Genomic DNA, 57,671 nt, shown 5'->3' with positions numbered 1-57,671 from the left:
AAGCATTCTTGTAGAATCTCTCGTTCAAAAGAATTTGAAAATTATTATTGAATATAACGCTGATTGAATTTACTCAATTGAAACAAATCGAAAAAAAATATAAAATGAAAAAGCATAGTAAAGTGGTTTTAACAATAATTGTTGTGCTTTTTTTAATAGAAATAAGTTACTATTTTTTTAAAGGAGCTTTTTTTCCATACACTTCAAATTAAAATCTAAATTTAATAAAAAAACAAGAATTTAATCAAACTCTTAAAATTATAAAAATAAATTTGAAAGAATCATTTGAATTCTAAAAAAACGGACTCTAACACCGGATAAAATTAATTGCTATCAAATCGCTTATTTAGGAAAGTCCAAACAAACTTTCTTTTTCTATAATTATCTACTAAATTAGTTGCTTGAAAAACGCAATCAACATATACAACAACGTTATCTGCAAGCTAAAAAAAACATACCGATGAAAAAAACAACAGTCTTAATTGCTATTCTATTCTTGATGACAATCTTTGGATGCAAAGAAAATACAAACAAGCTTGGAGAAAATGAATTTGTCCTTAACGGAGAATTAGAAGGAATTGAGAACGACAGTTGAATTTATTTAATGTTGGATCATAAATCTGTCGATTCGACTAAAATAGTAGACAACAAATTTTAAATAAATGGGGTCACAGAGCATCCAAAACGATACACCTTATTGGTTAAAAATTCACAAAATTACTCTCGTATTTGACTAGAATCAAAAGAAATAAAATTTAAAGCAAAAGATGGAGAATTTAAGGACGCCATAATTGAAGGGGCTAATTCACAAAAAGAAAGTGAAAAACTTTGGGAACTAATTTAAGAGTATAGAAAACGAAGAGATAGTCTTGCAGAAATAGTGACTAACGATAAACTTAACGGCAGTTTAAAGTTAAGCGCAAATTTAGAGCTAAAAAAAGTCCAGCAGAATAAACTAAAAATTGAAACAGAGTTTATTAAAAATAATCCAAAATCATATGTGAGCGCTAAAACTCTTGACTTTTGTTATACATCCTTGCCCAACAAAACAGTTTCCGAATTGTATAACAATTTTAGCAATGATTTAAAAAAATCGTCATTTAGTAAATCTAAAAATCGTTATTTAGAACTAAATAAAAATTCGCAAATTGGGAAAAGTTATGTTGATTTTTCAATGCCAAACGAAAACGGAGAAATGATTAAACTATCAGACTTCGAAGGGAAACTCATCTTATTAGATTTTTGGGCATCTTGGTGTGGTCCTTGCATTAAAGAATATCCAGCATTAAGAAAGGCTTACTCTATGTTTAATGAAGATGAATTTGAAATTGTTAGTATTTCAGAAGACCAAACTAAAAAGATGTGGTTAAAATCAATAGAAAAAAATGAATTGAACTGGGTCAATCTCTGGCAAAATAATGGTAGAAAGGCTGATCACTATCTAATTTATGGAATTAATGGAATACCAGATAATTTCCTAATTGATAAACGGAATCATTATCGCCCGAGATTTAAGAGGTGAAAAAATGATTGAAATTATTGAATCAAATATAAAAAAAGCCACCAGGTAAGAATGGCTATAAGTAATTGCTTGTTCTCGCCTACTTCTAAAAATCCTCGCGGACTTTCTTGGTTCATGTTTTATTAACTAAATTAAACTTTTTAAAACACGCCGATAATTATACACAACATCGTTAGCGGTAATTAAAAACCGGGCATTAAAAACTTCAACAAAAATAAAATTTATTTGTATACGTAACAGCCTAGAAAAAAATGAATCTAAATCCTAAATCACTATTTTTTGTTTGTTTATTTTTAAGTTTAACTTCTTGTTCTCAATTAAAAGGAAAATGTATAGATGAATTCGGAAAAGTAATTCCACACGTAAATATATCAGTAAAAGGAAAATCTATTGGAACTGTTAGCAATCTGAAAGGCCATTTTTCCTTTAAGAATTTAAAAATAAGAGAAAATGATTCTTTAATCTTTTCATCTTTGAATTTTGAAAAAAAGACAATAATAATTCCTTTAAAAATAAACGAAATTCAACTACAATCTAAAGTTGAGAGTTTGAGAGAAATAGTTATCTCTAATAAAAAAAAATCTAAAGAAAAAGTTGCTGGAACTAAAACAAAAAGTGGAAATGTAGTCCTGTTCTTTACTTCAAAAAATTTAGGATCGGAAATTAGTAAAATAATTGAAATCAAAAAAAATAAGGTTTATGAATTAAAAGAATATTCAATTTAACATTACAGACTTTGGATATAATTCTGCAACTTTTAGAATCAATTTTCACAATATTACAAATGGTAATATAGATTTAGTAAAAACAAACAGAACTGATAATATTATTGAAATAACAAAAAAAGGAATGGCTAAGTTTGATTTATCAAATCAGCATTTAATTTTTGAAAATGACTTTTTAGCTTCAATAGAATGGGTTGATTTTAGAAATCATGAAACCATAAAAAAAGAAGATAAAGTTATTGATTTTTCTTCAACTGTTTTCAGCGGTCCTTATATTTCGAGAGATAATGTTAATCTTAAATGGAATGATAAAAATTAAAATATAATATCGGACTTGGAATACATTTGAAAGTCGAAAAATATTCTAAATAAAAACTACTGCCAACACCGTATATAATTTATTGCTTGTTTCTAGCCTACTTACGAAAGTCCTCCCGGACTTTCTTGGTTCGTGTTTTATTTACTAAATTAGTTGCGTAAAACACGCAGCTAATCTTATACAAACACGTTAAAGCCAATATAAACCAACATATGAAAATAAAAGTTACAATAATACTAACAACACTCATTGTCATTTGGTCATGCAAACCTTCGATTGAAGAAACCGTTGATTTAAATGTTCAAAATTGGATTCACGGTTCTGAAAACTGTGAAGAAAATATTGAGCCACCAATTCAAGTCGTTAAGTACAATAGTAATACTTGGGTTTTACGTCAAAACAAATGCACAAATTACGAAGCACCTTTTATGTTTCTGTTTATTGGTGAGGATAAAGCTTTATTAATGGATACTGGAGCTACGGAAGAAGATGACATCTTCCCTCTTTATAAAATAGTAAATAAAATAATAAACGATTGGTCAGAAAAAAATGGAGCGTTAGAATTAATTGTGGCTCACACTCATAAGCATGGTGACCACTATGCGGCAGATGGTCAGTTTAAGGGAAAACCAAATACAACAATTATTGGTTTGGAAATTGAAAACTTAAAGAACTTTTATAATATATCAAATTGGCCTGAAGAAATTGTGAATTTTGATTTAGGCAATCGATTAATAAAAATAATACCAATACCTGGACATCAGGCTTCTTCAATTGCTGTTTATGACTCCTCAACTAAAATTCTATTGAGTGGAGACACCTTTTACCCAGGGAGATTGTATGTGAAAGATTGGAATGCCTTTAAAATGAGTATTGAGCGACTTGTGAAATTCACTGACGATTATGAGGTTTCAACAATACTTGGAAATCATATTGAGATGACTCAGACATCTGGAGTTGATTATCCAATGGGAACTATTTATCAACCGAAGGAACATCGGCTTCCATTGAGTTCACTTGATTTAAAAGAGCTTTCAAACGCTCTAACAAAATTGGGAGACAAACCAACAAAAGAAGTGCATAATAGCTTTATAATATATCCTGTTGATTAAAAAATATTGGCTCTAATAACGTGTCTAATTAATTGCTGGTTTTACCCGATGGACAAAAGTCAAAACGGACTTTCTTGGTACATGTTTTAATTAGTAAATTAGTCTCCTAAAATACACAACTAATCATACACAAACATGTTGGTAGTAATTAAACTCACTAAAAACTGAACAAGATACTACGCAACCTTTTTAGCAAAACAGCATCTATAAATAAATTAGAATTATGGGGAATTTAATTTATAAATTATTTTTAATAGTAATATTATCTTTGACTTTTACTTCCTGCAACAATGATGACGATAAAAATGATCTTGAAAGTTTAAATGGAGACTACAGCGGAACTTTTACGGTTGTATATTTAAACGGAGATACTTTCTCAAACGCCGTAACTTTAAGTTTCAATGAGGGAAAAAATTATAAAAGTAGCGGGAACGGAAATAATAATGATTTTTATCCAGCTGGTGGAAGTGGTCCTTATGAAATGAGAAATTCTAAAATCACTTTTTCTGATAATAATATTTGGTTAGCTCATTTTGACTGGAATTTAATATTAAGTGGCGAATATGGTTACTCAATAAACGGAAATGAATTAAATATTTTTGCCAATAGAACTGAATTCGGATTATACAAATACGAACTTTTAAAATAATAATAATAATAACTACTGCCCACACTGTACAAAATTAATTGCTTTATTTTAACCTACTTTCGAGAGTCCTCGCGGACTTTCTATGCGGTAATTATATATTAACTTTAACGCTATACCTTAGCACTTAATCTTTTACACACACGTTGGCAAACATTAAAAAAACTCGTCTAACAGAATATGAATTGGATTTTAGGAGTTATTATCATTTTAATTTTACGCTTTCTTTTAAGCAACTACCGAAAGAAAAAAAATATAAAAAAAACTAAAAATAATTTACTAAATAATTGGAGTAAACAAAAAAGCCAAGATGAATTTCATTTTGTATCCATAGAAAAATATTTTAATAGTAACAACCAAAAAAAAGATGCCTTTCATTTAATATCGGATAGATGCGCAACTGATTTAGACATAAATGAAACTTTTAAAATAATTGACAGAACTTCCTCAAAAATTGGACAACAGTATCTCTACTACAAAGTAAGGACAATTCAAAACAAAGATAAATTGCAGACTTTTAGTAATCTTACGCTTCTATTCGAGGAAAATGAAGATTTAAGATTAAAAGCCCAATTAAATTTGACTAGTTTGAACTCTAATGATTCTTACTCATTTGAAAGTTTAATTACATCACAACCAATTGCAAAACCAAAAATAATATGGCTAATTTATACGTTATCTATTTTATCAATAACTTTCATTTTTTTGGGTTTTTTATTTCCTATATTTTTCATTTTCCTCATTCCAGTTTTTACAACAAATATGTTGTTTCACTATAAGAACAAATGGGAAGTTTCAAATTATATTAATGGTGTAACTCAGCTTTCTAAAGCACTTATTGTTTCAAAAAACCTTATCAGTTATCCGAAAATTAAAAATCACTTTAACAATGCTTCTTTTATAAAAGAAATTGAAAAAATCAGTTTAAAAACGACCTTTATAAGTTTTGAAAAGAAAGTTGACAATGAATTTGCAATCGCTTTTTGGATAATTTCGGAATTAATAAAAGTTCTTTTCAATTTTGAGTATATTATTTTCTACAGTTTTATTGATTCAATTACAAAAAGGAAAGAAGACCTAAAGAATCTGTTTCATTTTATTGGCGAAATTGATTCTGCCATATCTTCAGCTTCATTAAAAGCGAGTGAATATGAATTGTGTGAACCAACATTTGTAGAAGAAAAAGAATTAGTAGTTAAAGATATTTATCATCCATTGATTAAAAACTGTATTGTGAACGATTTAGATTTATTAAATAAAAGTTTATTATTAACTGGTTCAAATATGTCTGGAAAGACAACATTTATTAGAAGTATATCAATAAATAGTGTTTTAGCACAAACAATTAATATTTGTTTTGCAAAAGAATATGTTGCACCATTTTTCAAATTGTATTCTTCAATAAGAATTACTGATGACATATTAGAAAACACGAGTTACTATCTTGAGGAAGTTTTAACTATTAAAAAATTAATAGATGCTTCTAACAGTCAAAATCCTTGTCTTTTCGTATTAGATGAAATTTTCAAAGGAACAAATACAATAGAAAGAATTTCGGGAGGAAAAGCGATATTATCATATCTTAATAAAGGAAATAATGTTGTTTTAGTTTCGACTCACGACATTGAATTGACCGATATTTTAAGCATAGAGAATTTTGAGTTATTTCATTTTAGTGAAGAAATAGAAAACAACGAGCTTACTTTTGAACACAAACTAAAAGAAGGGAAATTAAAAACTAGAAACGCAATTAAGATATTGGAATTATACAATTATCCGAAAGAAATGATAGAAGATGCAAGAGAAACTGAAAAAATAACGTTTGCCAACACCCTACAAAATTAATTGCTGGTTTTAGGGTACTTACGAAATTCCAAACGGACTTTCTTGATTCGCTTTTTATTTACTAACTTCCCTGCTTAAACAAGCAACAAATCATACACAAAAACGTTAAAAGCAATTAAAGCCAAACCAAAAACATTAAAATTATGAAGAAAATATTTTACTTATCTATTCTAATATTTCTTGGATGTAAAAATCAAACGAACTCTAAAATTGATGTTTACCAAAACGATAATATTGTTATTGCAAATCAGTTTATTGATGCATTCTATTCATTTAATGAAGATTCTTTGAAATTATCTCTATCATATGCTGAGAAATCACATCCTTCTATTTTGTATTATCAGAAGTGGGCAGAATGTGGAAATTATGAAGTTTTAAATCGTGCTGACTGTGAAATAAAAAATGATTCTTTAGTCATATGCCCTGTTACTGTAAAGGATGATCTAATGAGTGCGCTTGAATTAGATCTAAATGTTACGGATACTTTTCATATAATCATAAAAGATAAAAAAATCCGATCTGTTAAAACATCCTCAAATGATCCTGTCGTATACTATAAAGCAAAGGACTGGATAAAACAGAACCGTCCAGAATTAATTGAGAAACCTTGTGAAGATGCTTGGGAAGGAGGACCAACACCTTGTGAATGTATTAAAGCAACTATACAAGGACTCGCTGAATTTAAGGCTAATGAAGAATCTCAAAAAACGCAATAACGGCTTCTAAAAAAGAACTGAGGTAAAAAACAAACCTTTTCTTTATTAAATTTTTACACTATTATTCTATGCTCAAAATGCTACTATTTAGTTTTTTGAGCTTTTGTTTTTAATATAAATGCTACTTATTTTAACAAAACTGAAACGTGTTTTTCATTGTAAGGCAAACCTGATTTTGCAATTGCAAAACTTTGCTTTATTAACTTATTTGAAACTGCTATCAATGCCAATTTCTTACTCTTACCTTTGTTTACAATTCGTTCATTAACGTTTCTGCAACCTTTGTTGTGTTTACAAGCTGTAAAAGAACAGAGAAATAAAAGGTTTCGTAATTTTCTATTACCAACTTTACTTATTCTACTACGCCCTCTTACACTGCTTCCAAATTCTCGTATTGTAGGTGTTATACCAACATAACTACATAGTTGGTTTGAGTTTTCGAACTTCTCAAAACCATCTGTTATTACAATCATAAATAAGACCGTTTTAAGACCTATTCCTGGAATACTAGTCAACAATGCTAATTGTACTTGCTGCGCTTGCTTGACCAATGATAATCGCTTTACCTCGATTCCTGAAATCTCTTTATTTAAATACTTGCTTATACGTATTAATGAACGATGAACATATTTAGAGGGGATACCTAAAACAGCTTCTCCATGAATTTTATTCTTTATAGCTGTTCGTTTTTTTAGACAACCATCCATCAAACGAAAGAGTTGCAAACATTCACTTTGAACATCTGTTAAAGTAGTATACAAAGGAACTTCATTAATTTGACCATATCCACAAATAGCCTTTGCATCACTTTTATCGGTTTTTACTTTCGCTAACTTCAAATGAATGAAACGCTTTACCGATAAAGGATTCACTACTGAAACTAAAACACTTTGTTTAAATAAAAACTGAGCCAACCGATAATGATAATAGCATATTGCCTCCATTATTACTAATGATCCGATAGGAAGACTTTTTAGAAAAAACTTAAAACCAGATGCATTATTTTTACATTGATTATGACCGCTTTTACTTCCATAAACATCGAACACATCGTTGCTAATGTCAACTCAAAAAAATTTCCTTATATTTATTTATAAGAACTGATTTATGAAAGAATAACCTATTAGAATCAAAACAACTTAAAACAAGATCTAGGTCTCACAGAGCTGAACGTGATTTATAAATGAAAAAATAGGGGATTATCAATGTTGTCCGAGTCAATGCTTCACCGTGTATTTTAACCTTAATCTGCTCTTTTATTCTTTATTATTATATATCCAATGTATTCAAAGACAAACTTAAGACGTGTATAATTAATTGCTTGTTAAAGCCTACATGGAAAATTCTGCGGATTTTCTTCTGGTTTGTTACCTTTTTACTAATTTAGTTGTTTAAACACGCAACAAATCATGCGCAACACATCATTGACAAAGAAAAAACAACAGATGAATAAAATCGGAATAATTGGAGGAATTGGCCCGGAATCAACAATAGAATATTACAGATTACTCATCAAGCTATTTCGAGCAAAATTGGATACAAAACAATATCCTGAAATACTACTTCATAGTATAGATATGACGGAAATGCTTGGATATGTTTTCAATAACCAATTAGACAAATTAGTAGAATTTCTAAAAATAAAAATCCAAATATTAGAGAAATCAAATGTCGATTATGTAGTATTAGCCTCAAATACACCTCATTTAGTTTTTGACAAACTAGCAGAATCAGTAAATGTGAAAATGATAAGTATAGTCGAAGAAACCTGTAAGGCGATTTCTAAATCTGGAATTAAGAAAGTCGGTTTACTAGGGACAAAATCAACAATGAGCAAAGGCTTCTATCAAAAAGTTGGAGAAAATAATGGAATTAAAATAGTAATCCCAAATGATGAAAATCAGAATTATATTCACGAAAAATATATGGATGAATTAGTTTTCAATGAAATAATTCCTGAAACAAAAAAGGAACTTATTCGAATAATTAATGAATTAGAAGTTAATGAAAATATCGAGGGAATTGTATTGGGCGGAACGGAATTACCTCTGATATTAAAGCAAGAGGATTTTAATAACTTAAAAGTATTCAATACAACTGAAATTCACGTAAATGCTATTTTAAACAAAATGTTGAACTAAAACCCTACCCATAACGATGGCTATTCTTATTTGCTTAGGTCTTTGCTAATTTGGAAAATATCCAATTTTTCCAAGTTGGTTTTTTAATGAGAAAATTAAGTGCTAAATTATTGCAACTAAGTATAGCCAAACCAGTACCCGTAATTTAAGAAAAACCGAAAATCGCATGAAAATATATAAAGCAAATAGAAAAGGACTAATCAATTATTTATTAATTGGTTTTGTGTTATTACCAGTAATTATGTTTTTTATTGACAAGAATACTTTAACAGAAAAACCTTTCATTCTTTTACCTTTATTGAGTCCATTAGTTTTAATATTTTGGATTTATTTTGACACGTTTTATAAAATTGAAAACAACGAATTGATTTATCGTTCTGGATTTTTAAGAGGAAAAGTGAAAATTCCTATGATAAAAGAAATACGGAAAGGAAAAACGATGTGGAGCGGAATAAAACCTGCATTAGCGAGAAATGGCCTTATCATAAAATTTAATAAATATGACGAAATTTATATTGCACCTGAAAGTAATAACGAATTGATTTCGGACTTGCTAAAAGTAAATCCTGAAATTAAAATAACAAAGTGAAAATTTGACGGAACAAATACCTGTGACGAATGCCGTATATAATTTATTGCTGCTTCTCGCCTACTTATGAAAGTTCTCGCGGACTTTCTTGGTCAGTAATTATTCACTAAATTAATTACATAAAACACGCAAAAAATCATATCCCAAAGGTTGTATGTAAGTTAAGAGTAGAACATAGAAATGCTAAAAACTATTGAATTAAAATATAAACCTGAACTGAAAATAATTCTGAATAAGAACGAATTTGAAATCGTTGCTATTTCTGATCCCAAAAACAGCGGAATCTATTCTTTTCGGAAATTATAAGTCGTGGCATTAAATACGGAAAGAACTAATTGGTGGTTCTCTATATTCACCATAATTCTGGATTTAATTATTTCTGGAAGCCCAAAAATATATAAGAGAAAAGCAAAATTGAATTTAAAAATATTGCTAATTGATATAGATTTAGAAAAAGCAAAAAAGATCACATACCTATTAAATGATCATAAAACCTACACACAACACCGTTTATAAATTATTGCAGGTAGTCGCTTATCCACGTAAATTTTCGCAAACTTTAAATTTGTGTTTTATTTACTAAATTTGTCACTTAACCACAGCAACTAATCCTTTACAACACGTTAACAGTAATTTAAAGAAGCTGTAACAAATGACATGTACAATTGCCTTCTTTAAAAATAAAATTGAAAACAAAAAAATTATTACTCTCGACTTTCGTAATGCTTCTTCTTCTAACAAATTGCAGTGCTCTAAAGACATTTAAATTAATGAAAAGTGGAGAAGTTGAACAAAAAGAGTTTAATGTTAATATTCCTTTTGAATATCGCTTAGGCATGATTATTTTGAAAGTGAATATTTCTGGAAAAGCATATGATTTTCTTCTTGACACAGGGGCTCCAAATGTTATTTCAAAGGAATTAGCTCAAAAAGAGGGACTAAATAACATTTTTGAACAAAAATTTGGTGATAGTCAGGGTCAAACATCAGATTTAGGAATGATTAAACTTGATAAAATAAGTATCGGAGGTATTGATTTTTTAAATACAGGCGCTGCAATTGCTGATTTAAAACAATCCAAAGAAGTCGGCTGTTTAGAAATTGATGGTTTTATCGGTTCAAATTTAATGAAAAATGCTGTTTGGAAATTTGATCTCCAAAATCAAATAATTACGATATCAAATTCTGCTGCATCTTTAAATATTCCTGAGTCTTCTAAAAAAATTCCGTTCTTTACACATATTACAGGAACTCCAATTATTGATATTGCATTAAATGACGTGAAAGAAAAAAATGTGATAGTTGATTTAGGTTCAAATGGCGATATTTCCTTATCGAAAAAAACTTTCAATAAATTAGTAGATACTGACCCTTCCATTTCTCGAACTGTTAGCTTCGGGCCCTCATCTTCGGGATTATATGGTGTTGGAGCCACGGATAGTATTCAACACGCATTAATCTCAAACATTTCATTTGGTGATGTTGCGTTAAAAAACGTTGTTGTTGAGTTCACAAATGAATCATCAAGTACTATCGGAACCAATTACTTTAAAAATTATAATTTAATAATTAATTGGTTCGAAAAAGAAATCATATTAACAAAGAAGAAGGAATATGATAATTCAAGCTTATCATCTTATGGGTTCTCAATTGGTAACAAGGATGATCGTTTGATTGTTGGCGGAATACTTACGAATTCAAGTGCTGCCATTAAAGGGTTAAAAATAAATGACATCATATTAAAAATAGATTCTGAAAACTACGGTGTATTGACTACTGACCACTGGTGTCATATTGTTGAAAATGGACTATTTAATGAGGAGAAATCAACGATTACAGTTATTGTATTAAGACAAAATAAAAAGTTGACGTTTTCTCTCGAAAAGACCAAGTTATTATAAAAAGACTGCTGCGAACACGATGTAAAAAACATTAAAACGTCTTTTTACATTTGACCTTATAAAATATTCCCCACTGGCACAAGAAGTTGCTTATTTATATAAGGGCCCGTGAGAGCAGTGCGGTATATTTACGACTTTAAATAATAATGCTATGAATTATAAGTCAATTTATATTATTTTAATTTTCATGATTTTTTTATGGGGTTCATTTGTTGTCGTTAGTTTTTTTTCTGACCCAATGGGATTTATCTCCTATTTAGGGCTTGCAAATAGTAACAGTGGGACTGCCGTAAGTTGGGTATTGGCTCTACTAGTAGTAATTTTATATTGCTGTAGTGCAGTAAAAATATCAGAAGTAAAGTACTATATGTTCAGAATGGATAGACTAAAAGTAGTCGCAATTTTTGCAGCTGTCTTTGCAGGGATAATGGAAGAGGTAATTTATAGAAAATGGATTATGGATTATCTCAACTCGCACGATTTCTCTATTCTATGGCAGATTATATTATCGGGTTTCGCTTTTGGTATTATTCATTTTATGTGGGGAATAAAAAATATTAAAGCTGGAATAAATGCTTTTATTTCTGCATCATTATTAGGCATTGCCCTAGCCATTGTATACGCAGTCTCAGAGCGTAGTTTAACACCGTGCATCGTTGCTCATTCTATTATAACAGCTCTTATAGAACCTGGTTTATTGATTGCTGCAAAAAAGGATAAATTAGGTTATTGGTAACAAAACCTAAAGATGTGCTCAAACTAAATCAAATTATATACTAAAAATCGGCAAAAACGAAGTCGGGTTTTAAGGGATGAACAGAACAAAAACCCCGGAAACGCAATCTGAACAGAGAAACCATAATTTTGCCAACACTATATATAAATTATTGCTGGTTTTAGCCAATTTACGAAAGTCCAAACGGACTTTTATGGTTTGTGTTTTATTTAGTAAATTAGTAGCTATAGACACGCAACCTAGGTTATATAAACAGGTTAGACCCAAGCACAATAAAAGTACCTATGAAAAAAATTGAACCATACAGAAATATTAATGATGCAATTTCAAACCTGGACAACGGAGGAAGATTTTACAACATTTTAACAAAAGCAGATGATGGAATTATTTCAAAATCTGAATTAGGAAAAGTTGGAGGGATTTTTAATGATAAACAACAAATGATTCTATTTCTGGAGTTATCAATTTCAAAATTGGACAATGGAAAAAAAACGCTATCCTTTCTAAATTAGATGAAAATCTTCAAAAGATTTATTTACAACATAAACCAATCGAACTATTGCCTTCTGAAGCGGGTTCTAAGGGGATAATAGCGGCAAATACGATCATCACTGGAATACCCAAATTAACTACATCTAAAACTGATTTTATAGGCTTTATATTGGTTCCTATAATGATCGGAAATGTTACTACATTTTCATTAATACCATTAATAGAGATATACGATGTGTATGAATTAAGAGATGAGAATTCTAGTCAAAGTTTTTTAATTGCGCATTCTAAAGGAACCAATAAGTTGCCTGAAAAAATAATAATAGTAGCTGGGGTACTGAAAGAACTGAAAGCCAATAAAAATGAAAAAAAAGCTTCTAAAATGTTTCTTGAAGCTGTTTATCATATGGGAATTAATTAAACATTAGAAAAAAGCCAATTGCCAAAAACGCATATAATTTATTGCTGGCTTCTCGCCCATTTACAAAAGTCAAAACGGATTTTCTTAGTTTGTTATTTTATTCACTGAATGCACTACTTAAAACACGCAACCAACTTTATACAAACAATGGTATTCATTGACGGAAAACACGCACACTTTAGAAAAATGATTATTAAAATATTAATTGCAATTATTTCATTCATATTTAGCCTTGGTTTAACATTAATAATGAAACCACATATTTGTGTTTATGTCGAATCTCAAATCATTCTTACTATTCTACAAGTTGTGTTTACAATTGTTGGTTTTGGAGTTATTTACCAATTATTATATAAAAATATTCAGAAGAAAATTTAAAAATAGCAATTCTCACTAATCACCTAAATTTTCAATAAGTAAGGAAATAAAAATTATTTATGTATGGAAAAAAGTTTGCCGAATTAAAAAATAAAAGAGAAATAAATCCACATGCGGAATTGAGCCAGTTTTAGAATTATTTACTAAAGCGGAACTAAAAAATGGAGAAAGAATTCGCGAAATAAATTTACGCTTACGATTAAAATAAAAAAAGGATATGAAAAATTTATTGATCTACTATGTAACAATCATATTGCCACTTGGAATATTAAACTGGCTAAGTAAAACAGACTTGGTGCACTCAACATTGTTTGTTTTACTTTTATTTTTTTATGCTTTAATATTCAGAACTTATGTGGACGGAAAAAGACTTGCCAATAAAAACATAATCCAAAAACAAGATATTTGGAAAATGATAATTCCTGGCAAACGTTTTAAATATTTTAGGGAATTATATTTATAAAATTAATTACAAAAGGAAATAAAAACGGAATTAAAACAACGAAATAGCAACACCGTGTAATTTTAACTACTTGCTTAATAATTACTTATAATAGTCCTCGCGGACTTTCTTGGTCAGTAATTATTTACTAAATTGGTTTCTCAAAACATACGACTACCTCAGACAAACACATTGTCGGTAATTCAACTTTTACAAGAAAACAGGGGCTCATAATGGAATAAACTTTAATTAATATAGTATGAACAAAGTACCTTATTTTATAATTCTTACAGTAGTATTATTTATTGCATATAGTAAAAATGAATCAACTGATCTAGAAACAAACGATGGATCTCCAATGGTTGAGACTGACCCCTCTTACATGGTTGTAAAAGAATAAGATATCACATATGCAGAGGGACTTAGTCATGACGAATCAAGCACTTCCTCCTTTGCAATACCTCTAAAATTAGATGTGTACTCTCCTGATAATAGTGCTACCAATCGACCAATATTTATGTTTATTCACGGTGGTGGATTTACAGGTGGAATAAAACATAAGCCTGAAATTATAGAAATGGCAAATTACTATGCTTCAAGAGGCTGGGTTTTTGTTTATATAGATTATAGAACAACAGAGGAATTGTGTAACGCAAAAGTCTCGACGGCATGCAAGAATAAATTGAAACAAATGTTACAAAATGATGCACAAAATGGCACTAATGAGGTGGTAACATTCTATAAGGGAGTTGCACCAGTAGCGTGGATTGAATATGCAATACTTAAAGCCAAAACTCCAAAAGAGCTGCAGCAGAGTATCGCCATGTATGCCGCAACAAGGGATGCTAAAGCAGCACTTCGCTGGATTGTAACTAACTCGAGCACCTACAACATAAATGCAGATTTTATAACAGTTGGAGGAGGATCGGCGGGAGCTATTACAACGATTGCTTTAGGAATTTCAAATCTAGAAGACTTCAAAGACGAAATTGCTATCACTGACGATCCTACACTTACAGCAACAAACTTAAATCAGACTTATAACTTAAGAAGTATGGTTCATTTCTGGGGATCAAACTATATATTAGATCTGTTTGAAGATGTATATGACTTGGAGCAATATGATAGATATGATGCAAATGACCCTGAATTATTTATGGGACATGGAGAAGCATATGATCCCGTCACGCCTTACGAAGAAGCACTTAAACTGCAAGAGATCTATAACTCTTTAGGGCTTTATAATGAACTAAAAACCCTCTTGGTACCGAGTGAATCCGATCCAACGATTTTGGTCCCTGCGGGCCATGGTGAATGGGATGGCGAAGCAGATGGAAGAGGATTATTTGAAATGACTTTTGATTTTTTAGCTGATAGACAGCAATTAATTTTGAAATAAAAAACTACGGCCAACATCATATAAAAATAAGAATGGTTTAATCGCTAAAAAGAAAGTAAGTATAAAAAAATAGCTGTTTAATGGAAAAGTTAGTGGATATAAATCCGCTACTATTCTTATAATAGACCGTCGGTATTAAGTAAGAACCTCTAAGATTAGCAGATTGACAAAATGTCGTAAAAATGTCGCAGACAAGCCGTTATCAAAAGAATGAATTCATAAGTAGATTTGAAAGAAATACAAACCCAAATTAATGATGAACGAAATCAGAAAAAAAATTAAAGAAAAAAGAAAAAAAGACTTTCACAAGAAGATTTGGTTGATCTGCAAAAATAAACTTAAGAACAATTCGACGGATTGAAAATAACGAAAATGAACCTCGCGGAACAACTTTGAATTTAATTTGTAAGGCTCTTGGTATAAAAACTGAAGATATTTTGATTATGGAAAACAAACTGATAAAAGTTATTTGGTAATATTCCATCTGTCTGTTTTAGCATTTTTAGTAATACCGCTCAGGAATATACGCATGCCTTTAATCTTATGGGTACATAAGAAAGAAAAAGTAATTGGATTAAATACGCTGAGTAAAAATGTTTTAAACTTTCAAATTGTTCGGTCGATCTTAAGTTTTACAATGATGATTATCTTGGTAACGGATCCAAAGTATTTTAGTATAGTGTGATATCTAATTGCATTTTTGACACTGTTAACCTTATTATTGCCAATTATATTCACCATTCGCACAAATAGCGGAAAAATTGAAAAAATGTATTTGAATATAATACAACTGATAAAATAACTAATGGCAACACCGTGTATAATTAATTGCTATTTTTAGGGTACTTACGAAAGTCCAAACGGCCTTTCATGGTTCGTGTTTTATTTGCTAAATTAGTTTCTATAAATGCATAACTAAGGTTGTGCAAACATGTTCGCGGTAATAGAGAAACTGCCTAAAAAGTAACATTATCGCGTAACAAAAAACATCAAGAAAATCAATTATGAAAATAATATTTTTAGTATTCTTAATTTTTACACAATTTTTAGTCCCTACTTCTTTATCAGCACAAAAAACAGAAATCCAAAGCAGTATTAAATTAAAAATAGACACCTATTTAAAGGAAGGTGTGAAAAATGGCTTTTCTGGAGCAATCTTGGTAGCAGAAAAAGGTGAAATCGTTATTAACCAAGGTTATGGTTTGGCTGATAAAAAAAATAACATCCAAAATACACCGAATACTATTTTCGATATCGGTTCAAACACAAAGCAATTTACAGCTGCGGCAATTTTAAAATTGTCTCAACTTGACAAATTAAAAGTCACAGACTCTTTAAGTACTTTTTTTCCTAATGTACCTAGCGATAAAGGAAATATCACCATTCATCAATTGTTAACACATACTGCAGGATTTAAAGCATCCATCGGAAAAGATTTCGACCCAATAACCACAGAAGATTTTTTTAAAAAGGTATTTGCAAGTGAATTACTTCATAAACCTGCATCTAAATACTCTTATTCTAATATCGGTTATAGTATTTTAGCCCGTATTATTGAACTAGTTTCCAAGATGGATTATGAAGTTTTCTTAAATGTGTATTTATTTAAACCCTCAAAAATGAACCAAACGGGATACCTTCTTCCACAATGGAATACAAATTTATGCGCCATAGGATACAACCGAAATGTTATGGATATTGGAGCAACGGTAACGCGCTATCAAAAGGATGGAGGAGTTTCTTGGCATTTAAAAGGGAATGGTGGTATTAATTCTTCACAAGAGGACATGTACAAATGGATTAAGGCATTAAGTTCAAATGCAATTTTGCCTACATCTCTTTTCGAAAAATATACAGCATCGCATACTAGAAATATGAACGATTCCTTTGGATATGCTTATGGATGGGGAATAACTAATTCAGATAGAGATACCAAGAGGATTACACATAACGGTTCAAATGGGACCTTTGCACATTCCATTATTTGGCTACCAAATGAAGATGTAATAATATTGTATTCTACGAACGCTAGTAGTCCAAAGGTGGAAAGGCTAGCCTATAATATCGAGAAAATTATTTTTAATCAAAACTACCAATTGAAGCCCATTAAAAAGAATCCTTATTTTTTAGTTTTTGATTTTATTGAAAATCATGGCTCTAAAGATTCAAAAGAACTCTACTCAATTGTTAAAAACGGTGCTAATGCTGATTTTAAAAAATCAGGTGTTTTAAATAGCATTGGTTATATGATTCTTAAGGAAGATAAAAATTTGGAATGGGCCATTGAAATATTTAAACTAAACTCTGAATTATTTGAAGATGAGGGAAATGTTTGGGATTCTCTTGGAGATGGTTATGTAGCCAATGGACAAAAAGAAGAAGCGATCATTAGTTTTAGAAAAGCAGTAGCACTAAAAAATGAAGGTACCTTAAAAAAATTAAATGAACTGTTGCAAAAGGAATAACAACTACTGCTAACCATGTATAAAAATAATAGCCGTTTTACTGAGGAGTTTAAAGTAAGTGCTTTTAGCAGAAGTCATTGCTTAACTCAAAAATAAAAGCGTAGAAATCCACTACGATGCTTACACCAACCGTTCCCTATAATTAAGCAGCTAAATAAAAGAACTGAATGATGAATAAAAAAAGTATCTATTTTTATTATGCTCATAGTTTGGAATATTTTTGCGCTGAAAATATTTTTAGACAAAGGAATTGAAAGCGGAATAGAAAACTGGGGCTGCTGCGCTTCTTTATTTGGCTTTCTCATTCCATTAGCTTTTTCTCTTATCGTTTTTATAAAACTAAAAAAAGTTAAATAATAATTTTAAAATTTAAATTTAATATTTCAGTTTTTATTCTTAAAAATCGGATTCATGCCTGAATTGAATAAATACGAATGCATTCACATTCGGAAAAATTGAAGTGGAATTTTAATGCGCTTGCTCAAGTGTTTCGCAACAAAATAAAATATAAAAAAATTGCGAGGTCTCGCCTACCCGCAAGAATCTTTACGGACTTTCTATTCCGTTTATATTTACTAAATTACGTGTTTAATCACGCATCTTTCAACACAAACACCCAGGATGCAATGAAAATAAAGCGATCAAATGCAAATTTCCTAGAACAAAAAAGAGTTTTTAATTAATGAATACTACACAAACGGCCAAGAATACAGTAAAAATAGTATGGCGTACGTTTCTCTCCAGTACCACATGGCCTTGGATTAAAACAGCAATTCTATTGACGGGTTTCTCTTTATTCGTAAATCATTTAGTATCGCGCGAAAGTTTTCCAGATAGTAAATCGTATCGATTTCCCATAGAAGGTTTTCTGTCTTCTATTATTTTGTGTGTTTTTATTACAATAATAGCAAAGCTTAACTTCAAATTTTACAAGAAAAAACATTTCTCTAAAAAGATAGGAATTACTACTATTGTATGGTTTTTCGCTTCTACTTTAGGATACATTGCAATTATTTATATTCCTATATACATTGTTTTTAGTATGGTTGCAGGTAAACAGATAGCATTCTATTATTTATTAATTGGCTTGTTACTTACCTTATTATTAAGTTTTATCATCATAGGTTTAGCGTTTTCACGAGCTTTATACAATTTAGATAAGGTCTCTCTTAAAGATGCTAAAATCACCATCAAAAGTGGCGCGAAAATAACGAAGCTGAGCTATGAAAACATTGCGTGTTTTTACAGCGAAAACAAAACAGTGTATGCTGTTCAAAATAATGGTACCACGAGTAACACCGAATTCACATTAAATGAGCTCGAAGAAAAAATAAACAATCAAGTGTTTTTTAGAGCCAATCGGCAAATTATCATTCACAGAGATGCTGTAGATCAAATTGAAAAGATTGAAAATGGCAAGTTGTGTATTCGGTTAAAAGCTTGCATTGAAAGCGATTCGATTGTTAAAATCCCTATTAGTCGTTACAAGCGAAAAGCATTTATAAGTTGGGTTCAATAAATAACGCAAAAAACACCGACTATTCAGTTATAAATTCACAACCATTCAGTAAAAATATAAATATTTAAAAGGATTTTTGAAGGTTTTGTTTCGTCCTTCGCTGCCAGTATCAATTCAAAAAAATCTTTCAACATTGAATAAAAAAAATAGTGAAAGTAAAATCGATCATGCTACTGACATTTTACTTCTTCCTATTCGATTCTGGAATAGCTGAAATTAATACTATTTCTGAGAATGTAAAAAACAGCGATGATGTAACTTTAAATAGCACAACTATGAATCATGAATAAAAAACGCACTTGGAAATTTTGGACAGGAAGAACAACACTTGGACTCTTAATTATTGGAGTTCTATGGAGTATCAATCTTATTTGGTTTAAACCATTTAATATTAAACATTTTTATGACAAGGTCTTTGTACAGCTTGTTATAGACAGCCCTGAGTTGACCACACAAGTTGGAGTTCCTATTTTATATGACCTGTCAAAAGACGAATTGGACGATGTTTCTGATAAAAAACAATGGGAATCTTTTAATCAAATGAAAGAAGACTATAAAACATTGCAACGTTATGATTTCGAAAGTCAATCGGAAGAAAATAAGTTAAATACCAAAATTTTAAGTTCCTTTTTGGGTAAGCAAGTTGAGGGAGAGCGATTTTTCTATCACGAGTATCCAGTAAATCAAATGTTTGGAGTACAAAATAGTCTTCCAAGCTTGATGGAAAGTTCGCACAAGCTTAAAGATGAAAGTGATATCGAAGCATATATAACTCGATTGTCTAAATTTGGCACTAAATTCGATCAGGTCTTAGACGGGTTAAAAATAGGTGAAGAAAAAGGAATCATTCCTCCACAATTTATAATTGACCGTGTGCTTAGTGAAATGTTAGGGTTTATTGGTAACAAAGAAAAAGATTCGCTTAATATAAAGACCGATGACCAAGGTCCTGTTAAGTCAAACATCCTCTACACTAATTTCAATACTAAAGTATCAAAAATTGAAGGTCTTACACAAGCGGAAAAAGACGCATACAAAACACGGGTAGCAGAGCAAGTAAGAACTACAGTGTTCGATGCATACAATGCTCTTATTTTATACTTCAAAGGATTAAAATCGAAAGCAACTACAGATGCTGGTGTTTGGAAGTTTCCTGACGGAGATGCCTTTTATCAATATCAATTATCATTGATGACCACCACCGACTATACCCCTAAAGAGGTTCATCAAATTGGATTGTCAGAGGTTGCTCGAATAAAAACAGAGATGCGCGATATTTTGAGTGTTCAAGGGTATGCAGATACGTCAAAAGAAATAGGTGAAATTATTCAAGAATTAAACAAAGAAGAGCGTTTTTTATATCAAAATAATGATGAAGGTAGAAAAGAAATTATTGAAGGATACAATACGATCTTAGATGAAATCAATGCTGGTCTTGACAACGCATTTGATATCCGACCAAAAGCAGCTATGGAAGTAAAAAGAGTTCCTAAGTTCAAAGAAGAAGGTGCTGCTGGTGCTTATTACACGCCCCCCACCATGGATGGGTCTTCAGGAGGTATCTTTTATGCCAACTTGAGAGCAGTTACAGAAACTGTGAAGTTTGGAATGAAAACCTTGGCCTATCACGAAGGAATCCCCGGCCACCATTTTCAAATAGCCATTCAAGGAGAACTGGAAGAGGTTCCAATTTTTAGAACATTCCCACTTTTTACTGCATATACAGAAGGTTGGGCACTCTATGCTGAACAACTTGCGTGGGAGTTAGGTTTTTACGAGAATGACCCTTTCGGTAATTTAGGAAGACTTCAAGCAGAAATATTTAGAGCCGTCCGTTTAGTAGTAGATACTGGAATTCACTATAAAAAATGGACTCGAGAAGAAGCAATTGAATATATGATCGCAAATACAGGAATAACAACTGGAGAAGTGGTCACTGAAATTGAACGCTATATTGTAATGCCTGGACAAGCCTGTGCATATAAAATTGGGATGATGAAAATTTTAGAGTTAAGAGAAAAAGCAAAAAAGAAATTAGGCAGTCAATTTGATTTAAAAGAATTTCATAATGTGGTTTTACAAAATGGCGCTGTGCCCTTAAATATATTAGAAGAAATTATTGATGAATTTATAAATATCACGCACGCAAAAAAAACAACAAAGGTGCAACCATAAAAAGGTATGAAGCGTCTATATAAAAAGTAACGAATTCTAAATTAAATATTTTTATTATGAAAAGCGTATTAAAATTGAAAAGCGTATTCATCCTTTCGGCTATTTTTTTCCTTGCGAATTGTTCACAGGAAAACACGCAGGAGCATATGATGGTAACAGGGACTGTCGTAAAAATGAGAAATTTTGCTCAAGCGGAGGCAAAGTCGTATCACAGTAAATCAGGTGAAATTAATAGTATCTCGAATGAAGTATCGGCTACTTTGACATCAACCGTTTTTAAAGTGGTGGACGGACGAATGGTACCTTGCGATGATTGCGATATAAATGACTTCGAGATTACCCAAGTGTTTCTTTTAAATTCTCAAGCACAGACCTCATTATATCTAAATGGCTTCGCTACAAATGTGAATTATACGTTTACTGGTGAAGATGTTATTGGTATTGATCTGAATTACAAAAGCGAATATGTGCGCATGAGTGATATTGATGTATTTAGCCAATTACAGGACGGACAATATTCATATACAGATGAACTCGGTATAAATGTATTTGACAATGAAAGCGCAGGAACCACATCGGCTGTTTATAATTTTCCTATTGGGAGTAACGAAGATGATCCCGAAAATTCTTTATCAAGAATGTGGATGAGAATTGTGCTAGACTTTTCAGCAGAAAATGATATTTAAATTACAAATTTTACAGTTTTTAGTGGAGCTTACATAACAATATATCTGTATTGTTCTCTAGCCCCCAAATCAAATAGTAGATATTTGATTTGGGGGCTATTTATGACCAATATCATTTCGAAGGAGTTTAGTAATAAGCATAGCGTCTGAAGATTTTAGACCTATTTTTAGTTGCAAAACTACTATTAATGAGAACGGTATCAATCGTTTTATAGCTATCAGAAATCCCCAATAGCTGAAAACCATATTGCTATTGGCAATAAAGCTATTGGCAACAATTTGAGCAATACGCATCGCTAAAAAAGAACAATTCAGTACATAAAAATATACGAAACGAATTTATTCTCTCAATTTTGAGTCGTTCAACTAAACTAAAAAAACGGAAAAACGATACAGATATTCATATACATTCACCCAGCATTTGGTGGCTTTGCTTTGCTTTGCTTTGCTTGAAGGTTTGATTTCAATACTTGCAAAAAAAGGAAAAAATATTCATAAAACATCTGGGCTGATTTTTTCTATTCAATGATGTTCTTTGGAACCATCGCTTTGATGGTTGCTATTTTACCGAATCACGAAAGCCCATTTTTATTCGCAGTTGGTATTTTTAGTCTCTATTTTGTTTTAACAGGAAATAGAACTTTGAGTTTTAAAAAAAAAGTCCTGATTTAAAAATTGATAAATTAATATCAATTAGTATGATTACTTCTGGAGTTTTAATAATTTCACTACCAATCATACGAACAAAAAGCACACATATTATTCTTGTTGTTTATGCAATTGTTGGAATTATATTTTCTGCAGGTAATTTAATATTATTTAGAAATCCTAAACGATTGAGAAAAGGATGGTTAAAACTGCATTTAGGAAAAATGTTAGGCGGTTACATTTCTGCAACGACTGCATTTGTAATCGTAAATAAATTTTTTTTAAGTTTTTATGGTTGGTTTATTACTCCAATTGTTGGAAGTTTTATAATCGCATATTGGATGAGAAAAATGAATAAAAAAACAGTTGCCATCAAAGTATAAAATTAATTACTAGCTTTAGGGTCCTTGGAAAAGTCTAAACGGACTTTTTTGGTTTGTGATTTATATAGTAAGTTTCGCACTTAAAACACGCCAAAATTTTCAGAGACACGTTAGCTGCAAGATAAAAAAATCCTGCGTATCCAAAACAGCATTAAAATGAAGAAAATACTTTTAATAATTCCTTTACTTATTGGCTGTTCAATAGCGAAAAAGAAATCTGAATACCAACGTCTTTTCGACTACGAAGGAAAATACGAATATGTTAACAATACGACATTAAAACTTACAGCATCAGCGATGGACACAACGCTTTATGCAGTAATAGATCATGCCAAATATCCTTTAAAATTTATTGCGATAGACAGTTTTACAAACATGCAAGGAAATGCTGTAATTTTCGAAAGGGGCAACTCAAAGAAAGTAATAAGCTATAAATCTGAGGGTCAAATATTCAAATTACTCACAAAAGATATTGATAAATCGGATATGTTTCCGAGAAAAGAACTTTTCGATACACCAGAAAATTACGAGTATAAGCAACCACCAGAAACTGATGACGGACTCGCAACAGGTCATTTGGCTGCAGAATTCAAAAACCATAAACGTATTATTGATATGGTCAAAGAAACTATTAAGGGTACTTTCCCTGATGTCCACAGCATCTTAATTTACAAAAATAATAAATTAGTACTTGAGGAATATTTTTACGGTTATGATGAAAATACACCACATCAATTAAGATCTGCCACGAAACCATTCATTGGTGGAATTCTTGGAATAGCAGTTGACCAAGGATTTATAAAAAGTGAAAAAGATGGCCTATTACCCTATTTTAGTGCTCGGTATCCAAAAATCGCCAATTTCGACAAAAGAAAAAAAGAAATTACGATAGAAGATTTCTTAAGGTATCGGCACGGAATGGATTGTGAAAACAATAATCCAGAAAGTAAGGGAAATGAATCAAAAATGATGCAAAGTAAAGATTGGGTAAAATACACGCTCGATTTGCCAATGGTTCGAGAACCTGGTATGGCGTCCTCTTATTGTACAGGTTGTGCTTTGACTTTAGGCAGTTTGGTAGCAATCGCAACAGACAAGAAAATTGAAGATTTTGCAAAACAAAATCTTTTTGAGCCTTTAAATATTACAAATTACAAATGGACTTTTGAACCAAATCAAACGAGTAGTGACCATTTTAGTCAAGCATATTTTACACCCAGAGACTTGATTAAATTAGCAAAATTATTTAAAGATGGTGGTACGTGGAATGCCAATCAAATAATATCAAAAAGTTGGATTGATAAAACATTTAATATGGATAAAGGGGATTACGGCTATCTTTGGGAACATAAATATTTTGTAGTTGACGGACAGACGTATAACTCATATTTAGCTTCGGGAAACGGTGGACAAAAAATCAATATTTGGCCTGAACTCGATATGATAACAGTATTTACTGGTGGAAACTATAATTCGTATCAATTGTATGGTAAAAGTACACCGCCAAACGAAATGATACCGAACTATATATTAAAGTCTGTGAAATAAAGCCCACACACAACACCATAAAAAATTAATTGTTAGTTTTAGGGTATTTACAAAAATCCAAACGAACTTTCTATCTGTGATTTGTTTGCTAACTGATATCGTTAAACTCGCAATTAATCTTATACAATAACGTGAATGCCAAAAATCAAGAAACCAAGTGAATAAAACGATATTTGAAATTACCAAAATGGACTGTCCTTCAGAGGAAAACCTTATTCAAATGAAATTGGATGAAATTTCAAGTATTGCAAATTTGGACTTTGACATTCCGAACCGAAAATTAACCGTTTTTCACAGCGGAGAAATCAACCAAATTGAAAAGTCCATTATCGAACTGAATTTAGGCGGAAAGAAAATCTCCACGGAACAAACCGACCAAACAGATTTTACAGAAAATACAAACCAAAAAAAACTACTTTGGTTTGTACTTGCGATCAACTTCGCTTTTTTCACTATCGAAATGACCACAGGACTGATTGCAAAATCGATGGGACTTGTTGCCGATAGTTTGGATATGCTCGCAGACAGTTTCGTTTACGGAATTAGTTTGTTTGCAGTTGGCGGAACGCTGATTATAAAAAAGCGGATTGCAAAACTTGCTGGCTACTTTCAAATCACACTTGCGATTATTGGATTTGTAGAAGTTTTAAGAAGATTTTTCGGAGAGGAAAAACTTCCCAATTTTTCGACAATGGTGATCGTTTCGATTTTTGCACTACTCGCGAACGGAATTTGCCTTTACATTTTACAACGGTCAAAAAGCAAAGAAGAAGCACATATGAAAGCGAGTATGATTTTCACCTCGAATGACGTGATTATCAATTTAGGAGTAATAATTGCTGGAGTTTTGGTAAATTGGTCTGGTTCCAATAAACCTGATTTAATTATTGGAACACTCATTTTTATATTCGTGATTCAAGGTGCATTCCGAATATTAAAATTGAGTACATAAAAAAGAGTACGAACCGCAACACCGATTGTAATTAATTGCGCGCAAATCAATTACTTGCGAAAGTCCAAACTGTCTTTGTGGGTTCGTGATTTATTTAGCAAATTCGTCTCGTAAAACACCTAAGTAACCGCCTACAAAAAGGTTGTGTGCAATTTGAAAAAAAATTATATTTTTAGTCAATTTTACGAACTAATTTAAAAATTAAATATCAAAAATAACCTCTAAATTTTGGAGTAATAAAAAACTTGAATTCTACATTCGGTAAAGAAATTGGATGGCGTGGCTTTTTAATATTCGAATTGAGAAAAGTAATGTCTTTTTAGTCACTAGCCATTGTTAGTGAAATAATTTGGGCAATTGATCATTTTCCTATAATTAATATAATATTCGGAAGCGTTGAAAATCTTTTGTTCCCTATTAGTACTTTTACAATAATGATAATTGGAATATCTGTAATTTTAGCTTACTGCACTTTTAAATCGAGCAGTTTGTGGCCAGCCGCTGTCTGCTATTCTGTTCACAATATTTACATCCAAAAAATAGGTATTCCTGTAACCAGTTCAAATAATAATACCACATTTTGGATTGATCAATATGGGTTTATGATTGTAGCGACTATTTTTGCTATTTATTTCTAGAGCAAACTAAAAAATAAAATCTATCAAATAAAATACTGTACCTCTCAATATGAATAATCAATCGCTTTGGTTATCGCCTGCTTGAAAATTCCTTCAGAATTATATCTAGTTCATTTCCTTTTATTAATTTAGTGGTTAGTCAACGCGACAAATCATGCACAAAAGATTACCTTTTAATAGTATACACACATAAAAGACCTGTTTAAAAAACGAATGTCGTACAAATGTCGTGCATAAAACACTGCTCATTTTTGGTACGTAAACTGATTGAAGATATTTTTGCAAAAAATTAAAATTAAATGGACACACTTATTTTTGGAAAAGAATTAATCAAAGCAAGAAAAGCTAGAGGTTTAACACAAGCAGAAGTTGCTGAAAAATGCAATGTTACAATTCGTACAATTCAGAGAATTGAATCTGGTGAAGTAACACCGAGAAGTTCTACTATTAAAATTATTTCAAAATTTTTAGAAGTTGATTTTTTCGAAATCTCAAATCAAAATTTGAAATTGAAAAACAACACTGTTTTTTGGTATCTAAAATACCTGTTTTATTTTAAAACAAATGCAATGAAAAAAATTTTAATCCTATCTGCATTCATTTTAATTTTAGCTTTTATATGTTTCAAGATATCTACCCATGAAGCACAATCTAAAAGTCCTAAAAAAGATCAAAAAAGGGTATTAAAAATTGAAGATAGAAAAGTTGATTTCTCTAGGGACTTTGACGAATTTAAAATCGATGCGGACTTAGTGTTCGTTATAAAAAACAATAAACATGGATTGTCTTATTTAAACGGAAAAACAATCATTCCTTGCGAATATGATGAATTTGAAATTGAAGAAAATTTTGTTTTTACCTTTAAAAACAACAAACGTGGTTTGATGAATTTAGACGGACAAATACTCATTGCCTGTGAATATGATGAATTTGAAATTGAAGAAAATTTTGTCTTTACCTTCAAAAACAACAAACGTGGATTGATGAATTTATATGGAGAAACACTTATCGCTTGTGAATATGATGCATTTGAAATTGAAGAAAATCTTGTTTTTACCTTTAAAAATAGCAAACGTGGGTTAATGAACTTATATGGAGAAACAATCATTCCTTGCGAATGCGATAGCTTAAAAATAAAAGGATCAATTGCAATGGTTACAATAAATGGAAAAATGAAACAAATACAGCTTTAAAACTATTGTTAACAATGCGTTAATGTATTTATTAAATCTCACTTTCTCTGAAAAGCTTTATTAATTTTCAGTTTGACATCCTCATAAATTGACAACTACTCCAAATTAAAACGTTGCCTTTATTTGAGAGAAAAAATACAAATTATATTATTAAACCCACTGAATATATTTAGTGCGACTCCAATAAGAGAACAAATTTCAATATTAAATTTTATAAAACCAGAGCACCAAGACATAATTTACCCTAATTAAACCAGTTTAACACAAATGAAAACAACAACAATTACACTATTTACATTAGCCCTATTCTTCAGCTCTTGCAGTAAGAAAGAAAAATTAGATTATACCGAATTCGACAAAGCCTATACAAATTTCATAGAATTAGCTACCAACGAATTTGGAGCAAAATATGGAATGGCCATATCGGTCGTAAAAGACGACCGCGTCATATTTGAGAAATACCTCGGATTAGCGGATGTGGATAAAAATATAAAGGTTAGCAAAAACACCCTTTTTTATATCGCTTCAACAACCAAACCGTTTACAGCAATGGCTGCCCTAATACTTGAATCCAAAGGCAAACTTGACTTTGAGAAGTCCCTTGCTGAATTCTTTCCAGAGATTAATTTCGACCCAAGACTAAAAGCAGATAGCATCACTATTCCACATTTAATGGAACATACCTCTGGAATAGAAAATAACCCAATAACGATTGTAACAGCTTACACTGGTTTTCACGACAAGGAGAAACTACTTGCTGAATTGGCACAATTCACAATAGTAAATACGAATGCACCCTTTGGTAAATTTGAATATACCAATCTAGGATATATTATCTTAGGAATGATCATGGAAAGAGAGTTGGGTGCTGATTGGAAATCATTTGTTCAACAAGAAGTACTAGAACCGCTAAAAATGAAGCATACAACTACTCATATGTCTACAGCTATAAAACAAGGCTGGGAAATTGCAAAACCACACACCCAAAGTAATGATGAAAATCAGTTAACGCGTCTTTCTTTAGAAAAAAAGGACAATACAATGCATGCCGCTGGTGGCATACTATCAACCGCTCAGGATCTCTCAAGATTGATGATTGTAGAATTAAATAATGGTAAAATTGATGGAGAACAAATAATTGACTCAAGTTTAGTAAAGAAAAGTCAGTTAAAACATGCCGATCAAGATAGAATGTATTCTGATCTCAAACGATTCGGTTATGGTTACGGCTGGAACATCGCCACGACTCCTTTAGGAGATACACTAGTGCATCATTTTGGCAGTTTTACAGGTATGCATCCTCAATTCTCTTTCGTGCGTAAAACCGGAGTAGGTGTTGTTATAATGGCAAATGAAGGAGGAATTAGCTATGACCTTAATATGCTGCTCAGTGGATATGTATTTGATTATTTCTCCAAACGAGAAAACCTCGATACACACTATAAAAATAAACTAAAAGAATACCGTGAAGCCTATGATCAAAAGATAAAATCTGATATTGAATACAGGGTTAAAATCGCAAAAAGGAAATGGAAGCTTGAACTGCCTTTTTCTTCTTATGTTGGAACCTATAGCAGTGATTTATTCGGCACCTTAATAGTAAAAGAAATTGAAGAAAATAAATTGGTAGTTACCATTGGAAACCTTATATCTGATATAGCAACCCCACATAAAACCAATGCTGTTCGAGTTGAAATGGGAGGAAGAGGCTCACCAGTACATTTTAAAATAAACGATAATATGGTAGAAAAAGCTATTTGGAGTGGACTTGCATTTACCAAATTAAAGCATTAAAAAAATGAAAAGGGCACATCGAACACTATTAATTGTTTTATTTTGGGGTACATACGAAAGTTCTTGTGGACTTTATACCAGTGATTTATGTACTCACTTTATTGCTTAAAAGGTGCTGCCAACTTTATTCAAAAGATTTTAAAATGTAAAAAAACAAAATATAATGTATCTTTTTGGAAGCTTACGAGTCTCCTTAGTGAACCTAAAATTTTAAAGTTATGAATACTTGTAAATGCACTAATTGCGATTGTACTAACTGTAATTGCGGAAATTGTTTAGAAAAAAATTGTCCCTGTTCTAAATGCGAATGTGATAAATGCACTTGTTGTTAAATTTGATAAAGGTTCGTTTAACAACGAGCCTTTTATTTATTTTCGAATATGGAAACACAAAAAATATGGAGCAAATTTAATAATGAACTATATTTCTTCATTCTTAAAAAAGTAAAAAATAAAGACGTTGCAAACGATATTTTTCAAAATACATTTTTAAAAATTCATGAAAATGTATCCAGCCTCAAAAAAGAAGAAAAAACGAGAGCGTGGATTTTTCAAATTGCGCGTAATGAAATATTTAATCACTTTAGAAAAGAATCTATGTATGTGGAAAAAGTAGATACAGTTAGAGAAGTTCCTTTTCAAAAGTATGAGGATATATGTTGCTTTGACAAATTCATTAGTGATTTGCCCGAAATTTACAGGCTCGTAATTGAACTAATTTATATTAAAGGTCGCAGACAAAAAGAAGTCGCAAAGGAATTAGAAATAAGTCTTGAAAACGTAAAAGCAAGAATTAAAAGGGCCAAAGATATTTTAAAGAAAAAGTTCAACGAATGTTGTAAATATGAATTTGATGAAAATGGCAAGTTAATAGGAGATTCAAATTGTTCAATATGTAGCAAAGAATAAAAATACATCTGCCAGTAACGTGCAGATGAAAGGACTTATTCTAGTCCAGCTACAATAGTCCAAACAGTCTTTCTCTGTTTGTATTTTATTTAGTAAATTAGGTGCTTAAACACACAATAAATCACACTCAAGCACATTGTAAGTACTTCATATGAACTTCGTAAAAACATATAATAAGATACACTCCGAAAAAGAGATGGTCCATTTTGGAATGTCGAAAATGGAGGATATTTATGTCAAACGAAATGGGCAATCTGACGTGCCACACCGCCATAATTATTATACTGTGCTTATCATTAAACAGGCAAAAGGATCTCATATAATAGATTTCAATTCATACGAACTATCCGAAAAGCAACTGTTTTTTATTGCTCCGGGGCAAGTACATCAAATAATAGAGACTGAAAAACCCAAGGGATATGCAATGACATTCTCCAACCAATTTTTGATTGAGAACTCTATTCCCCTTGCCTTTATTAGTAGTCTTAATCTTTTTCAAAGTTATGGACAAACACCTCCTTTACTCACAAATAAGAAACAATTTAAACTCATAGAGAATTTCACAAATCAAGTTTTTACATATGCTACAAGCAACGCTCAAATGAAAGACTTAAGCATTGGAGCATATTTAAAACTACTGCTTATAGAATGCAACAATATTTGCTCAATTAATCCAATAGAAACGGAAATTGATTCTTCAGGAGATCACCTGATTAGAAAATTTAAAGAATCTGTAGATGCACATTTTAAAAAAGAGCATGCTACTTCTTTTTACGCAAATGTCATTCACATAACAACGGATCACCTCACCCGAACGGTAAAAAATAAAATAGGCCAAACTGCAAAACAATACATTCAATCAAGAATAATTACAGAAGCCAAACGATTGCTTTATTTTACCGAGTTATCCAATAAGGAAATTGGGTATGAATTGGGTTTTAATGCACCTGCGAACTTTAGTGCTTTTTTCAAAAAACACACTCAATTGTCTCCTTCAAGTTTTAAAAAGAGAGAAAATAAATCCTAATATCGGATTTTCATAAGTATCCGTCATTTTTTTATATTTCACAGCCTTCAAAACTACACCATCTTTGCAGTATGATTGATAGCAGACAAATGAAGGCCAAAGAATTTATTAAAAACGAAATTGCAACAGGCCCTGCTAGTGCTATTGCATCAAAAATTCTCTCGGTAAAAATAACAAAACAACAAAATCTACCTACATTTCTTTAATACGGGAAGAAGAAGAAGAAGAAGAAGAAGAAAGAGATAATCAGGTAAACACTAAAAAATTAAAGACAATGAACACAGTAATTCACAGAGCAAAAACAAGAGGAGAAGCAAATCACGGTTGGTTAAACTCAAACCACACTTTTAGTTTTGCAAATTACCACAACCCAGAACGAATGAATTTTGGTGTACTAAGAGTCTTAAATGACGATATCGTGCAAAAAGGAATGGGTTTTGGAACGCACCCACACAAAAATATGGAGATTATTTCTATTCCGCTGAAAGGAGATTTGGAGCACAAAGATAGTATCGGAAATATAACGGTAATCAAAGAGGGAGATGTGCAAATATTAAGCGCTGGAACTGGTGTAACGCATTCAGAATACAACAAAAACAAAGACAAAAAAGTAGAATTTCTTCAAATTTGGGTTTTTCCTAAAACGAAAAATACCGTTCCGAGATATGACCAAATATCTATAAAAGATATAGAAAAAGACAACGAATTTTATCAAGTACTTTCTCCTAACAAAGAAGAACAAGGCGTCTGGTTAAATCAAGATGCTTGGTTTCATATTGGCAAATTCACCAAGGGGACTTCTGACGAATACAAAATAAAAAAAGAGGGCAACGGTGTATATGCTTTTGTACTCGAAGGCGAAGTTGAAATAAACAATGAAAAATTAACACCGCGAGATGGGTACGGAATTTGGGATATAGCATCTTTCAAGCTAAAAGCTTCAGAAAATGCAAGAGTATTATTAATGGAGGTACCCATGCATGCAGGAACATTTTAACTAAAAATACACTACTTAAAACACCGATAATGACCAGTGCAAATTAAACAATAAACAGCACAGCACCAGAAATCGCTTTAAAGTAAAGCATGTAATAATTTCATTAAAATAAAGTAAGTACGTGTTACAAAAAGCACGGTTACAGAAAATGAAATTCAAATGTGAATTTATATTTCTCGTGAATTTAACAACGCCGAACATTATTTTTAAGAAAACACGAGGTACACCGGGGTATCTTATAAATTCCTAGCTTTTAGCAGATGTACAAAAGCCCTAATAGACCTTCTTGGTACGTCTTTTATTTAGTAAATTAGTGGTTTAAAACACACAACTAACTTTGTGCGAAGCCAAAGAGACTAATTACAAGAAAGATGAACCACTTAGAGAAAATAGTAAATAATATTAGGATTAAAAGCCCACTTGTACAAAACATCACCAATTACGTGGTTATGAATTCTACAGCAAATGCTTTGCTAGCGATAGGCGCTTCACCTGTCATGGCACATGCCATAGAAGAGACTGAAGACATTGTTACCATTTCTTCTTCTTTGGTAATTAACATGGGCACATTGAGTGAAAAATGGGTAGACAGCATGCTATTCGCTACAAAAAAAGCAAAAGAGACGGCAACTCCTTTTGTTTTTGATCCTGTGGGTGTAGGCGCATCAAAATACAGAACAGCAACTGCTTTAAAAATTATAGCAGCCGCTATTCCAGATGTAATCAGAGGAAATGCTTCAGAAATTATGGTATTGGCGCAGCAAGCAAGCAGTTCAAAAGGTGTGGATAGCACAATGCTGGCTGCAGATGCTGTTTCAGGAGCTATTGAATTATCAAAGAAACTAAACAATACGGTGGTTGTCAGTGGTCAGGTAGATTACATTATTACTGGAGACAGGGTGAATACCATCTCTAACGGAAGCACTTTAATGTCAAAAGTAACAGGAATGGGCTGCTCTGCAACGGCTATTATTGGCGCTTGTATTGCGATTGAACCTGATGTTCATTTGGCCTGTACAGCTGCGATGGCAATTATGGGAATTGCTGGAGATATGGCTGCCGAACTCTCAAAAGGTCCTGGTAGTTTCCAAGTTCATTTTTTAGATAGCTTGTATTTATTAACTGACGATATCCTGAAGGATAAAATTAAATTAAATGTATAACACAACATACGCTTTGATGTACGTTACCGACGATGGCATTACAGACGATACTGCATTTTTTAAGATTCTGGAAGATACGCTAAAAGGGGGAGCGTCTATTATTCAGCTTAGAGAAAAATCTTGCAAAACAATTTCTTTTTACAACCGTTCATTAAAAGCGAAAACACTGTGCCATGCGTATCGGGTTCCGTTCATTATCAATGATCGCATAGACATTGCCCTCGCTGTAGACGCAGACGGCGTGCATCTTGGACAAACAGATATGCCGTATCGTAAAGCTAGAGAATTGTTGGGTCCTAACAAAATAATAGGACTGTCGGTAAGTAACACCGAACAAGCAATTGAGGCCGAGAATTTGAAAGTAGATTATATCGGCATCTCTCCTATATTTAACACGGTTACTAAAACATCAGATTTAGCTCCTTCTTTAGGGATTGAAGGACTTCAAATGATTCGACCATTGTTTTCGAAACCGATCATCTGTATCGGAGGTATACATCAAAATAATGTTGCAGAAATTATAAAAAATGGGGCGAATGGGGTGGCCATAATATCTGCTATTTCTAAAGCCCAATATCCTGAAAAAGAAACTAAAAATTTAAAAGAAATAATATGTCAAACTGGTTTCATACAGTAACAATAGAAACAGCGCCGATACTTGAAAAAATAAAAGAACATCCTTTCATCATTAAATTAATGGATGGAACCCTCTCTAAAGAAGTATTTCAATTTTATGTCAATCAAGACTCTTTGTACCTGTCAGAATACAAAAAAACACTAGCGATGCTAAGTATTAAATGCGCTGCAGCGAAAGATACTCGATTTTTTCTAGATGCGGCTTCAGGGATTATTGATGTTGAAGATGAATTGCATCAAATTTTTCTTGACAAAGAAAATTTCAATACGGAGCCTTCGCCAAGTTGCGAACTCTATACCAGTTACATGTCGCGTATTGTAAACAATCATAGTCTGGAAGAAGGATTGGCCGTGATATTGCCTTGTTTTACCATCTATAAAGAAATAGGCGATTATATACTGGCCAATCAAACAAACAAAGACAACAACCCATACCAAAACTGGATACAGACGTATGCAAGTGAAGACTTCGCAAATGCTGTAAACAGTGCAATAGAAATTACAAATAGGTATGCTGAAAAAGCCCCAAAGGAAGTATTGCAGAAAATGGATATCGCTTTTATAAAAACATCAAAATTAGAATGGCTGTTCTGGGATAGTGCATATAACAAAGAAACATGGAAAATTTAAAAACGCACTATAGCGCCGTATTAACCATTGCTGGAAGTGATTCTGGGGGTTGCGCAGGGATTCAAGCAGATATAAAAAGTATTAGTGCCTGTGGTGCTTTCGCTGCCTCTGTAATTACGGCAACCACAGCACAAAACACGCAAGGAATATTTGATATACATCCAATCCCTATTGCGCACCTAGAAAAACAATTGGATGCTGTATTGAGCGATATCGCATTTAGTGCCGTAAAAATAGGAATGTTGCATTCCTCTGAAGTGATTGCAGCTGTTGCTAATAAATTGGCGCACTACAACATCAGTAATATTGTACTAGACCCTGTAATGGTGGCTACTTCTGGAGATAATCTTATCGTAAATGATGCTATTTCTTCTTTAAAAGAGTTTCTGCCCAAAGCTTGTTTAATTACGCCAAACATTCCTGAAGCAGAGACGTTCATTGGGCATCCAATAACATTAAAGAACCTAAAAAAATCAGCAAGAGAAATTGGGCAACGGTACCAAACCGCTGTTTTGTTAAAAGGAGGACATCTAGGCGCGCACAAAAACGAAATTACCGACATCCTATACGTGCATCAGCACGATGAAATAATAACAATAAAAAATCCTTGGATAGCTACTAAAAATACGCACGGTACAGGTTGTAGCTTGTCATCAAGTATCGCTGCTTTTTTAAGTTTAGGACATTCTTTAGAAGATGCAGTAAAAAAAGGTTGCCATTATATAAATCAAGCAATAACCCAAGGGGAAAATAAAATTTTAGGCAAAGGAAATGGTCCTGTCAACCATTTTGGACATAAATAAATGACAACAACAGACACTATAATGAATGTGGCTTTTGATGGTTTACTTAAAGACTCAAATCAAAACCGCTACATCTTTTTGATATAGTGATCTGAATAAAAAAGATAAAACAGAAAAAAAATTGGCCAAATACTTCGTCGAGTGCTCCTTACTTTAATTCGTGTAAGATCCATGACGGAAACCTTTTGGGAAATAGTTTGTGAAAGTAAAAATGAAAACTATGTTAGAAAAAATATACGAAAAATCATCTAAAAAAAAATTAAAGTACCTCCTAAAAATATACTACGCGCTTCTTTTTAATTCCGTTGTTTTACCAATATTGTTTTTAATTATTGGGTATTTATTAAATGGAAAAATTAATTTTAAAAGCATTTTAATGGTTTTTGTAGTAATTTTTGTTTGGAGCTTATGTAATGTTCGTTATTTAAAAAAGAAAATACAAACCGCATAAAATCTCTAAGTTAAGAACACTATTTTGTTCTTAAAAAATGTATCAAAATTGAGAATCATAAAATTTGCAAAAATACGTGAATATTAAAAATCTAATTTTGGATAAAAAAGAACGGAACATAAGGCTTGACAAAGTTAATTGCTCGTATTTACTGAAGGATGTATGTCAAAACGGCCTTCTTGGTGCGTGTATTGTGCACTGGGTTATTAGCTTTAAACGCGCAACAAACCTTTCGCAAAAGGTTATAGATAAAAAAAATGATTGAATACTTTAACATATCTCTTGGGAATTGGTATTTTCAGCTAGCACTGCTAATCCTATTATATTTAATAATTAATTGGATCGTTGATAAATTCATTAAAAAAAGAGTGTTAAAAATGATCGTATCTTTCACGTTTTCAATCATTTTAACACCAATCGTTTATTCTTTATTTGTTGCATTTTTCTTTTCTTTCCTATTTTATGAATCGCACCCTGAATTAAAATTTAGTTCAACAGCATGGGCTGAAAATAAAAAGGAACGTCATCACATGAAAAAAAATCTAATTGAAAATAAGTTCTTATTCGGAAAAACCAAAAATAAAATTATTAAAATTCTTGGAAGGCCTCAAAAAAATTTCGAAGTAGGTCTGGACACTTCCAAAAACTGGAATTATTCTATGGGTAGCGAGGGTCATGGAATGGGTTGGAAATTTCACTCCCTCAGCGTACACTTTAAAGATGGAAAAGTAGCGGCTGTAAAAACCTCGGAGTTTATTGATTAAAAATGTACAGCCTGCAAAACTTTTTATTAAAGATGGGTTATGTGCAGCTAAAAGTTTGTCTCTTTTTTGCGCATTGCTGCTTTTTCTTTGGAAATTCCTCCCTCATAAAAACGGAACTTTTATAATACAAAGACCTTGTACTTCATTGCGTAATGAGCCATAAAATGGCTGAATTGAGAATTCTAAATACAACAGTATATAAAAAACTTCGCTCTTCATTGTTGGATTTGTTTGGGTTTCTACTTTGGGCATTCAAACAATATCTCGGATAAACTTACATCCTTCTAATCTTTCAAAAGAACAGCACTTAATCATTGTAAATCAATTTCTTACAATCGATGTGTTTTCAGAACATACTTCTAATTCTGCCAGAAATAAAATAAGGAAGTCTCCAAAAATAACTTCCACACAGCAGTTATCAAATTGTAGCATAAACCATTGCCACGAAATTAAAAAAAGGGTTCGGAGTGCACTGCTGTTTTGAGATCACTTAAACGCAGGAAACTCCAAAAGTAGAATTAAACAGAATCGCATAAAATTCAATAAAGACGACGAAATCTCAACAGCATATAATATTAATTGCGCGTTTTAAAGTTTTTACAAAAATCTAAATATACTTTCTATGTGTGATTTATTCATTAACTTTAATAATTATTAAATGCAACTAATATTGTACGAAAATAGTACGTTCAATTTTAAATAAAGGAACTATTAACAATTAAACCATTAATTAGTATGAGCACAATTAGATTAGGAGATATAGCCCCAAACTTTACAGCACAGTCCACAGAAGGTGAAATTAATTTTCATGAATGGTTAGGAGATCGTTGGGCAATTTTATTCTCTCACCCCGCAGATTACACTCCTGTTTGTACAACGGAATTAGGAGCGGTCGCTAAGTATAAGGCTGAGTTTGACAAAAGAAATGTTAAAGTGGTTGCCTTAAGTGTCGATGGTCTCGATTCACACAAGGAATGGATAAAAGATATTAACGAAACACAGAATACAACTGTTAACTTCCCTATCATTGCTGACGAGGACAGAAAAGTAGCCATGCTCTATGACATGATTCACCCAAATGCAGATAATCAACTTACGGTTAGATCTGTGTTCGTAATTGGATCGGATAAAAAAGTGAAATTAACAATTACATATCCAGCATCTACAGGTAGAAATTTTGACGAGTTATTGAGAGTCATTGATTCTTTGCAATTAACAGCATACTATAAAGTTGCAACACCTGCTAATTGGAATAACGGTGACGATTGCGTAATTGTACCAGCTGTTTCGAATGAAGAAATACCTGCCATGTTTCCAAAAGGACATACAGAAGTTAAACCTTATTTAAGAATGACTCCACAACCAAACTTGGATTAATAGGGTTACATCATTTCCTATAAAGGGCGTTTTAAAGCCCTTTATAGGAATACGTATTACCTGAGGTACAATAGGTGTCAACAGAAAGAAAGAAAGAAAGAAAGAAAGAAAGAAAGAAAGAAAGAAAGAAAGAAAGAAAAGACGAAACGAAAACACACAGATACAAATTCACCCCAGAGGGAAAAAATGTAATATTTCATTTACTAAAAGTATCATTTTTCACTTGTATGGTTTTAAGAATGGAGCTCAATAGTAGCGCAAACTGTCTGAATTTTCACATATAGTTATTAAAAAATTTGAGCACAGCACCTTTCACATAAAAGTGATTTCCATGGCAACTTGAAAAGACTCTAAAAAGCTAAATACAAACAATTAAAAAAGGCACAACACACCTCTTTTGACTTTTTTCTCCCAAGTATTTAGAGGTAACAGCAAACAAAATCAGCTTGTATAAGAGCGTATAATAAATATTTTAAATGTAGAAAAAATAGGCATTTAAAAAAAGCGCTACACCAGCGTTGCGTATAATACGCATTGCTGATTTTATCCCGATCACAAAATGCTACACAAATTTTCTTGGTTCGTGTTTTATTGATTAAATTCCCTTTTTAAATACGCAATGAAACTTTACGCACGGCGTTAAAGCCAACAGAAATGACAAAAAAAGAACAATTAATTGACTCCAAAGTATCGGAAGAGACTATTTATATTGCCGGCGGTTGCCTCTGGGGTGTGCAGGAGTTTTTAAAACATCTTCCAGGAGTACTTAAAACCCAAGCAGGAAGAGTCAACGGCTGTACTAATTCTACGAAAACAACCTATGATGGCTATGCCGAATGTGTCAAAACAACCTTTGACTCTAAAGTTATTTCAATTGAAAATTTAATGTATTACCTTTTAGAAATCATTGATCCTTACAGTATCAACCAACAAGGAGATGATATCGGAGAAAAATACCGCACTGGCATCTACAGCCGTGATCCAAATCACCTCGTAAAAGCAAAAAATTGCATAAAAAAAATAAAGCAAACACTGCAGCAAAAAAATAAAACAACAAAAAAAATAACTATTGAAGTACTACCTCTAACAAATTTTATCCAAAGTGATGCAGAACATCAAGACCGACTAACTTTGCACCCCAATGACTTCATTTATTGCCACATTCCTTTAGACCTATTACAAAAATATAAAAAAACAACAACACAGATATAGCGAACTAAGAGGCTCTAATTTTGAAAAGACGCTAATTTATCATAAGAATATCAGCCCGTATCTTGCGTTCATTTACAAAATGCTTGGCTATTCTTTGATTTCTTTTATTACAAATTCATTAAGTGCAAGGGAAGCAAAAATAAGACCTCCACCAATTAAAATTTTCTGAAGATCTGCTTCTTTGTTCCATATGACGAGGTTGACAATCAGTCCTAATGGAATTAACGCATTATTCATTATCGCTAATGAGCCTGTATTTACCTGAACAACACCTTTGTTCCAAAAAAAATAACCTGCTCCTGAAGCTACAGCACCTAAATATATTATTATTCCCCACTGCACTGTGGTAGTGGGCATCTTTTCTGTTGAGCCAAGAATGAAAAAAGCTATTAATGCTACTAAAAATGCACCTATAAAGAACAATCCAAAAATACTGTGCTTTGGTGTATTTTCTAATTCTGGTCTAGATTGTAATAAATGTTTGTAGGCAACTTGCCCAACAGCGAAGCAAAGGTTGGCACCTTGCGTGATCAAAAAACCCAAAAAGACATTTTCATTAATACTTGAGTATTGAATATAACCTGCTCCTAAGACGGCTACTAAAGCGGTAATTAAATGTTTTTTGTGAAATTTCTTACTTAAAATATCATTCAATAAAGTAATGTAAATTGGTGTCAATACACTAAAAAGCAATACTTCTGGCACCGTAAGAAACATAAACGACTGAAAGTAGAAACAATACATCAAACCTAATTGAACCGAACCAATTGCAATAAGTTTGAAAATTATTGCTATTTTAATATCTTTAAGTCTTAAAAAAGGCAAGAAAATTAATGTAGCAATACCGATGCGCATCAATACTGAAAACCATGCATCCACATACCCAGAAAGATACACACCAATTAAGCTAAACGAAAAAGCCCAGACCATCGTAACGCCAAATAAATACCTCATAAATAAATTTTTGATTAAAAAAAACAAGAACAAATACACCCCTTAAAACAAAAATTAATTCCTTAAAATGCGTCCATAAAACTACCTAAATAAAGACAATGAGTTTTAATTGATACAATAATTACCCTTCATAAGACGCCCAAATAAGAATCGCTGTTGCAAGTGATCAGCATCCACAATGAAGAAAAAAATAACAAAATTGAGGCGCGAAGATATTCTGTTTCGAATGATTTTGGCAAATTAAAGTAAGTTATTTTAGAACTTAAATAGTGGATTCTTATGAGATACTAAAGAAACTTCGCTCCAGGCATTTTAATCAAATTGCCTAGCGCAGTCAATCAACTATGAAGCTATTTCAAGTAAGAAATTTAGAAGGAATCGCAATTTTTATTGATGTTTGAGCAACTTGCTGTGCCCCCTGAATTCAGCATCGACCAATAGTACTTCAGTTGACTGAAAAATATAAAAATAATGAGCATGTAAAGATCCTATTGATATCTGTAAATGCTTCCAAAGAGAAGTGGATGTTCTTTTTAAAAAAAATAGTTCAAACGGAATGAATCTGTTCATAAAAAATGGAATGCGTACTGGTTTCGGAACTAATTACATTGTTAAATCAATCCCCAGGTAAATACGTATTGGCAAAAATGGAAAAATTATAAACTCTAATCAATCCGAGCCCTGCCTATCCATTTAAAAAGAAAATGAAAAAACAATAACGCACTGCGATAAAGTATAAAATTAATTGCTTGCTTCCCTCCTATTGCCACAAGTTCAATCTTACATTTTTAATTCGTAATTTATTTGGTACATTTACTACTTTAGTAAAGCAACTAATATTATGGGAATTGGTTGGTGTTCATAAAAAACGAACCTAATTAAAGAAAAATGAATTCTATTAGAATGCAAATACATACGATTGGAAGGGTGTTCTTATTTATGATATCCTATTTTATTATTGTTGCAATATTCGCAATGATTGGTGGTTCAATTTTTCAGGTGGACTATTCAAATCGAGTATTGACAAAAACCTCAACACAACAATTAGGAAGTAGTGTTTTTAACCTCATTGGTACTTTTTTAGTGATCGGACTTTTTATGAAATTTGTCGACAAAGAAGACTTTATAAAACTTGGATTTCAGACCAAAAATAGAGGCAAAGAATTCATTAGTGGAACTGCAATTGGACTGTCAATAATGACAATAAGCTATCTTCTGCTAATTTATTTTGAAGAAATATTTTTTATAAGCGTACATTTTAATTTCAAAGAATTCATACGCTCGATACTACTTTTCATAATTGTAGCTATTGTTGAGGAAACGCTTGTACGTGGTTATATTTTAAAAAATCTGATGCATGCATTCAATAAATATATTGCATTAATTTTATCGTCCGCATTGTTTTCTTTGATGCACAGCTTTAACCCAAATGTTGACCTGTTTGCGCTACTTAATTTATTTTTAGCCGGAATAGTTCTCGGAGTATCTTACCTCTATACTAAGAATTTATGGTTTCCAATTGCGTTACATTTTAGCTGGAATTTATTTCAAACACTTCTTGGTTTTAATGTAAGTGGTCAAGACACGTATTCCATTATTGAATTTAAAATAAATGAACGTAATTTAATGAATGGCGGAGCTTTTGGACTTGAAGGTTCCTATATATCAATTGTTGCTGAAATAATAACAATTGTAGGCATTGCCATGTATTACAATAGAAAAAAACCAAAGCATCGCCTCGAATGAATGCTTGACAATAAAAAAGATACGAAAATACAAACGGACCTTATCGCTGTAATTTGTATATTAAATTTTACGATTTAAAACACACAAGGAATCTTATAAAAACAACTATCAAAACCATAGAAAAAGTGAAAATACCCTATAAAAAAAGACACATACATCTGAATTTAATTTTGGGGCTCACGTGGCTTGCAAGCGGAATACTTCAAACAGTACAAAATGAGAATGCCACCTTTTATGACTGGTACTGGTTGCTACTTTCTGGGGTATATTTCACCATATACTATTTTCAAATTAAAAAAAAATATATTACGATTGAAAACGGAATCATAAAGAAAAACTGGCCTTTTGGAAAAACCATGAGGCTGAGTGAAATAAACCAAATTAAACATTTTTCAGGAAAATATATTCTTACCTCTAATTTAAAAAATATGAAGATTCATATTGATCTTATTGATGTGGAATCATTGCCACTGTTAAAAACCGAGTTAGATACATTAAATGCAGAATGGACCTAAAATCGCTTTAATACTGCCAGCAATGTATAAAAAATTACTATATTTTTGCTGCATTAAAAATGAGTTGTTTATTTGCACATTGGGCATTTTCCTTGCGAAAATGCGTGTTCAAAAGGCACCACATACAATATAGAACTACATTAAAAATACCAATTAAAAATTAAATATGACAACATTAAAAACAAAAAAAGCAATCATTACAGGTGGTGGAAGAGGACTTGGAAAAGCTACTGCGATCGCATTTGCAAAAGAAGGAATTGACGTGGCTATAACGGGTAGAAATGAAGCCGTGTTAAAAGAAACCGTTTCTGAATTAGAAGCGTTTGGCATAAAAGCAATTTATTCAGTATTCGATGTAAGCGATTATGAATCTGTTAAAACCAGCATTAAAAGCATTATCAACGAGCTAGGGTCTGTAGATATTTTAGTAAACAATGCTGGAATTGCAGCCTTTGGATCCTTTCATGAAATGGAGGTTGCACAATGGAGTCAAATAATTCAAACCAACGTGATGGGAATGTATTATGTTACGAAAGAAGTTTTACCATACTTAATAAATCAAAATGAAGGGGATATTATTAACGTTGCATCTACAGCGGGATTAAGTGGCAATGCAAATACTTCTGCCTATTCAACATCAAAATTTGCAGTTATTGGAATGTCTGAATCTTTAATGAAAGAAGTGCGTAAATACAATATTAGGGTGTGTACATTAACGCCAAGTACCATTGCATCTGATATGTCAATTGAACTTGGAATTGCTGAAAAAGATTCTCAAGATAGCGTGCTACAACCTGAAGATTTCGCAGAGTTGGTAGTGGCCGGATTAAAACTACCAAGAAGAGCAATGCTTAAAAGTGCATCTTTGTGGTCTACAAACCCATAATGAGTTAAGAAAAAAAATAACAATGTATAACAAACAGAGCGCGTTTGTGTTCAATCGAAAGTGCTATGCGTATGCACTCCCTAATAAACGGAAGCATGGGACTTATCAATTGCTCGGCGTTTCTTTGACCATCCGATGGCAGAAATTAAAAACAAATATTGATAATCAAACTATTTCTTTAAAAAATAAAAGGTTTTGCAACTGGCTATGGAAATAAAGCGCTGTGGATCGTACTGTATAAAAATAACAGCAGTTTGGATACAAACGTGAACCACTATTAGTTTTTAATGAACTGACTTAAACCTCCGAAAGAAAAAAAATGAAATCCGAAACAGATTTTCCAAATCAAGAAAAGAGTTTACAGAACGCGCAAAAAGACTTTAAATATTTTATTATGTATCGTTGCCAAAAGCACTAAGTGCGTTGTTACGGCATCTACGAATTCCTGCATTTAGAACAAAAAAAAAGGTTAGTAACTAAAACTAACCTTTTTTTTAATTTATTTAGGGGTATTTGAGCACTATGCCGTAGCATTTTGTGGTGCCCAACTTGAACATAACATTTTTGACGCTGCTTTTAGAGGGTTCGCACATGATACTTTTTCATATCTAGCACATGTTCCACAATTTGGATCATTTTTTAAAGCTGCCTTCATTTCGAAGCTATCACAAGTGTAACTCGTATCTACAGATACACCATGAACTTTACATTTATTATTAGATGTCAAACTCTCACAATTCACACAACTGTTTCCTATTCTGATAGACATAATTTTTAGTTTTAAGATTAATATGATATAAATGTAGGCGTTATGGCCTTTAGAACAAATACAAATAGCTCATTACAAGATATTTGTATTTAGACTGCTTTAAGATAACTAAAAAATAGTACCCTATCTGTCTATGAATATGTATCAAGTATTTTCAGAACGGAGGCAAAAATAGCCACCTTCTTTCATGGGTTTTTACACAATTATGCGATCCTCAAAACCGTATAATTGCATCTTTGTCATTTTATTTTTAGTTTAGAAACAACGGTCTTAAATTGCATTTTACAAATATTCCAAAAACGAGCAAGACCCAAACAAAAAACTGACTACAGCCAAAGATGACCCTGAATTCAGGGATACTAAATTTATACCATTTTCAGGGATTGACACGAATGCAATTTTAATATAATTTTGTTTTAAAAGTAATTATTGAAAAATTTTGTTTTATATCAGTATCCGATAGAAAAAAGGAGCCGTTCGTTCTATAAAACTTTGAAAGCTACAAGTCTTTTTTTTTCAATAATCATTGATCTGCGAACAATACATAAATTAAAAAAAGAATGATACAATTTGTACTCGCCATAATTGCTTTAATTTTAAATCTATTTTAAAATTAGATATATGAAAGTTTTGTGTTGTTCCTGAATTATAGTTTTGGTACAATTTTAAAAATATAGGGAAAAGACCTATGCATTGAGAAAAAGAAGTGTTGTTTCCCTTGCTTTAAGAAGAAGCGAGGGAATAACCATGAATTCAGAGATACTAAATTTATACCATTTTCAGGGATTGACACGAATGCAATTTTAATGTAGTTTTGTTTTAAAAGTAACTATTGAAAAATTTTATTTTATATCAGTATCCGATAGATAAAAGGAGCCGTTCGTTCTGTAAAACTTTGAAAGCTAAAAGTCTTTTTTTTTTCAATAATTTGACGCTAAAAGGAAAAACGCAAAAACCTATAAAGTTCCGCATATCCCCCCAATATAGACACTAATACGGATAAAAGGTAAGACTATAAACAAGTTGTTCCACATTACGAAATGAATTTAGATATAGAAAAATTCCCAAGTCATAAAGAAACAATCAAGTCTATTGAAAGATTAAAAAAACTTGAATGGCCAAAATTAAAAAAGTCAGATAACATTAACGATTTTGTTGAGAAAGTCCAAGACTTAATTCAAACTGAATTTGAGTTTTTGCCAAATATTTTCAAATTTATTGAACATAAAAATTTTGGTTTACCTATTTATAGAGTTAGAGAATTAAATTCATTCACTAACATTAATTTATTTTCAGAACATAGTTATCCTCCAATTAATTTAGTTGGATTTGGGAGATGTAACTTCCCTAATTTTCCAGTTTTTTATTGCTCTGACAATCCTATGATTTCACTTCTTGAGGTTGTTAGAGAAAATAATTATAAAGGAAAAAAATATTGTATTTCAAAATGGGAGCTAAAAAATCCTGAAGAAAAACTGGCTTTTCAAACGTTTATCCAAACAGATTTACATCCTGACAATAACTTTAATTTCCTGAAAAACGAAGAAAATGAACAATTGAAGGAACCTATAGATGAGAGAATAGATTTAGACAAACAAGCCGGAATAGTTGAATTGACAAAATATCTTCAGAGTATTTTTATAAATGATAATAGTTATGAATTATCAGCGAGTTTGGCCCACAGGACTTTATACGCGAAACACAATTTTGCAACAGATGTACTAATATATCCGAGTAAACAATCTGCGTATAAAGGAATAAATATGGCAATTCATCCAAATTTTGTAGATAATAATTTATTCATAAAGCGATTCTATATTGTTGAACTTAAGAATATCGATAAATCTATTGGAAAATTTGATATCACTTTTTCAGAATATGCTACAATTGAAAAAAATGTTATTATTTGGAAAAAACTTAAACCAGAAGATGAAAAATTTAAGATTTTACTAATCGAAGATTTCAAATCAGTAATAACCCCAGACTTTAAATGGGAGTTTGAACATAACACAAAATAACGTGGTACAACAACGTGTATAATTAATTGCTGGCAAATCGCTTACTTACGAAAGTCCAAACGGTCTTTCTTGGTTTATGTTTTATTTAGTAAATTAGTCTCTTAAAACACGCAAAAAATCATACACAAACACGTTACCATACATACGAAAAAAATTATGCCGAGAATTGAAATTCGTACTAAAATAAAATCTAAAAAAGAAATAGTTTTCGATCTTTCGAGAAGTATTGATTTACATAAAATATCGACTGAACAGACTAATGAACAAGCAATCGCTGGAAAAATTAGTGGATTAATTTAAATGAATGAAAGTGTGACTTGGCGAGCAAAACATTTCGGAGTTTATCAAAATCTAACTTTAAAAATTACGGAATTTGATAAACTCAATTACTTTGTAGACGAAATGCAAGAAGGAGCTTTTAAGGAGTTTAAGCATGAACATCACTTTGCGGAATTGAATGGCGGAACTTTAATGACAGATATTTTCAATTACAAATCACCACTAGGTGTTTTAGGTAAATTTGCAGACAAAATATTTCTTGAAAAATATATGACTGAATTATTAACTGAAAGAAATCGAGTTGTAAAAGAGTTTGCAAAATCTGACAAATGGAAAAAAATATTGAAAACAAAAAAATGAAACATCAAAATATGGAAATAAGACAAACTAATAAAATAATGTATATATTAAATGGCATTTCAGCTACTCTTATAATAATTGGTGCTATTCTAAAAATCAGCCATAATGAATATGGAAACCTGATAATCTCTATTGGTTTTATTTCGGCGTATTTTATAGACAATATTGAAATAAATCGATTGAAAAAAATAATCAAACAATTGGAAAAAGAAAATACTTTAAAGAATTAGAAAAAACGTATGGTAACACCGTATATAATTTATTGCTTTTTTAGGCTTACTTACGAAAGTCCAAACGGACTTTCCTAGTTAGTATTTTATTTACTAACTAGGTTGCTTATACACGCAACAAAGTTTAAACAAACACGTTGACAATAATTAAAAACCGAAATGAAAACCGAATTTAAAACTGAAATTGTTGAAACCAAACAACCAATAAAAGTATATTCTATAATATTCGGAATATTATATCTATCGGCGAACTTTTATATTTTTCTGTTTGACAAAGAAAATCATAATATATATTTGAAATATTTAAGTATAATAATATTATTATTTGGTGCATATTTTATATTTGGAGAATCTCTTAAAAAACCGAAAGTAGTCGGAGTTTATGAAATACATGAAAAACATATTTCAATCTACTCAAACGGAACTGAAAACAAAATTGAATTGAACGAAATAAAAAGTATCTTTTTAAAATATATGGGTTATGGAAGTTGGTTAGGCCATTCAATTTATGGAAATAAAAATTTCTTGAAAATAATTAATAAAAACGGAAATGAATATAATTTTGAAATACTTTTAAGAGATAAGAAAATGAAAAATGATTTTAAAAGTGTTCTGAAAAATATTGGAATTAATGAAAAATTTGATTTTACTAAAATGAATAATTCGAGCATTGAATTTTAAAAAACTATTGCCAACACCTTGTAAAAAAAATTGCTAGTAAAAGTTTAATTACAAAAATCCTCGCGGATTTTCTTGGTTCGTATTTTATTTACTAACTTTTTTGCTTAAAAGACGCAACTTTCCTTACACAAACACGTTGTAATTCCTATGAAAAAAATTACGATAAGTAGACCAAAAGAGAGTTTTAATAAAAACTGTTCATATGAAATATTCCTTGGAAAAAAATATCTGACTGCGTTGAAAAACGGAGAGAAAAAAACTATTGAAATTCCTAATAATTTAAAGAATGAATCTTTGAAAGCCAAAATTCAATGGTGTGGAAGTAAAAAAATGGAATTGCGGAATACAGACGACCATGAAAAAATAACTGTTAACGGAAATAAATTCATGAATAAAAAAATGCCTTTATTTGGAGCAATGTTTCCACTAATTGGACTTATGTTTTTTAATCTGAAAATGGTGCCAAAAAATATTGGAATTGGAATTTTTATAATTTTTTTAATTGGAATTGTTGGAACAATAACTATTTGGAGAAATAAATGGCTGAATATTAAAACGGAATAAAAATACGCATTACAACACCGTTTAAAGTTTATAGCTAATTTTAGCTTATTTACGAAAGTTATGACAGACTTTAAATTTGTCATTTATTTACTAACTTTAGTGATTGAAACACGCAACTAAACTTACACAAACACGTCGCCAGTAATTTAATAAAAACCGAAAACCGAATGAAAATATATAAAGCGAATCGAAAAGGACTTATCAATTATCTACTAATTGGTTCTCTGATTTTACCAATAGTTGTATTCTTTCTTGAAAAGAATACTTTCACGGAAAAACCCTTTATAATTTTACCTTTATTGAGTCCATTAGCTTTAATATTTTGGATTTATTTTGACACATCTTATAAAATTGAAAATAATGAATTTATTTATCGCTCTGGATTTTTAAGAGGAAAAATCGGAATTCCAAACATAAAGGAAATACTAAAAGAAAAAACTATGTGGAGCGGAATAAAACCAGCATTAGCGAGAAATGGACTTATTATAAAATTCAATAAATATGACGAAATTTATATTGCGCCTGAAAATAATAACGAATTGATTTCGGACTTACTAAAAGTAAATTCTGAAATAAAAATAACGGAATGAAAATTTGAACGAATAAAAACTACTGGCAACAACGTGTATAATTAATGGCTCCAAAGTGCTTAATACAAAATAAGTGCTTTTTTATGAAATTTATTACTTAAAGAAACTATTAATCTTTTTTACATGCAACAAATCTTATACAAAAACGTTGCCCACAATATGAAAAAATCGCTCGCCATCATACTTATACTAATATCCAACCTTTGTTTTAGTCAATTAAAATCAGTAATAATTGACAGCGAAACGAAAGAAAAAATACCTTACGTAAATATTTGGGTGGAAAACGAAAACATTGGAACAACATCAAATGAAAAAGGAGAATTTGAAATACAAGTAGATAGCCAGAAAATTATTTTATTTTCTGCAATCGGATTTCAAACAAAAAAAGTATCATCTGATTCGATAAAAAACATTCTGGAGCTGAAACCTGTAATAACTGAATTAGACGAAATAGTTATCAATTCTAAAAAATTATCTCAAGAATTGACAATTGGTCAGTTTAAAAAATCTAAAATCAATAGTTATTTTGGTTGCGGAATATATCCTTGGATTTCTGCTAAATTTTTTGAGCGTAAAGAAGAATATGAAAAAGCACCTTATCTTAAAAAGTTTAGAATATTGACGAATAGTGATGTGAAAAACTCAAAATTTAATATTCGGCTTTATGGAGTAAATGAAAAAGGAGAACCTGATAATTATATCTATAACGAAAACATAATTGGAATTGCAAAAAAGGGAAAGAAAATAACGGAAATTGACGTTTCAAAATTAAATATAAAATTTCCCGAAAAAGGATTTTTTCTTGCAATTGAATGGTTAATAATTGAGGAAAATAAATACGAATATAAATATACAATGAAAGGTTCAAGAAAAAAATTAAAAAGCATTTCTTATGAACCTGCAATTGGAATCGTTCCAACTGAAACTAATAAAAATAGTTGGAGATTTAATAAAGGAAAATGGATTAAAGCTTCTTGTAAAAACAAGAATGAATCTATGAAAAGATATAGAAATAAATATAGTCTTTTAGCAATTGAATTAACACTTACGAATTAAAATACTGTGGGCAACACCGTATAAAATTTATTGCTTTGTTTCTTGCCTACTTAAGAAAGTCCTCGCAGTCTTTCTATCTGTGATATATTTATTAACTTCACTAATCAATCCAGCAACTAATCCTGCACAAACACGTTAGCAAAAATTAGAAAAGTAAACAGAGAGAATTAATATGAAAAATTTTATAATCTTATTGGTTACATTACTAGCCACACTTACATCAACAGCTCAAGACATCACAGGACGATGGAACGGTGTTTTAAAAGTCCAAGGAACACAATTAAGAGTTGTATTTAATATTGCGCAAACTGACAATGGCTATAGCGCAACAATGGACAGTCCAGATCAAGGTGCAAAAGGTATTCCTGTTACAAATACAACATTTAAAAATCAGAAAATTAAATTTGAAGTAACTAACGCGAGAATTGAATATGACGGGGAATTAAGTGAGGATAAAATTATTGGAACTTTTAAACAAGGAGGTCAAGAATTCCCTATGAATCTGTCAAGAGAAACAATCAAGAAAGAAATTGTGAAGCGACCTCAAGAACCGATAAAACCATATGCATATTATTCAGAAAATGTAGTATTTAAAAATTCGAAAGCTAATGTTTCATTATCGGGAACATTGACTTTACCAGAGAAGGACGGAATTTTTCCAGTCGTAATTTTAATTACTGGAAGTGGACCACAAAATAGAGATGAAGAACTATTAGGGCACAAACCATTTTTAATAATTTCAGACTATTTAACGAAAAATAAAATTGCAGTTTTACGATATGATGACAGAGGAGTTGGACAATCAACAGGAGATTTTAAAACTGCAACTTCTGCCGACTTTGCAACTGATGTTGAAAGTGCTATTGCATACTTAAAAACAAGAAAGGAAATTAAGAAAAATAAAATTGGTCTCATTGGACATAGTGAAGGTGGCTTAATTGCACCCATAGTTGCTTCAAAATCGAAAGATGTTAGTTTTATTGTATTATTGGCAGGTACAGGAATTCAAGGAGATACATTGTTATTACTACAACAAGAACTAATTGCAAAAGCCAATGGCGTTTTAGAAACGGATATAAAAGAATCTGTTCAGACAAATAGAAAATTATTTGAAATAGTCGTTAATTCAAATGATAATTCAAAGTTAAAAGCAGATTTAACGGATAAATTAAATGAATTACTTAAAAATGAACCAAATACTGAAATTCCAAATGGAATGAAAAAGGAAGAATTTGTTTCAATGCAAGTAAATCAAATATCAAGTCCTTGGATGGTGTACTTTATGAAATATAATCCGGTCACAACACTAGAGCAAGTAACATGTCCTGTTTTAGCTATTAATGGAAAAAAAGATTTACAAGTGCCTTCAAAAGAGAATTTATCTGCAATAAAAAACGCTTTGACAAAAGGGGGGAATTTAAATGTAACCACAAAAGAATTCCCAAATCTAAATCATTTATTTCAAGAGTGTAAAACGGGTTCACCAAATGAATACGCAACTATTGAACAAACATTTTCACCAATTGTATTAGCAGAAATTACAAAGTGGATAAAAACACAGACGGAATAAGAACTTTTGCTAACAATTTATAAAACATAGGGAATTTGCGCTTAACCGAAAAATCTGTGTTTATTTACAAAGCCCGCTAAATATAAAATTCAGCGTGTACAGTAGAAAATATAAAACTAATATATATATTTATCTAAGTAATAAACCGAAACGGAAGTGCTAATAAACCGCCCTAATTTTCTTACACTAAACGTCAGGTAATATTCACTACGAAACACTATAGAGATCTGAAAATAGAATTTAACAATCAACAAGAATTGATTTCTCTAGTTACTGGATTAAAGAAATTAAAAATTAAAGATTGAAAAGGTGTTTTACCATGCGCAAATGAACGTTTAACAGCTTCGAGAATTCTGCAAATTATCTCAAAAAGGGAAAACGCTTTTAAAAACTACGATGGAAAACTGAACCGATCTGCAGGAGCCAATACCCAAATTTTGAACGTTTCACTAACCATTTCAGACTTGCTAAATATTACAGCTATTTCTCCAGATCATATTGCAGAAACAATTTAATATAGCCGATTAGACAGAGATCGTTGGTAAGGATAACTTGATATTTTGAAAAACAACAGTGTTTTAAATGCCCCTAAGTTTCTACACATTCTTTTCTTAAGTTCGGTGTACTGCAGTCTCTTTTGATTGCAAGCTGTTGTAAACAAGCTGAGATACTTTTAGTAAGGTATTTCTAAAAACTATTTTAACAAGAGCTGTGTTAACTTTGTATCCAATTCATTTATTTTAATGGCTAACTCTGATGTAAACTTTGGATATCGCTTTAAAAACACAAAAGATACTTTCCAAAAATAAGTAGCAGCTGCTATTGGAATATCAAGTGATGGCGACTGACCTGTTAATGCTGTGTCCCCTTTATCTGAGATCGTAAATCTTCTAATCAGCAAAGCATCATCGACCAAAGCAATTACAACATCACCCGCAAAAAGAGCATCAATATTTTTACTTTCTCCAATCACTACGTCATTAGGGAACAAACCTTCTTCATCAGACACCCGAAATAAATCCTTAACCATAAACGCTAAAAAATCTAAATCTCCCTCGACAGGCACTCTAATTGTTGGCAATGAATTGTAACTCTGAGACCTCTTAAAATTGTCTACAAAGAATGCACTGTTCAGCGAATTTACAAAAGGAATTTCTTTGAAGGAGGCCTTCACTATTTGGTTTATATCCGTGGTTATCCCCTCATTAAAACGCAGTAATTGGTTTACAGTAATTTCTTTTGTCAGGAAATCATCAATACTAATGCTAAAATAATTAGCAACTTTTATAAGGGTGTCAATCTTCGGCTCGCTTCTGCCCTCTTCATAAGCTCCTAACGTCGCTCTTTTCAACGAAAACAACTCTGCAAAGACCTGCTGACTAAGGCCCTTAATCACTCTTATTTTCTTAATATTTTTCCCAAAAAAGGACATAATTTGCTAATTTTATTTGCAATATAATAAATATTAACTATATTTGAAATATAAACATCGTAAAAGAAAAAAATCGAAGCGCGCATCGTTAAAACATTTCCAGTTAAAAACTAAAAATACATGAAAGAAGAATTTAAAACTATTAAAAATTACCTGATTGAATTAAATTATAATATTACCCACGAAAACGAAGAAGAAGGCGTACTGGTAATTCAAGATTATGACAAGGGAATCAGCAATTTAATCTTAGGAATTGCAAGTCCTATTTTAGTTATGGAACAATATATTTTTAAAATTTCTAATCCAAGTGAAACGATCTTTCAGCAGTTATTACAAAAAAATAGAGACATTGTTCACGGTGCATTTGTACTCGATGAATCTGGAGAAAAAGTAATCTTTAGAGACACTTTACAAATTGAAAACATTGATTTAAACGAGCTAGAGGGATCTATAAATTCTTTAAGTTTATTACTAAGTGAGTATTCTGAAAATATCATTCAATTTTCAAAATCATAAAAACAAAATAAAAACAAAACATCATGAGTATATTTAGAAGACTATTTAATGTAGGGAAATCTGAGGCACATTCTGCAATAGATAAAATGGAAGATCCAATAAAGATGACCGAACAAGGCATCCGAGACATGAAAAATGACTTGACAGACGCTTTAGAAGGGCTTGCGCAAGTAAAAGCAATGTTGATTCGTTCTCAAAACGATAAAACGCAATTTGATAACAAAGCAAAAGATTATCAAAATAAAGCAATGCTGATCCTACAAAAAACTCAAAAGAAAAGCATATCAGCAGAAGACGGAGATCGTTTGGCAAGAGAAGCTCTGGTAAAGAAAGAGGAAAACACAGAGCACTCAAAACGCTGTGGTGTGGAAATAGAAAAATTCTCTAAATCCGTTTCTCAATTAGAAACCAATGTAAACAGTTTAAAGAACAATGTTAGTAAGTGGGAAAATGAATTGAAAACGCTAAAAGCGCGTGTAAAAGTTTCTAACGCTACTAAGAATTTGAACAAGCAAATGGCAGCAATTGATAGCTCTAGCACGGTTAATATGCTAGAAAAAATGAGAGAAAAAGTGAGTCAAGAAGAAGCCCTCGCAGATGCCTATGGAAATATTGCCAACGAATCAAAAAGTGTTGATGAGGAACTTGACCGCGTTTTAGACAACACATCTGCAAGTGCAGAAAGTGACCTTGATGCACTCAAGAAACAAATGGGCATGTAATTCAAATGCACTTCAGCATCTTTACAATACCAAAAAGCGCTTCTTTAATAAAAGAAGCGCTTTCCTGCTACTAAAGAGTCACTGCAAATAATTTAGAAGAAGCATTCTTCCACAATAAAATCATAAAACTACACATGGGTATATTTGATATTTTTAAAAAAAAAGAAAAGGAAAGACACTTTGACCCTACTAATATTACCATTAGAGATTTAGGGAAAGGATATCTCTTTGAATATGCAATTGAAACATGGACCGTTTCGGCATTGTTCGAGTATGATTGGGGAGAGAATTATTTTACCAGGGAGTTTGTAATCAAAAATGGTGCAACTGAGAAGTTTTTAAACATTGAAGACGACGGTGGCTTGGTAGTTACTTTATCTGAAAAAGTAAAACTAAGAAAACTTGGGGAAGAGGTCTGTGACTATATTGATGCACACCAAAAACCTCCAAAAAAAATAAAATATGAGGGTGTAAAATATTACTTGGATGAAAAATCACCTGGCTATTGTAAAGAAATAGATGCAGCCAACTGGGAGGAATTAGTTTCCTTTGATTATTTGGATGAGGAAGAAGAAAAAACACTCTGTATCGAGCAGTATGGGGAAGAAGAGTTCGAAGTAACAAAAGGAATTATCATTGATGAACTTTCTATTTCTAATATATTACCGAAAGGAGACAATTATTAGTGCTAAAAACTTTAAATTTGACCTTAAATTCATATTCATGAAAATTTTCAAAACACTCCTTATTTTAAGTGCTCTCCTATTGCTAAACGCATGCGGTCAAGAACCTAGAAAATATATAAAGACTCCTTTAGATCAGATCGCCATGATGTATATGAATACACAAAATTATAGTGTTGTTCTCGCAGATATGGATTTCAATAAAGACACGAACAAGTATTTACACAAGTATAAAATTATCCTTGAAGAAAAAACAAATACAACTGCGTCTTTAGAGGATGATTTTACTATTAAACTAACAAACTGGGAAAATGTATCAGCCATCACTTTTGAAGAACACCAAAAGGATCTTGGAATGACCGTTTTATCGAAGAAAAATGGTGTTCTTGACAAAAAAGCAACGCCTGCAGGCTATAACAGTTATGTAGGAAACTCAAAGTATGGCAATTGGCAGCAACAAAGTAACGGTACTTCTTTTTGGGTGTATTACGTTCAATACCGCTTTATGAGTTCTCTTTTCTACGGTTCTAGCCATAGATACTATAGAAATGACTACAACTACTACAGAACAAACCACTACGGAAGAAGCAATTATTATGGAAGGACGAATACCTTTGGAACTTCCACCTATAAAAACTCCAATGCTAGTTGGAATTCAAAACCCCAAACCTTTAAAGACAATGTAAGAAGCAATGTCAAAAGAAGCTCTTCGGCATTAAAATCGCAAGGATATAGCTCTAGTAGAAGCTATAACAGTACAAGGCAGACTTCAAGAAATAGCAACAGGTACAGCAACTCAAGCTCTTCTCGCTCACGTAGTGGAGGATTTGGTAAATAACAAGCAGTAAACGCGCACAAAACATGGAAAAATATATAAATATTATAGATTTATCTCATTCTCTAGGATATACCGTAAGTGGTTTGATTATTTTTATTATTGGAAAATTTGCTTATAAATTGCTGCATCCAAAAATCAACGTTCAACAAGAATTAGTTGAAAAAGATAACTTTGCATTCATTCTTTCTTATGTCGGATACTTTACCGCTTTAATCATTGTTATTGGAGGAACAATTGTGGGTGAAAGCTATGATTTTGCGACAGATATCATGCTTATTTTTGTGTATGGAATCCTTGGAATTGCACTATTACTAATCGCAGCATGGATAAGCAATCAACTAATTCTAACAAAATTTGATTTAAAGAAAGAAATTATCACAGATAAAAATGAAGGGTCTGGCATTATAGAAGCTGCCATCTATATTGCAAATGGACTTATTTTATACGGTGCTTTAATCGGTGAATCAGCAACACTTTTAAATGGAATATCAACCTTCTTGATCTACTGGATCATTGGAAATTTTGTACTGATTATCGCTTCAAAAATCTTTACTTCTTGGATCCGTTATGATATTCATACCGAAATAGAAAATGACAATGTTGCAGCGGGAATCAGCTTTGCCGGCGCCATACTTGCCATTGGTATTATTACTATGAATGCCATTTTAGACCCTTTTGTAAACTGGACCACTACACTTGTAGACATCAGTATACAGACAGTATTAGGATGCATATTATTGCCGATAATACGCCTTTTTGCGGACAAGATCTTATTGCCTGGCAGAAAACTTACCGATGAAATTATAAACCAAGAGAAACCAAATGTTGGTGCTGGATTGATCGAGGCTTTTGCTTACGTTGCCGCCGCAATATTGATTACATGGAGTATTTAAAAAACAATTCATTTATTTTAAAATTGGCTATTTTTGCAACCGGCTTTGCAGGAATTGTGGCGGAGTACACCTTATCTACTTTAGCAACCTATTTTATTGGAAATTCAATTTTTCAATGGACGATGATTGTTTCCTTAATGTTGTTCTGCATGGGATTAGGGAGCAGACTGAGCAAATTAATTACAAAAAATTTAATTCAAAATTTTTTAATTTTAGAAACTACACTTTCATTAATTGTTGCCTTTTCTTCCGTTTTGGTATATACTTTAGCTTCTATAAGTGAATACTACGGCATTGTAATTTACTCTTTAAGTATGATTATTGGATTGCTAATAGGACTAGAAATTCCTTTAGTCGTTCGGATAAATAAGGAGTATGAAGACCTGAAAAGTAATATTTCTTCCATTTTAGAAAAAGATTATTACGGCAGTCTAATAGGTGGCGTATTTTTCGCCTTTATTGGATTGCCGATGCTCGGATTAGCATATACTCCCTTTGTATTGGGTATTATTAATTTTTTAGTAGCCTTAATTGTATTTTATCGCTTTAAAGATAAAATCAACAAACGCAGTACCCTTAAATTACAGGCTATATTGTTTGTAGTTTTTGCCGCTTTAATTACCGGGATTTCCTTTACAGAACCTATTATTGAATGGGGAGAACAAAAAAAATATAAGGACAAAGTGGTCTATTCAGAACAAACTGAATATCAAAAAATTGTATTGACCGAATGGAAAAACGAGCACTGGCTGTATTTGAACGGAAACTTACAATTTTGCTCTATTGATGAAAAAATGTATCATGAGCCACTAGTGCATCCGATCATGCAATTACATCCAAAACCACAACGCATACTAATTCTTGGGGGTGGTGATGGCTGTGCCGTAAGAGAACTTTTAAAATACCCGAGTGTTGAAAAAATAGACATGGTAGACCTCGATCCAAAAATGACAGATTTAGGCCGCAACCACCCTGTTTTAATTGACATTAATAAAGGAAGTATGCACAACGACAAA

Annotated in this window: 58 protein-coding genes (1 of these 58 only partly in view); 54 read left to right on the top strand and 4 right to left on the bottom strand. The window is 31.5% G+C overall.

The window, feature by feature from the left end:
• The first annotated feature begins 460 nt into the window (after positions 1-460).
• The 8 genes from PI23P_RS12845 (at position 461) to PI23P_RS08000 (ending at position 6,885) form a co-directional block, all read left to right on the top strand.
• Positions 461-595, top strand: a complete 135-nt coding sequence (locus PI23P_RS12845; protein WP_302846526.1) for a hypothetical protein — start codon at positions 461-463, stop codon at positions 593-595.
• Positions 596-880: 285 nt separating this feature from the next.
• Positions 881-1,522, top strand: coding sequence for a peroxiredoxin family protein (locus PI23P_RS08030; protein WP_004570293.1), 642 nt, complete (start codon positions 881-883; stop codon positions 1,520-1,522).
• A gap of 251 nt (positions 1,523-1,773) precedes the next feature.
• Complete coding sequence (locus PI23P_RS08025; protein ID WP_004570292.1) at positions 1,774-2,247, top strand: carboxypeptidase-like regulatory domain-containing protein; 474 nt, start codon at positions 1,774-1,776, stop codon at positions 2,245-2,247.
• A 124-nt stretch (positions 2,248-2,371) separates the two neighbouring features.
• Positions 2,372-2,566 carry a hypothetical protein gene (locus PI23P_RS08020; protein WP_004570291.1) on the top strand — a complete coding sequence of 65 codons (195 nt, stop codon included), beginning with the start codon at positions 2,372-2,374 and terminating at the stop codon, positions 2,564-2,566.
• 212 nt (positions 2,567-2,778) lie between these two features.
• Positions 2,779-3,678, top strand: a complete 900-nt coding sequence (locus tag PI23P_RS08015) for an MBL fold metallo-hydrolase (protein WP_004570290.1) — start codon at positions 2,779-2,781, stop codon at positions 3,676-3,678.
• A 223-nt stretch (positions 3,679-3,901) separates the two neighbouring features.
• Positions 3,902-4,327, top strand: coding sequence for a hypothetical protein (locus PI23P_RS08010; protein WP_004570289.1), 426 nt, complete (start codon positions 3,902-3,904; stop codon positions 4,325-4,327).
• Positions 4,328-4,504: 177 nt separating this feature from the next.
• Positions 4,505-6,169 (top strand): MutS-related protein, encoded by a 1,665-nt coding sequence (locus PI23P_RS08005; protein ID WP_004570288.1) that lies wholly within the window; start codon positions 4,505-4,507, stop codon positions 6,167-6,169.
• A gap of 143 nt (positions 6,170-6,312) precedes the next feature.
• Positions 6,313-6,885 (top strand): hypothetical protein, encoded by a 573-nt coding sequence (locus PI23P_RS08000; protein WP_004570287.1) that lies wholly within the window; start codon positions 6,313-6,315, stop codon positions 6,883-6,885.
• Positions 6,886-7,010: 125 nt separating this feature from the next.
• Here PI23P_RS08000 and PI23P_RS07995 read toward each other — a convergent pair whose 3' ends face one another.
• Positions 7,011-7,946 (bottom strand): IS110 family RNA-guided transposase, encoded by a 936-nt coding sequence (locus tag PI23P_RS07995; RefSeq protein WP_437438061.1) that lies wholly within the window; start codon positions 7,944-7,946, stop codon positions 7,011-7,013.
• Between the two features lie 348 nt (positions 7,947-8,294).
• Between PI23P_RS07995 and PI23P_RS07990 the strand changes: the two genes are divergently transcribed.
• From PI23P_RS07990 to PI23P_RS07820, 29 genes are all read left to right on the top strand, one after another.
• Positions 8,295-9,026: an aspartate/glutamate racemase family protein gene (locus tag PI23P_RS07990; RefSeq protein ID WP_004570285.1), complete on the top strand. Its 732-nt coding sequence runs from the start codon at positions 8,295-8,297 to the stop codon at positions 9,024-9,026.
• A 166-nt stretch (positions 9,027-9,192) separates the two neighbouring features.
• Positions 9,193-9,615, top strand: coding sequence for a PH domain-containing protein (locus tag PI23P_RS07985; protein ID WP_004570284.1), 423 nt, complete (start codon positions 9,193-9,195; stop codon positions 9,613-9,615).
• Positions 9,616-10,385: 770 nt separating this feature from the next.
• Positions 10,386-11,516 carry an aspartyl protease family protein gene (locus tag PI23P_RS07975; RefSeq protein WP_004570282.1) on the top strand — a complete coding sequence of 377 codons (1,131 nt, stop codon included), beginning with the start codon at positions 10,386-10,388 and terminating at the stop codon, positions 11,514-11,516.
• A 151-nt stretch (positions 11,517-11,667) separates the two neighbouring features.
• Entirely contained in the window at positions 11,668-12,252 is a 585-nt protein-coding gene (locus PI23P_RS07970) for a CPBP family intramembrane glutamic endopeptidase (RefSeq protein ID WP_018941823.1), read from the top strand.
• A gap of 284 nt (positions 12,253-12,536) precedes the next feature.
• Positions 12,537-12,764 carry a hypothetical protein gene (locus tag PI23P_RS07960; RefSeq protein ID WP_004570279.1) on the top strand — a complete coding sequence of 76 codons (228 nt, stop codon included), beginning with the start codon at positions 12,537-12,539 and terminating at the stop codon, positions 12,762-12,764.
• 47 nt (positions 12,765-12,811) lie between these two features.
• Entirely contained in the window at positions 12,812-13,165 is a 354-nt protein-coding gene (locus PI23P_RS07955; protein WP_004570278.1) for a hypothetical protein, read from the top strand.
• A 108-nt stretch (positions 13,166-13,273) separates the two neighbouring features.
• Complete coding sequence (locus tag PI23P_RS07950) at positions 13,274-13,543, top strand: hypothetical protein (protein ID WP_004570277.1); 270 nt, start codon at positions 13,274-13,276, stop codon at positions 13,541-13,543.
• Positions 13,544-14,460: 917 nt separating this feature from the next.
• Positions 14,461-15,384 (top strand): alpha/beta hydrolase, encoded by a 924-nt coding sequence (locus PI23P_RS07940; RefSeq protein ID WP_018941822.1) that lies wholly within the window; start codon positions 14,461-14,463, stop codon positions 15,382-15,384.
• A 332-nt stretch (positions 15,385-15,716) separates the two neighbouring features.
• Positions 15,717-15,860: a helix-turn-helix domain-containing protein gene (locus tag PI23P_RS12390; RefSeq protein ID WP_081439189.1), complete on the top strand. Its 144-nt coding sequence runs from the start codon at positions 15,717-15,719 to the stop codon at positions 15,858-15,860.
• Complete coding sequence (locus PI23P_RS12385; protein ID WP_238300002.1) at positions 15,854-16,069, top strand: magnetosome magnetite crystal formation protein family; 216 nt, start codon at positions 15,854-15,856, stop codon at positions 16,067-16,069. Before PI23P_RS12390 ends, PI23P_RS12385 begins: the two co-directional genes overlap by 7 nt.
• Before the next feature lie 319 nt (positions 16,070-16,388).
• Positions 16,389-17,849: a serine hydrolase domain-containing protein gene (locus PI23P_RS07935; RefSeq protein WP_004570270.1), complete on the top strand. Its 1,461-nt coding sequence runs from the start codon at positions 16,389-16,391 to the stop codon at positions 17,847-17,849.
• Between the two features lie 682 nt (positions 17,850-18,531).
• Positions 18,532-19,368: a LytR/AlgR family response regulator transcription factor gene (locus PI23P_RS07925; protein ID WP_004570267.1), complete on the top strand. Its 837-nt coding sequence runs from the start codon at positions 18,532-18,534 to the stop codon at positions 19,366-19,368.
• Between the two features lie 282 nt (positions 19,369-19,650).
• The gene (locus PI23P_RS07920) at positions 19,651-21,543 is read left to right on the top strand and encodes a DUF885 domain-containing protein (RefSeq protein WP_004570265.1); all 1,893 of its coding nucleotides are present in this window, start codon (positions 19,651-19,653) and stop codon (positions 21,541-21,543) included.
• 173 nt (positions 21,544-21,716) lie between these two features.
• Complete coding sequence (locus PI23P_RS07915) at positions 21,717-22,229, top strand: hypothetical protein (RefSeq protein ID WP_238300001.1); 513 nt, start codon at positions 21,717-21,719, stop codon at positions 22,227-22,229.
• Between the two features lie 698 nt (positions 22,230-22,927).
• On the top strand, positions 22,928-23,260 hold the full coding sequence (locus tag PI23P_RS07905) for a hypothetical protein (RefSeq protein ID WP_004570260.1): 333 nt from the start codon (positions 22,928-22,930) through the stop codon (positions 23,258-23,260).
• A 156-nt stretch (positions 23,261-23,416) separates the two neighbouring features.
• Complete coding sequence (locus PI23P_RS07900) at positions 23,417-24,808, top strand: serine hydrolase domain-containing protein (protein ID WP_004570259.1); 1,392 nt, start codon at positions 23,417-23,419, stop codon at positions 24,806-24,808.
• A gap of 157 nt (positions 24,809-24,965) precedes the next feature.
• Positions 24,966-25,760: a cation efflux transmembrane domain-containing protein gene (locus PI23P_RS07895; protein WP_026288361.1), complete on the top strand. Its 795-nt coding sequence runs from the start codon at positions 24,966-24,968 to the stop codon at positions 25,758-25,760.
• A gap of 937 nt (positions 25,761-26,697) precedes the next feature.
• Positions 26,698-27,591, top strand: coding sequence for a helix-turn-helix domain-containing protein (locus PI23P_RS07885; RefSeq protein ID WP_004570256.1), 894 nt, complete (start codon positions 26,698-26,700; stop codon positions 27,589-27,591).
• A gap of 267 nt (positions 27,592-27,858) precedes the next feature.
• Entirely contained in the window at positions 27,859-29,385 is a 1,527-nt protein-coding gene (locus PI23P_RS07880; RefSeq protein WP_004570255.1) for a serine hydrolase domain-containing protein, read from the top strand.
• A 380-nt stretch (positions 29,386-29,765) separates the two neighbouring features.
• Positions 29,766-30,293, top strand: coding sequence for a sigma-70 family RNA polymerase sigma factor (locus tag PI23P_RS07875; RefSeq protein ID WP_004570254.1), 528 nt, complete (start codon positions 29,766-29,768; stop codon positions 30,291-30,293).
• Positions 30,294-30,444: 151 nt separating this feature from the next.
• Positions 30,445-31,320 (top strand): helix-turn-helix domain-containing protein, encoded by an 876-nt coding sequence (locus PI23P_RS07870; protein ID WP_238300000.1) that lies wholly within the window; start codon positions 30,445-30,447, stop codon positions 31,318-31,320.
• A 274-nt stretch (positions 31,321-31,594) separates the two neighbouring features.
• A complete protein-coding gene (locus tag PI23P_RS07865) occupies positions 31,595-32,317 on the top strand; it encodes a pirin family protein (protein WP_004570251.1) in 723 nt (240 codons plus the stop codon).
• A 371-nt stretch (positions 32,318-32,688) separates the two neighbouring features.
• Positions 32,689-33,480, top strand: a complete 792-nt coding sequence (gene thiM / locus PI23P_RS07860) for a hydroxyethylthiazole kinase (RefSeq protein WP_004570250.1) — start codon at positions 32,689-32,691, stop codon at positions 33,478-33,480.
• A complete protein-coding gene (gene thiE, locus PI23P_RS07855) occupies positions 33,473-34,117 on the top strand; it encodes a thiamine phosphate synthase (protein ID WP_004570249.1) in 645 nt (214 codons plus the stop codon). Before thiM ends, thiE begins: the two co-directional genes overlap by 8 nt.
• A complete protein-coding gene (gene tenA / locus PI23P_RS07850) occupies positions 34,093-34,746 on the top strand; it encodes a thiaminase II (RefSeq protein ID WP_004570248.1) in 654 nt (217 codons plus the stop codon). The genes thiE and tenA overlap by 25 nt, the downstream gene beginning before the upstream one ends.
• Complete coding sequence (gene thiD / locus PI23P_RS07845; RefSeq protein WP_004570247.1) at positions 34,734-35,549, top strand: bifunctional hydroxymethylpyrimidine kinase/phosphomethylpyrimidine kinase; 816 nt, start codon at positions 34,734-34,736, stop codon at positions 35,547-35,549. The genes tenA and thiD overlap by 13 nt, the downstream gene beginning before the upstream one ends.
• A 981-nt stretch (positions 35,550-36,530) precedes the next feature.
• The gene (locus tag PI23P_RS12770; protein ID WP_238299999.1) at positions 36,531-36,764 is read left to right on the top strand and encodes a hypothetical protein; all 234 of its coding nucleotides are present in this window, start codon (positions 36,531-36,533) and stop codon (positions 36,762-36,764) included.
• A gap of 735 nt (positions 36,765-37,499) precedes the next feature.
• The gene (locus PI23P_RS07830; protein ID WP_004570242.1) at positions 37,500-38,141 is read left to right on the top strand and encodes a peroxiredoxin; all 642 of its coding nucleotides are present in this window, start codon (positions 37,500-37,502) and stop codon (positions 38,139-38,141) included.
• Between the two features lie 654 nt (positions 38,142-38,795).
• The gene (locus PI23P_RS07820) at positions 38,796-39,353 is read left to right on the top strand and encodes a peptide-methionine (S)-S-oxide reductase (RefSeq protein ID WP_004570240.1); all 558 of its coding nucleotides are present in this window, start codon (positions 38,796-38,798) and stop codon (positions 39,351-39,353) included.
• Positions 39,354-39,440: 87 nt separating this feature from the next.
• Here PI23P_RS07820 and PI23P_RS07815 read toward each other — a convergent pair whose 3' ends face one another.
• A complete protein-coding gene (locus PI23P_RS07815; protein ID WP_018941820.1) occupies positions 39,441-40,307 on the bottom strand; it encodes an EamA family transporter in 867 nt (288 codons plus the stop codon).
• Between the two features lie 888 nt (positions 40,308-41,195).
• Between PI23P_RS07815 and PI23P_RS07810 the strand changes: the two genes are divergently transcribed.
• The 3 genes from PI23P_RS07810 (at position 41,196) to PI23P_RS07800 (ending at position 43,454) form a co-directional block, all read left to right on the top strand.
• Positions 41,196-42,053 carry a CPBP family intramembrane glutamic endopeptidase gene (locus tag PI23P_RS07810; RefSeq protein WP_004570238.1) on the top strand — a complete coding sequence of 286 codons (858 nt, stop codon included), beginning with the start codon at positions 41,196-41,198 and terminating at the stop codon, positions 42,051-42,053.
• A 125-nt stretch (positions 42,054-42,178) separates the two neighbouring features.
• Complete coding sequence (locus tag PI23P_RS07805; RefSeq protein WP_238299998.1) at positions 42,179-42,568, top strand: hypothetical protein; 390 nt, start codon at positions 42,179-42,181, stop codon at positions 42,566-42,568.
• A gap of 166 nt (positions 42,569-42,734) precedes the next feature.
• Positions 42,735-43,454: a 3-ketoacyl-ACP reductase gene (locus PI23P_RS07800; protein WP_004570236.1), complete on the top strand. Its 720-nt coding sequence runs from the start codon at positions 42,735-42,737 to the stop codon at positions 43,452-43,454.
• Between the two features lie 520 nt (positions 43,455-43,974).
• Here the strand turns inward: PI23P_RS07800 and PI23P_RS12765 are convergent.
• Positions 43,975-44,223 (bottom strand): hypothetical protein, encoded by a 249-nt coding sequence (locus PI23P_RS12765; protein WP_004570235.1) that lies wholly within the window; start codon positions 44,221-44,223, stop codon positions 43,975-43,977.
• A 1,040-nt stretch (positions 44,224-45,263) separates the two neighbouring features.
• Between PI23P_RS12765 and PI23P_RS07790 the strand changes: the two genes are divergently transcribed.
• From PI23P_RS07790 to PI23P_RS07755, 8 genes are all read left to right on the top strand, one after another.
• Positions 45,264-46,241, top strand: a complete 978-nt coding sequence (locus PI23P_RS07790; protein WP_004570234.1) for an RES domain-containing protein — start codon at positions 45,264-45,266, stop codon at positions 46,239-46,241.
• A 300-nt stretch (positions 46,242-46,541) separates the two neighbouring features.
• The gene (locus tag PI23P_RS07785; RefSeq protein WP_004570232.1) at positions 46,542-46,880 is read left to right on the top strand and encodes an SRPBCC family protein; all 339 of its coding nucleotides are present in this window, start codon (positions 46,542-46,544) and stop codon (positions 46,878-46,880) included.
• Positions 46,850-47,110, top strand: coding sequence for a GldL-related protein (locus PI23P_RS07780; RefSeq protein ID WP_004570231.1), 261 nt, complete (start codon positions 46,850-46,852; stop codon positions 47,108-47,110). Before PI23P_RS07785 ends, PI23P_RS07780 begins: the two co-directional genes overlap by 31 nt.
• A gap of 159 nt (positions 47,111-47,269) precedes the next feature.
• Complete coding sequence (locus PI23P_RS07775) at positions 47,270-47,791, top strand: hypothetical protein (protein WP_004570230.1); 522 nt, start codon at positions 47,270-47,272, stop codon at positions 47,789-47,791.
• A gap of 147 nt (positions 47,792-47,938) precedes the next feature.
• Positions 47,939-48,355: a hypothetical protein gene (locus PI23P_RS07770; RefSeq protein WP_004570229.1), complete on the top strand. Its 417-nt coding sequence runs from the start codon at positions 47,939-47,941 to the stop codon at positions 48,353-48,355.
• A 167-nt stretch (positions 48,356-48,522) separates the two neighbouring features.
• Positions 48,523-48,945, top strand: coding sequence for a PH domain-containing protein (locus PI23P_RS07765; protein WP_004570228.1), 423 nt, complete (start codon positions 48,523-48,525; stop codon positions 48,943-48,945).
• 123 nt (positions 48,946-49,068) lie between these two features.
• Positions 49,069-50,001, top strand: coding sequence for a carboxypeptidase-like regulatory domain-containing protein (locus tag PI23P_RS07760; protein WP_004570227.1), 933 nt, complete (start codon positions 49,069-49,071; stop codon positions 49,999-50,001).
• A 172-nt stretch (positions 50,002-50,173) separates the two neighbouring features.
• Positions 50,174-51,571 (top strand): alpha/beta hydrolase family protein, encoded by a 1,398-nt coding sequence (locus PI23P_RS07755; protein WP_004570226.1) that lies wholly within the window; start codon positions 50,174-50,176, stop codon positions 51,569-51,571.
• A 694-nt stretch (positions 51,572-52,265) separates the two neighbouring features.
• Here PI23P_RS07755 and PI23P_RS07750 read toward each other — a convergent pair.
• Positions 52,266-53,003 carry a helix-turn-helix domain-containing protein gene (locus tag PI23P_RS07750; protein ID WP_004570225.1) on the bottom strand — a complete coding sequence of 246 codons (738 nt, stop codon included), beginning with the start codon at positions 53,001-53,003 and terminating at the stop codon, positions 52,266-52,268.
• 120 nt (positions 53,004-53,123) lie between these two features.
• Between PI23P_RS07750 and PI23P_RS07745 the strand changes: the two genes are divergently transcribed.
• From PI23P_RS07745 to PI23P_RS07720, 6 genes are all read left to right on the top strand, one after another.
• On the top strand, positions 53,124-53,519 hold the full coding sequence (locus PI23P_RS07745; RefSeq protein ID WP_004570224.1) for a CesT family type III secretion system chaperone: 396 nt from the start codon (positions 53,124-53,126) through the stop codon (positions 53,517-53,519).
• 23 nt (positions 53,520-53,542) lie between these two features.
• Positions 53,543-54,241: a PspA/IM30 family protein gene (locus tag PI23P_RS07740; RefSeq protein WP_004570223.1), complete on the top strand. Its 699-nt coding sequence runs from the start codon at positions 53,543-53,545 to the stop codon at positions 54,239-54,241.
• A 134-nt stretch (positions 54,242-54,375) separates the two neighbouring features.
• Positions 54,376-54,927, top strand: a complete 552-nt coding sequence (locus tag PI23P_RS07735) for a DUF4178 domain-containing protein (protein ID WP_004570222.1) — start codon at positions 54,376-54,378, stop codon at positions 54,925-54,927.
• A 37-nt stretch (positions 54,928-54,964) separates the two neighbouring features.
• Positions 54,965-55,762, top strand: a complete 798-nt coding sequence (locus PI23P_RS07730) for a hypothetical protein (protein WP_004570221.1) — start codon at positions 54,965-54,967, stop codon at positions 55,760-55,762.
• A 23-nt stretch (positions 55,763-55,785) separates the two neighbouring features.
• The gene (locus PI23P_RS07725; RefSeq protein ID WP_004570220.1) at positions 55,786-56,655 is read left to right on the top strand and encodes a DUF350 domain-containing protein; all 870 of its coding nucleotides are present in this window, start codon (positions 55,786-55,788) and stop codon (positions 56,653-56,655) included.
• On the top strand, positions 56,643-57,671 hold the 5' portion of the coding sequence (locus PI23P_RS07720; protein ID WP_004570219.1) for a polyamine aminopropyltransferase. It continues 528 nt past the right edge of the window; only the first 1,029 of its 1,557 coding nucleotides appear in the window; it begins with the start codon at positions 56,643-56,645; its stop codon lies beyond the right edge, outside the window. The genes PI23P_RS07725 and PI23P_RS07720 overlap by 13 nt, the downstream gene beginning before the upstream one ends.

It is taken from the genome of Polaribacter irgensii 23-P, assembly GCF_000153225.1.
In the GTDB taxonomy this organism is placed as follows: Bacteria; Bacteroidota; Bacteroidia; order Flavobacteriales; family Flavobacteriaceae; genus Polaribacter; species Polaribacter irgensii.
The sequence above is the reverse complement of the archived record's forward strand: the minus strand, read 5'-3'. Positions and strand labels throughout refer to the sequence as shown.

What these genes read in the sequence shown, in the direction of transcription:
- thiM (WP_004570250.1), top strand. Translation starts at nt 32,689, where the DNA reads ATGAACCACTTAGAGAAAATAGTAAATAATATTAGGATTAAAAGCCCA.
- PI23P_RS07985 (WP_004570284.1), top strand. Translation starts at nt 9,193, where the DNA reads ATGAAAATATATAAAGCAAATAGAAAAGGACTAATCAATTATTTATTA.
- PI23P_RS07975 (WP_004570282.1), top strand. Translation starts at nt 10,386, where the DNA reads ATGAAAAGTGGAGAAGTTGAACAAAAAGAGTTTAATGTTAATATTCCT.
- PI23P_RS08005 (WP_004570288.1), top strand. Translation starts at nt 4,505, where the DNA reads ATGAATTGGATTTTAGGAGTTATTATCATTTTAATTTTACGCTTTCTT.
- PI23P_RS07925 (WP_004570267.1), top strand. Translation starts at nt 18,532, where the DNA reads ATGAATACTACACAAACGGCCAAGAATACAGTAAAAATAGTATGGCGT.
- PI23P_RS07760 (WP_004570227.1), top strand. Translation starts at nt 49,069, where the DNA reads ATGCAACAAATCTTATACAAAAACGTTGCCCACAATATGAAAAAATCG.
- PI23P_RS12770 (WP_238299999.1), top strand. Translation starts at nt 36,531, where the DNA reads ATGAAAAAAAATCTAATTGAAAATAAGTTCTTATTCGGAAAAACCAAA.
- thiD (WP_004570247.1), top strand. Translation starts at nt 34,734, where the DNA reads ATGGAAAATTTAAAAACGCACTATAGCGCCGTATTAACCATTGCTGGA.
- PI23P_RS07745 (WP_004570224.1), top strand. Translation starts at nt 53,124, where the DNA reads ATGAAAGAAGAATTTAAAACTATTAAAAATTACCTGATTGAATTAAAT.
- PI23P_RS07740 (WP_004570223.1), top strand. Translation starts at nt 53,543, where the DNA reads ATGAGTATATTTAGAAGACTATTTAATGTAGGGAAATCTGAGGCACAT.
- PI23P_RS07960 (WP_004570279.1), top strand. Translation starts at nt 12,537, where the DNA reads ATGAAAAAAATTGAACCATACAGAAATATTAATGATGCAATTTCAAAC.
- PI23P_RS07950 (WP_004570277.1), top strand. Translation starts at nt 13,274, where the DNA reads ATGCACTACTTAAAACACGCAACCAACTTTATACAAACAATGGTATTC.
- PI23P_RS07815 (WP_018941820.1), bottom strand. Translation starts at nt 40,307, where the DNA reads ATGAGGTATTTATTTGGCGTTACGATGGTCTGGGCTTTTTCGTTTAGC.
- PI23P_RS07915 (WP_238300001.1), top strand. Translation starts at nt 21,717, where the DNA reads ATGAGAAATTTTGCTCAAGCGGAGGCAAAGTCGTATCACAGTAAATCA.
- PI23P_RS12845 (WP_302846526.1), top strand. Translation starts at nt 461, where the DNA reads ATGAAAAAAACAACAGTCTTAATTGCTATTCTATTCTTGATGACAATC.
- PI23P_RS07750 (WP_004570225.1), bottom strand. Translation starts at nt 53,003, where the DNA reads ATGTCCTTTTTTGGGAAAAATATTAAGAAAATAAGAGTGATTAAGGGC.
- PI23P_RS08020 (WP_004570291.1), top strand. Translation starts at nt 2,372, where the DNA reads ATGGCTAAGTTTGATTTATCAAATCAGCATTTAATTTTTGAAAATGAC.
- PI23P_RS07820 (WP_004570240.1), top strand. Translation starts at nt 38,796, where the DNA reads ATGACAAAAAAAGAACAATTAATTGACTCCAAAGTATCGGAAGAGACT.
- tenA (WP_004570248.1), top strand. Translation starts at nt 34,093, where the DNA reads ATGTCAAACTGGTTTCATACAGTAACAATAGAAACAGCGCCGATACTT.
- PI23P_RS07790 (WP_004570234.1), top strand. Translation starts at nt 45,264, where the DNA reads ATGAATTTAGATATAGAAAAATTCCCAAGTCATAAAGAAACAATCAAG.
- PI23P_RS08025 (WP_004570292.1), top strand. Translation starts at nt 1,774, where the DNA reads ATGAATCTAAATCCTAAATCACTATTTTTTGTTTGTTTATTTTTAAGT.
- PI23P_RS07970 (WP_018941823.1), top strand. Translation starts at nt 11,668, where the DNA reads ATGAATTATAAGTCAATTTATATTATTTTAATTTTCATGATTTTTTTA.
- PI23P_RS07775 (WP_004570230.1), top strand. Translation starts at nt 47,270, where the DNA reads ATGAAAACCGAATTTAAAACTGAAATTGTTGAAACCAAACAACCAATA.
- PI23P_RS07900 (WP_004570259.1), top strand. Translation starts at nt 23,417, where the DNA reads ATGAAGAAAATACTTTTAATAATTCCTTTACTTATTGGCTGTTCAATA.
- PI23P_RS07765 (WP_004570228.1), top strand. Translation starts at nt 48,523, where the DNA reads ATGAAAATATATAAAGCGAATCGAAAAGGACTTATCAATTATCTACTA.
- PI23P_RS07785 (WP_004570232.1), top strand. Translation starts at nt 46,542, where the DNA reads ATGAATGAAAGTGTGACTTGGCGAGCAAAACATTTCGGAGTTTATCAA.
- PI23P_RS07885 (WP_004570256.1), top strand. Translation starts at nt 26,698, where the DNA reads ATGGACACACTTATTTTTGGAAAAGAATTAATCAAAGCAAGAAAAGCT.
- PI23P_RS08000 (WP_004570287.1), top strand. Translation starts at nt 6,313, where the DNA reads ATGAAGAAAATATTTTACTTATCTATTCTAATATTTCTTGGATGTAAA.
- PI23P_RS07920 (WP_004570265.1), top strand. Translation starts at nt 19,651, where the DNA reads ATGAATAAAAAACGCACTTGGAAATTTTGGACAGGAAGAACAACACTT.
- PI23P_RS07905 (WP_004570260.1), top strand. Translation starts at nt 22,928, where the DNA reads ATGATTACTTCTGGAGTTTTAATAATTTCACTACCAATCATACGAACA.
- thiE (WP_004570249.1), top strand. Translation starts at nt 33,473, where the DNA reads ATGTATAACACAACATACGCTTTGATGTACGTTACCGACGATGGCATT.
- PI23P_RS07830 (WP_004570242.1), top strand. Translation starts at nt 37,500, where the DNA reads ATGAGCACAATTAGATTAGGAGATATAGCCCCAAACTTTACAGCACAG.
- PI23P_RS07735 (WP_004570222.1), top strand. Translation starts at nt 54,376, where the DNA reads ATGGGTATATTTGATATTTTTAAAAAAAAAGAAAAGGAAAGACACTTT.
- PI23P_RS07755 (WP_004570226.1), top strand. Translation starts at nt 50,174, where the DNA reads ATGAAAAATTTTATAATCTTATTGGTTACATTACTAGCCACACTTACA.
- PI23P_RS07870 (WP_238300000.1), top strand. Translation starts at nt 30,445, where the DNA reads ATGAACTTCGTAAAAACATATAATAAGATACACTCCGAAAAAGAGATG.
- PI23P_RS07875 (WP_004570254.1), top strand. Translation starts at nt 29,766, where the DNA reads ATGGAAACACAAAAAATATGGAGCAAATTTAATAATGAACTATATTTC.
- PI23P_RS08015 (WP_004570290.1), top strand. Translation starts at nt 2,779, where the DNA reads ATGAAAATAAAAGTTACAATAATACTAACAACACTCATTGTCATTTGG.
- PI23P_RS07800 (WP_004570236.1), top strand. Translation starts at nt 42,735, where the DNA reads ATGACAACATTAAAAACAAAAAAAGCAATCATTACAGGTGGTGGAAGA.
- PI23P_RS07770 (WP_004570229.1), top strand. Translation starts at nt 47,939, where the DNA reads ATGAAAAAAATTACGATAAGTAGACCAAAAGAGAGTTTTAATAAAAAC.
- PI23P_RS07730 (WP_004570221.1), top strand. Translation starts at nt 54,965, where the DNA reads ATGAAAATTTTCAAAACACTCCTTATTTTAAGTGCTCTCCTATTGCTA.
- PI23P_RS12765 (WP_004570235.1), bottom strand. Translation starts at nt 44,223, where the DNA reads ATGTCTATCAGAATAGGAAACAGTTGTGTGAATTGTGAGAGTTTGACA.
- PI23P_RS08010 (WP_004570289.1), top strand. Translation starts at nt 3,902, where the DNA reads ATGGGGAATTTAATTTATAAATTATTTTTAATAGTAATATTATCTTTG.
- PI23P_RS07935 (WP_004570270.1), top strand. Translation starts at nt 16,389, where the DNA reads ATGAAAATAATATTTTTAGTATTCTTAATTTTTACACAATTTTTAGTC.
- PI23P_RS07780 (WP_004570231.1), top strand. Translation starts at nt 46,850, where the DNA reads ATGGAAAAAAATATTGAAAACAAAAAAATGAAACATCAAAATATGGAA.
- PI23P_RS07810 (WP_004570238.1), top strand. Translation starts at nt 41,196, where the DNA reads ATGAATTCTATTAGAATGCAAATACATACGATTGGAAGGGTGTTCTTA.
- PI23P_RS07725 (WP_004570220.1), top strand. Translation starts at nt 55,786, where the DNA reads ATGGAAAAATATATAAATATTATAGATTTATCTCATTCTCTAGGATAT.
- PI23P_RS07990 (WP_004570285.1), top strand. Translation starts at nt 8,295, where the DNA reads ATGCGCAACACATCATTGACAAAGAAAAAACAACAGATGAATAAAATC.
- PI23P_RS07880 (WP_004570255.1), top strand. Translation starts at nt 27,859, where the DNA reads ATGAAAACAACAACAATTACACTATTTACATTAGCCCTATTCTTCAGC.
- PI23P_RS07865 (WP_004570251.1), top strand. Translation starts at nt 31,595, where the DNA reads ATGAACACAGTAATTCACAGAGCAAAAACAAGAGGAGAAGCAAATCAC.